Below are 57539 nucleotides of genomic sequence, written 5' to 3' on the forward strand. Positions count from 1 at the left end.
ATGCCCATCCTGCGCTTCACCGATCTGGTCACCCAATGCCTCTTCGAGCGCCGAAGAATCGAGGCCATCAACAAGCCCCCTCCGGTCAATCCCAGCCGCCGAATGGATCGGACCTCCCCAAACCAGTTGGGCTTCGCCTATGAATAACTTTCCCCGGACAGCCCTGCCTCGTGGGGGAGATGGCCGGCAGGCCAGAGGGGAGCGCGAAGGATCGCGGCGTTAACTGTTGCCAACTTCATCGTGCCCCTCCCCTACGCCGTTCGAATCCGCCTATAATCGCCTGATGCCCATCCGCCAGCTTTCCGAAACGATGATCAACCAGATCGCCGCCGGCGAGGTCATCGAGCGTCCGGCGAGCGTGGTCAAGGAACTGGTCGAGAATGCGCTCGACGCAGGAGCGTCGCGCATCGAGGTCGTGACGGCGGGTGGCGGGCTGAACCTGATCCGCGTCACCGATGACGGCTCGGGCATTCCCGAACAGGAACTCGCGCTGGCGATCGCGCGCCACTGCACCTCCAAGCTTTCCGACAGCATCCACGACATCCGTTCGCTCGGCTTCCGCGGCGAGGCGCTGCCTTCGATCGGCTCGGTGGCGCGGCTGTCGATCCGCTCGCGCACGGCTGGCGGCGACAGCGCGGCCGAGATCGGCACCGACGGCGGCCGCGTCTCGGCGGTGAAGCCGGCGGCGGCAAACCGCGGCACCACGGTCGAGGTGCGCGACCTTTTCTTCGCCACACCGGCCAGGCTGAAATTCATGAAGGGTGAGCGCGCCGAAAGCTCGGCCACCAGCGACGTGGTGAAGCGCATCGCCATCGCCTTTCCTGCTGTCCGCTTCACGCTGGCCGGCGCCGACCGCTCGACGCTGGAACTGCCCGCAACCAGCGACACGCCGCAGGGCCGGCTTGCCCGCGTCGCGCAAGTGATGGGCAAGGATTTCCCGGACAATGCCATCGCCATCGATGCCGCGCGGGAGGGAGTTCACCTTGCCGGCCACGTCTCGATCCCGTCCTACACGCGTGCCAATGCGCTGCAGCAGTATGCCTATGTCAATGGACGGCCGGTTCGCGACAAGCTGATCGCCGGCGCGATCCGCGGCGCCTTCGCCGACGTGCTGCCGCGAGACCGCCACGCGGTGACGGTGCTCTTCCTGTCGCTCGACCCCTCGACAGTCGACGTCAATGTCCATCCCGCCAAGGCCGATGTGCGTTTCCGCGATCCCGGCCTGGTCCGCGGGCTGATCGTCGGCGCCATCCGCGAGGCGCTGGCCGGCGCCGGCATCCGCGCGGCGACGACGGGCGCCGCCGGCATGATGGCGGCGTTCCGGCCGGGGGCGGCGCCCTACTCGCATCCCGGCCCGGCCAACGGCCATCGCAGCTACGAGGCCGCTTATCGCGCTTCCGGAGGCTTCGATCCGTTGCGCTCGGCGCAGCGGCCGCTCGACATGGGCGAAGCACGAGCGCCACTAAACGGCTTCGCCGAGAACGAGCAGGCGGCCTTCGACACCGGGCCGCTCGCCAGCGCCGATGTCCGCGCCGGCATGGCCGAGCCGCCCGAAGCGATGCTCGGCATGGTGCTGGGCGCGGCGCGCGCACAGGTGCATGAGAACTATATCGTCGCCCAGACGCGGGATTCGCTTGTCATTGTCGACCAGCATGCCGCGCATGAGCGGCTGGTCTACGAGGCGCTGAAGAATGCGCTGCATTCGCGCGCCGTGCCGTCGCAGATGCTGCTCCTGCCCGAGATCGTCGACCTGCCGGAAGATGATGCAGAGCGGCTGGCGATGCATTCCGAGACGCTCGCCAAATTCGGCCTGGGCCTCGAGCGCTTCGGTCCAGGCGCGGTGGCGGTGCGCGAGACGCCCTCGATGCTGGGCGAAACCAATGTGCAGCAGCTGGTGCGCGACCTCGCCGACGAGATCGCCGACAACGACACCGTCGAGACGCTGAAGGAGCGGTTGGACAGAATAGCCGCCACCATGGCCTGCCATGGTTCGGTGCGGTCAGGGCGCCTGCTCAAGGCCGAGGAGATGAACGCGCTGCTGCGCCAGATGGAAGCGACGCCCGGCTCCGGCACCTGCAACCACGGCCGCCCGACCTATATCGAACTCAAGCTCGCCGATATCGAGCGGCTGTTCGGGCGGCGGTGAGCGCGCGCCAAGGCCCCTCACCCAGCCTCGGCTTCGCTCGGCTGACCTCTCCCCGGTGGGAGAGGAGACTTTCGGCGCCGGCGCCAATCTCTTCTCCCCGACGGGGAGACGGTGGCCGCGTAGCGGCCGGATGAGGGGGCAAGAAAAGAGCCGCTCGAAGCGGCTCTTTTCTTGAGTCAGGAAAAGTCTTCAATCCACCGGTCTACCGCTTCAAATTGACCACGATCACGCCACCCAGCGCCAGCGCGCCGCCCAGGATGCCGAGCAGCGACGGCACTTCGCCCAGCCAGAAGAAGCCGATCAAGGCGGAGGTCGGCGAGACGAGGTAGAGGAAGTTCGAGGCGCGCGCGGCAGGCAGGCGCGATAGCGCGGTCGCCCATGCGGCATAGGCGATCAGCGAGGGCACGATGCCGAGATAGATGACGGCGCCGAGACCGGCGGTGTCGGCGACCGCTGCCTGCGAAAACGCTTCCGGCAGGAAGGGCGACAGGCAGAGCGCGCCGAGCACCATGTTGGAAGCGGAAATAGTCAGCGGATGATGGCGGGCAAAGAGCGGCTTCTGGACGATGGTGTTGACGGCGGAGCAGAGCGCGGAGCCCAGCACCAGCAGCGCGCCGGCGTTGAAATGCAGGCCGTTCCCGTCGGCCACCGCGATGATGCCGATGCCGGCGAAGGAAATGACCGTGCCGAGCCACGCCAGACGCGAGAAGCGCTCGCCGAGCAGCGCCATCGCCATGATAGCGGTGAAGATCGGGCTGACATTGATGATGAAGCCGGCCGCGCCCGCCGAGACGGTGAGCTCGCCGAAATTGAGCATGGCCGTGTAGAGCGCGACGAAGATGGCGCCGCCGAAGGCAAAGCGCCACAGCTCGCCCATCCGGGGCAGTGCCGGGCGCTTCACCGCGAGGAAGATGGCGGCCGGAACCGCCGCGATGGCAAAGCGCAGCGCGCCGAGCTCCAGCGGCTGGAAGGCGGCAAGGCCGGCGCGGATCGCCGGGAAAGCCGAGGCCCAGCCGATGACCGTCAGCGTCACCGCTATTGCGGCGGCGGTGTCCATGCGCTGTGTCTCATTCAACGTGCCGGTGTAAGCGCTCATTGCCGTGGCCTCGTCTTTCTGCGTCATGAATGCAGAAAACGCCATTGCCGGCCGATTGACAAACGACCAATTCGAGGGTCAGCTGTGAGCATGGATCACAGCTCTGACCAGATACTGCCGCTTGAAACCCTGCGTGCGTTCGATGCGGCAGCGCGCATGGGGAGCTTTTCCGCGGCGGCTGAAAAACTCAACCTCACCCATGGGGCGGTGAGCCGCCAGATCGCCAAGCTGGAGGACTGGCTTGGCTTGAAAGTGTTCGAGCGCAACGCGCGTGGCGTGACGCTGACGATCGAGGGCAACCGACTGCATTTGAGGACCGCCGAGGCCTTCGCGCTGATCTCGTTCAACTCCGACCGTTGGGTCGAGCCGCGCGGCACCGCTGTGGTGCGGCTGGCCTCGATCCCCTCGGTGAGCGGGCTATGGCTGATGCCGCGCATGGCCTCGCTGGAGAACCATCCGACCAAGCTGCGCATCGTGCTCGACGTCGACAACCGCCAGGCCGATCTCGCCGACGAAGGCATCGACCTTTCGGTGCGCTGCGGGCGCGGCCGCATTCCGGGCCGCATCTCGGTACAGCTGTTCGAGGAGCATATTTTCCCGATCGCCTCGCCGGAGCTGGCGAAGGAGATCGGACGAGGCGATCCTGCCCGGCTGCTGAAATTCCCGCTGATCAACGATTCCGACGCGTCCGCCTGGCGCGCCTGGCTCGCGGCGCAGGACATGGACTATCGCCCGCGTCCGCAGGACCGGCGTTTCGAGGACTACAATCTGGTGCTCGATGCGGCCGCGCATGGATTGGGCATCGCGCTGGCGCGGCCGCCGCTGACGGCAGACCAGCTCCAATCCGGCCGCATCGTTGCCGTCGACGAGCGCGCTGCGCTCAATCCGGTGTCTTATTGGATGGACCGCCCGGTCGGCCGGCCGCGCGCGGCGGCGGCGGACCTTGCCAGGCGCATCGCCGAACAGGCTGGGCTTGCTCCGGAGGCCGTGGAGGCTTTCCTGCAGGACGACGTCTAGAGCGTTTCACCGTTTCGCTGAAACGGCGAACCGCTCTATCTCCTTATTTTTTAATGCAGTTCCGGACGGAAAGGCTACGGCGAAGTCGCCGAGCCTAACCGCTCACAGTTTTGCTGGAACTGCTCTGGGCGGGGTCAGCGAAGCAACAACACCATAATCGTTGCCGTCACCGCCGAGACGATGGCCGTGACGACCGAGATCGTCCAAAGGGATATCGGCGCGGATTCCGATCGCGGGGCATGACCAGCCGGACCAACTGCGGCACCGCGCGGCCGCGGCGCGTTGGCGTTGGCCGCGACCAGCACCGCGGCGGAAGCGACGGTCGGCGAAAATGTCGACAATGGCGGAGCGACCGCGGGGCTCGGCGTGGTGTCGACGACCACTGCCGGTGGCGGGGCGAAGCCGCGCGATGCCTGACCGGTATCCGTCGCCGCTCTGCCCGTCGAAGGTGTTGCCGGCGCATCGCCCGAGGCGGCATCGGGCTCCATGACGGCCCGGTAAGCGTTCTCGACCTCGGAGGACGACAGGCGTGGCGATGCCTGAGCCGCAGGGCGCGGCAGCGCGCTTTGCAGCGACTGGGCCGCGATTTGCGCCGCCTGCACCATTGATGGCACCGGCGGCTGGACCAGCGTCCTGATCAAAGCCGCCGTCGCCGGATCGGCCTTCGGCGACGGCACCGCCTGCGGGGTGAGCGCCTCATTGATCAGCGTGTTCAAGCGGGTCGGAGTGATGTCCATGCCGGGGCTCCGGGAACCATTTGTCGCCGCAGCCATACCGGATGAGCATTGCGTCAAGCTTGACGTTGCTTGCGATTTATGGCGATTGAAACCCGATGAACTGCAGCGTCCTCTCATGATGAACCGTTTCGAAGGCCCGGGCGGCAGGGAAGCCCGGATTCGTTATCTCGACGGCGACTTCCAAGTCACCAGTCCGGGCGCTTTCGTGCGCTGTGCGGTGACGGGCGAGAACATTCCGCTCGACGAGCTCAAATATTGGAGCGTCGCCCGGCAGGAGCCCTATGTGAACGCCGCGGTGTCGCTTGCCCGCGAGATCGAGATGCACCCGGAATTGCGCAAGCGGGGATAAGCCTTGCGAGCCCATGGCGCCTTGGCAGCCAAGCTCGACCGCTCAGGTACTTACATTGAAAAACTTCAGGAAATCTCTCAAGACACTTCTTCGCATGCTGCTTGTCATGCGTGCGAGATGGCGCGACCGGGCGGTGTCGAGGGCGCCCCGATTCAAGCTGACGGCCTGCGCCATCTTCCGCGAGGAAGCGCCGTTCCTGGCCGAATGGATCAGGTTCCATCAGAATGTGGGATTCGAGCATTTCTATCTCTACAACAACTTCTCGACCGACGACTTCAAAGCCGTATTGAACCCGTTCATCCAGGAGGGCCTAGTTACGCTGGTCGACTGGCCGCGGCCGGTGGGGCAGCTGTCGGCTTATGGGGACTGTATCCGCAGGCGCTGGCGCGAAGCGTTGTGGATCGGATTCTTCGACATCGATGAGTTTTTTTTCGCGCCCGACGGACGTGACGTACCCTCGGTTCTGAGGGATTATCGCGACCTGCCAGGCGTTTGCGTCTGGCAAGCTTTCTATGGCTCCTCCGGCCAGGTCGAGCGACCGGAACGGCCGGTGGTCGAGGCCTATACGATGCGAGCCGGGCCGGACATCACGACGGTCAAGACAATCCTCAACCCGCGCATGGTCTACAGGGTGGGCGTCCATCAGTCGAAATTCCTGTCCGGTGAAGGGATGGACACCCGTCGACGGACCATCGTGCCCGGCATGCCTCCCCAGTTCGATATCCTGAGGATCAATCACTACTGGTCGCGATCACTCGCCGACCTCGACCAGAAAATCCGGCGCGGCGACGCCTCGACTTCCGTGCTGCGCGACAGGGATTGGCATTTCGACTTCGAAAGCAAGCTCAATGTCGAGCGCGACGAGGCGATCTTGCAGGCGATGCGGCGCGCAGGATAGCCGTAGCCACTTGTTCACCTCCCCTCATCAAGCTCGAAGCTCAGCCCCGCATCTTGCGCTGACGCCAGGCGTCGAGCGTCTCGTCGATGATGCGTTCGGGCACATGATCGAGCTCGAACACGGCCTCGATGTCGAGCACGTCCAGCTGGGCGACGAAATCGGCAGGCGTCTCGCCATGGCGCAGCCGCGCGGCGTCCTTTGCCGTGGTGACGAGGCGCAGCCCCTCCTGCCGGGCGAGCGCCAGGAGATCGGCAAGCTCGTCCTGGGCGTAGAAATGATGGTCCGGAAAGGCGCGCGACTGAGCCACTTCGCCGCCCGCGCCACGCACCGTGTCGAAGAATTTCTCCGGATGGCCGATGCCGGCAAAGGCCAGGAAGCGGCCGCCGGCGAAGCGCGACGGATCGGCCGGCTCGACATGCGCCAGGAAGATCGGCCGCCCGGCGCGCGCCGCCTGGCGCACGACGCCGTCGGCGGCGGCCCCCTCGCCCATCTTCAGCAAGCCGCTGGTGAAGACCAGTTGGTCGACGACCTTGGCGCGGAGCGGGCCGCCCGGGATGACGCGGCCGTTGCCGATGCCGAAGCGAGCGTCGACCACGACCAGCGCATAGTCGATATGGATGCGCGCCGACTGGAACCCGTCATCCATGATCAGGAAGTCGCAGCCATGTTTTTCGATGAGCAGCTTCGCGCCGGCAGCGCGGTTCGCCGTCACCGCGACGGGCGCATGTTCGGCCAGGAGCAGCGGCTCGTCACCGACATGCTTGGCGGCGTCGTGATGCGCATCGACGACATGCGGCTTCGCGAACGAGCCGCCATGGCCGCGCGACAGGAAGCCTGGCGTGAGCTGCATGCGTCTGGCCTGCTTGGCCAAAGCGATGGCGACCGGTGTCTTGCCGCTGCCGCCGACGGTAAGGTTGCCGACGCACAGGACCGGCGCTGCGACCTTCTCGCGCGGCGCGTGGCGCATGCGGCGGCCGGCGACCAGCCCATAGATCGCCGATGCGGGCGACAGCGCAAGCACGCGCCAGTCCGGCTTTTCCCACCAGAAGGGTGGCGCTTCGCTGGTCATCGCGCCTGCCCCATGCGTCTCGGCTTCGCGCATGGACTTTTCCAAAAATCGGATCCGATTTCTGGGGTCATGATCTAGCGCCCGTTTGCGCCTTTCAGGCGCGCCTTGACGACCAGAGGCTGGATATAGGGCTCCAGCGATTTCAGCGTGCGGGCAAGCGCGCCGCGCATTTCGTCGACGGTGGCGGCACCCGCCGCCATCATCTCGTGGCGCGCCGCTTCGTTGGTCAAAAGGAAATTGACGGCGCCGGCCAGCATGTCGCGGTCGCGCACCAGCTTGGCGCCGCCACTGTCGAGCAGCCGCTGATAGGCCTCACGGAAATTCTGCACGTTACGCCCGGCCAGCACGGCGGTTTCGAGCATCGCCGGCTCGAGCGGGTTCTGGCCGCCTTGCGAAGTCAGCGAGCGGCCGACAAAAGCGATCTCGGTCAGCCTCAGATAAAGCCCCATTTCGCCGATCGTATCGCCGAGCAGGATGTCGGTATCGTGGGAGATGCGGTCATCCTTGCTGCGCCTTGCCACGGACAGCCCCATGCCGGAAATCTGAGCGGCCAGCGCATCGGCGCGATCGGGGTGACGCGGCACGATAATGGTCAAGAGCCCGTGATGTCGCTTGTGCAGGCTGGCATGGACCTCCGCGGCCACGACCTCCTCGCCATCATGGGTCGAGATCGCAGCCCAGGTCGGGCGGCCGCCGATCTGGCGCTGCAGGGTGGCCAAGGTCCGCTCGTCGACCGGCGGCGGGTTGGTGTCCACCTTGAGGTTGCCGGAAACGGTGACCGGCCGGGCGCCCAGCGCGCGGAACCGCTCGCCGTCGACATCCGACTGGGCAATGACGTGGGCAAGATTCTCGAACAGCGCCTCGGCAACGCCGGCGCGCTTCTTCCAGGACATGAAGGAGCGGTCCGACAGCCGGCCGTTGACCAGAACCTGCGGCACGTTGCGGGCGCCAAGTTCCAGGATGGTCATCGGCCAGATTTCCGATTCGGCGATGATCGCCAGTTCCGGCCGCCAGTGATCGAGGAAGCGGCTTACCGCGGGCTTGAGATCGAGCGGCACATATTGGTGGATGATGCGGCTGCCGAGGCGCTCTTCGGCGACCTTGGCCGAGGTCACCGTGCCCGTGGTCAAGACGATGTTGACGCCATAGTCGAGGATGCTCTCGACCAGCGGCACCACCGCGATCGTCTCGCCCACGCTTGCGGCATGGATCCAGATCACCGGTCCTTCCGGACGGGGGCGGCCGGCGACGCCATAGCGTTCTCGGCGGCGGACACGATCCTCCTTGCCGCGCGAGGCGCGCCAGGCGACATAGGGGCCGATCAGCGGATAGGCGGCCGCTCCCGCATAGCGATACGCAGTCAGGGCCGCACGCGCCCAGCGCTCGCTCATTTGCCGCCGTCCACGAGGCGATAGGCCTCAGCCGTCGCGGCGTTGAGGGAGGCCGTGACCTCCTGGCGCTTGCGCTCCATCTCGGCATCATCGGCATCGGCGGCCACGAAGACAGGCTGGCCCACGATGACCGCGGAGCGGCCGAACGGCAGGTTGATGGTGGTCTTGTCCCAGCTCTTCTCCAGCACCTTGCGGCGGCTGGTGGCGATGGCCGATGGCAGGATCGGCCGGCCGGAAAGCCTTGCCAGGAGAACGATGCCAAGCCCAGCGTCGCGCGGCGTGCCATTCGGAATGTCGGCGATCATGGCGACGTTCTTGCCGGTGGCGAGCGCCTTCCTCAGCGCGATCAGGGCCTTGGCGCCGCCCTTGTCCAAATGCCTCGAATTGTTGCGGCCGCCGGAGCCGCGCACCGCCTCGATGCCGAATTTCTCGATCATCAGCGCCTGGAGCTCGGCGTCGGCGCTGCGCGAAACCATGGCGACCAGCGGCCGGCCCTCGGGGTAATAGGCAGGGGTCAAAAGATGCTGGCCGTGCCAGAGCGCGATGATGCCCGGCTCAAGATGCGCATAAGCGCCGCCGGCTACTCGGGTCGAGCCTTCGACGAGCGGGCTGGTGACCCGAATCAACCGCAAGAACCAGGCGAACAGGCTGGCGATGAAGTTCTTGACGAAACTCGACTGCGCCAACGGCTCGCGGATGCGCCGCCACAGCGTGCGCGTTCCGCCGCGTCTGCCGGCGCGCGGCCGGGTCGCCCCTTTCACCGCTTCATGCTCCATCGACGTCAACCGCCGACCTTCGATTCTGGATCGAGCAAGCGGTGCAGATGAACAACGAAATAGCGCATATGAGCATTGTCGACACTTGCCTGCGCCTTCGCCTTCCAGGCGACGTGCGCCGATTGATAGTCGGGATAGATGCCGACAATGTCGAGCGCGTCCAGGTCGCGAAACTCGGTTCCACCCAGCTTTTTCAGCTCGCCACCGAACACCAGGTGCAAAAGCTGCTTCTTTCCGTCTTCCACGGCCATGCCGATCCTTCGTAGATTCATGAGTTTTGTGAAACGTTTAGCCCAAAGCAGCCGATTTTGGAACTGCGGGCCGACTCACCCTTGGTCAACCCCGGCGATGACCCTGGCGAGCACGCCGAGCAGTTCGCCGCTGCCCGCGGCGAGCGCGCCATGGTTGATCACCTCGCCGGCATAGCGCGGCGGCTTGCCGGTGCGGTCGAGCAATGCTCCGCCCGCCTCGGCAAGGATGAGGTCGGCGGCGGCGATGTCCCAGTCATGCGCGCTCGGCTTGACGAAGGTCGCATCGAGCTTTCCGGCGGCGATCATCGCCAACCGATAGGCAAGCGAAGGGATGTAGGCCGTCCGCCGCAGCCTGTCCTGCCATGCCGGCGGCATTAAGTCGACCAGCGGCTTGGGCCCGCCGATATCGACGCTTTCGCCCAGCGGTCGCACATGGATGCGCTTGTCGTTGAGATAGGCGCCCTCGCCCGGCAGCGCCCAATAGGTCTCGCGTTTGGCCGGGCATTCGAGCACGCCGGCGAGCGAGCGCCCGTTCTCGACCACAGCGACGCTGACGCACCAGGAATGCAAGCCATCGAGAAAGCCGCGCGTGCCGTCGATCGGGTCGACCACGAAGGTGCGGCGGGCCGACAGCCTGGCATGGTCATCGGCGGTCTCCTCCGACAGCCAGCCATAATCCGGACGCAGCCGGAGCAAGGTCTCGCGCAGGTAGGCGTCGGCGGCGTGATCGGCCTCGCTCACCGGCGAGGTGCCGCCCTTCATCCACACCTGCGGGTTCTTGCCGAAATAGCCCATGGCGATGGCGCCGGCCTCGCGGGCGGCGTCGCGCAGCAAAGCGAGATCGTCGCGGGCCTCGCTCGAGGTCAATTGGTCAAGCGCCGGCAAGGGTCATCCCTTCGATCAGGAGCGTCGGCGCCGCGGTGCCGAAATTGCGGTCGAGATCGTTCGCCGGAACCATGTTGAGGAACATGGCCTTCAGGTTCGAGGCGATCGTCACCTCGGCGACCGGATAGGCCAATGCGCCGTTCTCGATCCAGTAGCCGGAAGCGCCGCGGCTGTATTCGCCGGTCACCATGTCGACGCCCTGGCCGAACACCTCGGTGACATAGAAGCCGCTCTTCAACGAGGCGATCAGATCTTCCGGCGAGCGCTCGCCGGGCTCGATGGCAAGGTTGGTCGAGGACGGCGAAACCGACGAGCCGCTACGCGAGCCGCGCCCGTTGGTGACAAGGCCGAGCTCGCGCGCGGCCGAGGTGGACAGGAACCAGTGATTCAAGACACCCTTCTCGACCATCAGCAGCTTCTCGCCCTCGATGCCCTCGCCATCGAAGGGGCGCGAGGCCTGGCCGCGCCGCCGCAACGGCTCGTCGGTGACGGTAATCGCGGCCGACGCCACCTGCTTGCCCATCATGTCGCGCAGGAAGCTGGTCTTGCGGGCGACCGCGGCGCCGTTGATGGCGCCGGCGAGATGGCCGGCAATGCCGCGCGCGACGCGCGGATCGAACACTACGTCGACCGGGCCGGTCTTCGCCTTGCGGGCGCCGAGGCGGCGAACGGTACGTTCGCCCGCCTTGCGACCGATGTCCTGCGGCGTGTCGAGGTCGGCGAAATGCTGGCGCGACGAGAATTCGTAGTCGCGTTCCATCGCGGTTCCCTCACCCGCAATGACGCTGGTCGAGCGCGAGAAACGCGAGGCGACATACTGGCCGACAAAGCCATGCGAGGTGGCGAGAACCATGCCGCCCAAGCCGGCGCCGGCGCTGCTGCCGGCGGAATTGGTGACGCCCTTGACGGCCAACGCGGCCGCTTCGGCAGCAAGTGCTGCTTCCTTCAGCTCGTCTGCCGATACCTCTGTCGGGTCAAAAAGATCGAGATCGCGCAAATTGCGTGCGAGCAGCGCGGGATCGGCGAGGCCCTGGAACGGGTCTTCGGGCGAAACCCTGGCCATCGCCACGGCACGCTCGGCGAGCGCCTTCGGGTCGGATGCGGCGGTGGCCGAGACGCTCGCCACACGCTGGCCGACGAAGACGCGCAGCGACACGTCCTCGCTCTCCGACGATTCGGTGCCTTCGACCTTGCCCAGCCGAACCGACACGCCGGCCGAACGGCCGCGCACCGCCACCGCGTCGGCCGCATCGGCGCCGGCGCGCCTGGCGGCCTCGACGAGCGCCGCGACGCGATCGGTCAATTTCGCTGCGTCGAGCTTATCGGTCATGCGGTTGTTCCTGTTCGTTCACGCGGTCTGTCAGGTCGGGATCACGCCCGCGCCCATCCATTGTGCTCACGCACGTCTCTGGATGCTCATGCACCATCTGCTGGATGCCCACGCACCATCTATTGTTCCATTGCCGCTTGTGCAATGGGCTCAGGACAATCAGGATACCGCGGCCAAACCGTCCAAAGCGACCGGAAGGGGTTCCGGTCGCTGGAACAGTGTCACGTTCTGACGAAGTGGGCTTGGCCGCGCGCGCTTCAGCGCCGGGCTAATGGGGGAAGGATGGATTATTTTGTCGACGGAGAGTTTACCCATGACTGGACCTCCCATCACCTGAAGCTTTGGGAGGAGTTTCTCGGCGACAAGGCCGGCACGGCGACGGCTGTGCTCGAAATCGGCTCGTTCGAGGGGCGTTCCGCGCTATTTTTCCTGCAATTCCTGCCAAAATCCCGCATTACCTGCGTGGACAGCTTCCAGGGCAGCGAAGAGCATCTCGAGCCTGGCTCGAAGCATGAATCGGATATGGCCGAGGTCGAACGACGCTTCGACCGCAACCTCAAGCCCTTCGCCGGCCGGGTCGAGAAACGCAAAGGCCATTCGTTAACGATCCTGCCCGGCCTTGCCGGCGAAGGACGGCTGTATGACGTGGTCTATGTCGACGGCGACCATTGCGCCACGTCCGCCTACAGCGATGCCCGACTGGCCTGGGACCTGCTCGACAATGACGGTGTCATGATCCTGGACGACTACCGGTGGGGGCCGGATCTGCCGCTGGCCAGGCGTCCCCAGGCAGGGATCGAAGCCTTTCTGAGCCAGGTCGCCGGAGAATGCGAGCTGTTGCACCGGGGCCAGCAGATCGTCATTCGCAAGAGCGAGATCGTCGCGGCCAAATCATTCACGATCGCCGGCCGCGACATTGACGGGCTCGCCGGCGGCGCGCTGTCGCCGCCGCTGGTCAGCTTCGTCGTCATCAACTGGAACTACGGCGGCTATGTCGGCGCGACGATCGATTCCATACGCCGGCAGGACTACCCGCATTTCGAGTGCATCGTCATCAACAACGGCTCGACCGATGACAGCGCGGAGGTGATTGCCCGGCATATTGAAGGCGATCCGCGTTTCCGGGTCGAGACGCTGGCGCAGAACCACGGCCAACTCGGCGCCGCCCTATGGGCTCTGGACAAGGTGAACGGCGGATTCGTCACCTTCGTGGACGCGGACGACGTGCTGTTCGACAACTACGCTTCGACGCACATCCAGGTGCATATGGCATTGCAACGAAGCGTCGGCTTCACTTCGGCCAACGTCGCAGAGATGGACTCGACAGGCACAGCCCTGACGGCCTCGTACCAGCAACTCCGGCTGAACAGACCGGGCGCGCAGCGAGGCCTGCGAGGTGAGCGGACCGTGCTGCGGCTGCCGACCGTCTCCCCGTCTCAATACCGGCTCCTCGACACCAGCACGGCGACCATACCGCGTGGGCACGTCGGCTGGCTCTGGGCGCCGGGCAGCGCCAACATGTTCCGCACCTCGGTCCTGCGTCTGTTGCGGTTGGACGATGGCGGCAATTCTTGGATGACGTCGGCCGACGGCTATTTCAATACGATATGCCATGCGGTTGCCGGCAGCGCGCTGATCGACATGCCCTTGTCCGGCTATCGCCTGCACTCAAGCAATTATTTCGCCACGGGCGAAAGCATGGAGGGCATTCGCACCGGTACCAGAGAATACGCGGCCAAATTGCGGAAATTCACATATGAAAGCGTCAAGTATCTGATCGAAGGAAGCGAAAGGTTCGACTGGCTCTTAGGGGGCGAGTTCTGGCCGGTCGTGGACCGGGTCACGCGAGAAAACCCCGACAGGCTGCGCGACTATTTCAGCGACGAGATCGCGGTCGAGATATTCAAGCGCAACGCGCCGCAATTAAGGTCTGTTTTCGGTGCCAGGAGGTTCGGCAGAGAGGTCCTGGTCCGCTTTTCCGGAGCCCAGGCAAGATTTATCCTCAGAGCCGGTTTCGGAGGCCGAATTCCGATGCGCGTCCTGTCGAAATCGCTGTTCGGCGATGTCCGCATCTCTCTGAGGATCGGACGGAAGCGACAATGACCGCGCCGAAGATCAGCTTCGTCATCATCAACCACAATTACGGCCAGTATGTCGGCCAGGCGATATCGAGCGTTCTGTCGCAGGACTACGCCGAGTTCGAATGCGTTGTCCTCGACAACGCCTCGACCGATTCAAGTCGGGATGCGATCAGGCAATTCGAAAACGCGGACAACAGGTTGCGCATCGAATATCTGGACAGAAACCTCAATCAAATGGGTGGCTTTCTGCATGTCATCGACCGGCTGTCGGGCGAGTTGGTCTGTATCGTCGATGCCGACGATTTCCTATTTGCGAACTTCGCCGCGTTTCACGTCCAGCTTCACCTCGATTGCGGCGAGCGTATCGCGGTGACATCGGGCGGCGTTTGTGAGGTTGATGGAACCGGCGCCATGCTGACGCCAAGCTACGCATTCTTTTTGCATAGCAAGGCCGGCACGGCGATGTGTCCCGGCGACGCCGAGGGTGTGCCGCGTTTGTTAAGCCAGTCTGACCGGGAGCTGTTGTGGCGACAATCGACACTCATCGCGCCACACGAACATGGGTGGCATTGGTCGCCAGGTACGGCGAACATGTACAAACTATCGTTCCTGAAACGGGCACGGCCAATGTTGAATGTGGTCAATTCAACGTCCACCGACAACTATTTCATGCCGTTCCTGAGCGCGTTGAGCGGCTCGGCTTGCATCGACATACCGCTTTCGGCCTATCGGATACACGGCAGGAATCGCTACAGTGTCATTCCGGCAGGCCCGGGCTTAAGGCCGACCAGCAAACAATCCGCCGCGCGCACCTATGCAGACAGGAAGGCAATGGTCCGGACTCTGGCGTCGCGTGCCCGCGATTTCGTTTCCACGCACGCCGAGACGTTCTGGATGATAATGGACGCCGCGCCTGTCCCCGACGGGGTTTCCCGGCATGACTATTTCAACGATCCAGTTGTCCAGGACATTTTGCGCGAACATTTTGACGAACTCGTCGCTGCGTGCGGCAAAACACAAACCAGCAAAGCATTGCGTGCGCGCATGGGGCGAAAGAGCCACGACGTGTTCATGGCCAGGGTGCGCGATGGAAATGCCCCCGCGAACAGGACAGCGCCATGAAGTGCTTGCAGCTCAGTGGCTGGCCACCGGCGCCCAGATCACGTCGTCGATCCTTGCGGCTCCCGTCGCCAGCATCACCAGCCGGTCGAAGCCGAGGGCCGAGCCGCTGGCTTGCGGCATGATGGCCAGAGCGGCGAGGAAATCCTCGTCCAGCGGATAGCGCTCGCCATAGACGCGTTCTTTCTCGTCCATCTCGGCGGCGAAGCGGCGGCGCTGCTCGGCTGCGTCGGTGAGCTCGCCGAAGGCATTGGCAAGCTCGACGCCGCAGCAATAGAGCTCGAAGCGCTCGGCAACGCGCGGATCTTCAGCGCTCGGCCGGGCGAGCGCCGCTTCCGAAATCGGATAGCCGCATAAGATGGTGGCCCGCCCCTGCCCCAGCACCGGCTCGACTTTTTCGACCATCACCCGGCTGAACAGGTCGGCCCAGTTGTCGTCGGGCGCAGTGCGCAGGCCGGCGCGGACCAGTGCCTCGTGAAGGGCGTCGCGGTCGGTGCTGCCGTCGGCCGATACGGTCGCGAGCAGGTCGATGCCGGCGTGGCGCAGGAAAGCCTCCGCCACGCTCAGCCGCTCCGGCTCGGCGAACGGATCGGCCTCGCGGCCGCGAAAACGGAAACTCTTGGCACCGGCCTTTTCCGCGGCAAGCGCCAGGAATTCGGCGCAGTCGGCCGTCAGACGCTCAACTGTATCGCCGACGCGGTACCATTCGAGCATGGTGAACTCGGGGTGGTGCAGCGGCCCGCGCTCGCGGTTGCGCCAGACCGGGCCGAGGCTGAAGATGCGTTCCTCGCCGGCGGCGAGCAGCTTCTTGCAGGCGAATTCCGGCGAGGTGTGGAGATAGAGCTGCCGGCGCGATGCGTCGGGCCCGATCGCCTCGGTGGCGAAGGCGGCGAGATGCGCCTCGTTGCCCGGCGAAACCTGCAGGGCCGAGGTCGTCACCTCGACGAAATCGCGCTGCGCGAACCAGCCGCGCAGGGCGGCGGCGATGGCATTGCGCGCCATCAGCCGGGGCCGGCGGTCGGCATGGATATGCGGCGTCCACCAGGGCGAAGCGGCGGTCATGGGCAGGAAAATCGCCCGACAGGCTGGCGGTTCGGCGCAAGATGCGCTAGGGCGCACGCGATGGCCGCCGTCGCCGCTTCGCGGAAATCGACGCTTGCAGGCCGAAAAACTCGAACGGGATCGAATATCGTGGTCAAGGTCATCGCCAGTTCCTTACGCAAAGGCAACGTCGTCGATAAGGACGGCAAGCTGTATGTCATCCTCTTTGCCGAAAACATCCACCCTGGCAAGGGCACCCCGGTGACCCAGCTCGACATGCGCCGCATCGGCGACGGGGTGAAGGTCTCGGAGCGCTACCGTACGACCGAAATGGTCGAGCGCGCCTATGTCGAGGAGCGCGAGCACACCTTCCTCTATTCCGATGGCGAAGGTTTTCACTTCATGAACCCGGAAAGCTACGACCAGGTCGTGGCTTCCGAAGCCGTGGTCGGCGACATGGCGCCTTACCTGCAGGAAGGCATGGCCGTGCAACTCGCGCAGTTCAACGGCGTGCCGATCTCGCTGGTGCTGCCGCAGCGCGCCACCTTCGAGGTGGTCGACACCGAGCCGGTCACCAAGGGACAGACGGCGTCTTCGTCCTACAAGCCGGCGATGCTCTCCAACGGCGTGCGCACAGCCGTGCCGCCACATATCTCGGCCGGCACGCGCGTGGTGGTGATGACCGCCGACGGTTCTTACGTCGAGCGCGCCAAGGACTGAGATTTTAGGTCGATTTGTAATGGCTCGCCTGAGCATAGGCGGGCCTGCAATCATGCATAGTTGGCTTTTTTGACCCGTATCCGCCAGTTTCGCCTGCGGACGATGGCTTTACGCCTCACTTCAGCGGCGCGAACCACGAATGCCGGCACCTGAAAGCTGAAATATTGTTGGCACCAAAGGCCCGCGCCGCCTCATGGGCATCTGCTGATTGCCCAAATACCCAGCGCACGCTGCGTTTTATCAAAGGCAGTTACACCCCCGAACGTTTAGCGAAAGGCGAGGACGCTTGTAGCGCCGCATCATTCCTTTGATGGATTTCAGAGGCCAAAAAGCAAGATAGCGTGCGGCGCGCGGAACGGGCGCGGTCGCCGTCATGCAAATAAGCAACAAACAAGCTCCTGCTTTGCAGGCAGTGATGAAAGAGGCCAAACGCGCCATAACGCCGCTTATCTGGTTCAGCGGCGGCATCAATATATTGATGCTCACCAGCTCGTTCTACATGCTTCAAGTCTACCACCGGGTGCTATCCAGCCACAGCGTGGAAACTCTAGCAGCGCTGTCGTTAATGGCCTGCGCGGCGATGCTGACAATGGCAGGGCTCGAAATGGTACGCGCCCGCCTGCTCTCAACCGTAGGCGCCTGGATGAACTCGAGGCTGGCCCCAGTCCTGTTGACCGCGTCAGTAGAGCAGTCGGCCGCCGCGCCGGGTCAGGGCAGCACGCGGTCTCTGCGCGATCTCGACCAAGTGCGGAATTTCTTCACCAGCCCGAGCATCTACCCAATCCTCGACGCACCGTGGGCACCAATCTTCTTCATCGCCATCTTCTTCATGCATCCGTGGCTCGGTTGGTTGGCGCTGGCCGGCGGGTGTGTGTTGTTCGCGCTGGCATTGCTCAACGAACTCGCTACCCGCAAACCGCTCACAGAGGCCGGCAACGCACAGGTGAGGGCCTTCATCCAAGCTGACTCGACAGTCCGCAACGCCGAGGTCGTCCAGGCCATGGGTATGCTGCGGCCATTGCTCGCCAGATGGCAAGAACAGCAGGATGAGGCGAGCATCGGACAAGCCGCCGCCGGCAACCGCGCCAGCGCAATCGCGTCTGTCGCGCGTTTCTGTCGGATGGCCTTGCAAATGGCGGTGCTCGGCCTCGGCTCTTACCTGGTGTTGCAGAACGAGGCCTCTCCCGGCGTCATGATTTCATCCTCAATCCTGATGGGTCGCGCCTTGGCCCCGGTGGAGCAAGCGATCACCACGTGGAAGGCGACGCTCGGGGCACGCGCCGCTTACAAGCGTCTTACCGCGTTTGTCGGCCAGCGACCTGAGACCAAAGCAGTGTGGTCTTTGCCACGCCCACAAGGAAAGCTCGAGGCAGAGAGTATTGTCCTCGCCCGGCAGGGTGGTGGTGAGCCTGTCTTGAAAGGCGTGAGTTTCCAACTCAAGGCCGGCGAAGTGATGGCGCTGATCGGCCCGAGCGCATCCGGCAAGACAAGCCTGGCTCGCGTTCTCGCCGGTGCTTGGCGCCCATCAGCCGGCCGCGCTTTGCTCGACGGCATGGACGTCGCCGAGTGGCCCGCCGAGGACCGTGGTCGGCACGTCGGGTATTTGCCGCAGGACATCGAGTTGTTCGCCGGCACGATCACCGAGAACATCGCCCGCTTCGCGAAGCTCAGTCCCGCGGTCTTCAACAGCGTGATCAAGGCCGCGCATCTGGCGGGCGTTCACGAATTGATCAAGGGCTTGCCGAAAGGCTACGAAACTCAAGTAGGGGATTCAGGCGCATCGCTGTCAGGCGGTCAGCGCCAACGAATCGGGCTGGCGCGGGCACTTTACGGCGATCCGGCCCTCATCATCCTGGACGAACCGAATTCCAACCTCGATCGCGAGGGCGAAGACGCGCTGATAGCCGCTATCAGCGCAGCTAAGGCGACGGGCACCACGATGATCCTGATCGCACACCGCCCAAGCATCATGGAGAAAGTCGACAAGGTGCTGGTGCTCAACCAGGGCAGACAAGAATTATTCGGGGCGCGTGACACGGTCTTCAACGAACTCGCCGCCCGCGCCAGGAGAGTGGCCCAGCTGCCCAACACCACTCACGTCACGGCGGTCACGTCATGACCCGCGCAAACCCAGCAGACAACGATATGAACATAGTCGCTCTCCCCCAGCCACTGCCACCCCCGCCGACGTTGCAACCGCTCCGTCTCAGAGCCGTCACGAACGCCGGTTTCTCAATCATGTTCCTGTTCTTCGGCGTGGCCGGCGGCTGGGCGGCCCTGGCACCGCTCGACAGCGCGGCGGTGACGACCGGAGTGGTCAAGGTCGACGGCGACCGCAAACTCATCCAGCACCTCGAGGGCGGCATTATCGCCGAACTGGACGCCGTCAACGGCGATGTCGTCAAGAAGGGCAAAGTGCTCATCCGTCTCGACAACACGCAAGCCAAGGCTCAACTGGACTCGATCCAAAACAAGATCGCCACACGCGAGGCGCTCGTCGCCCGTCTCCGGGCCGAACGCGATGGCAAGGACACGATCGAGTTCGACCAGGCATTGCTCGACAACCCGGACCCTGCCGTCAAGGACGCGGTGGCCACTCAACGTGACGTCTTCAACGCGAAGCACCGCAACCTGAAGGACGAGAAGGCAATCCTCGACGAACGCCGCCAGCAGACCGCCGAGCAAATTACCGGACTGCAACAGCTTATCGCGACCGAGGACAAGCGGATCGCGGCATTCGCGAACGAGAACAAAGACCTCGAGACTTTGCTCAGCAAGGGGCTCACCACCCGCGAACGCAACCTGACGCTCACCCAGCAACAACGCCAGACCGAGGGAGAACGTGCCACGAATGTCGCATCGATCGCCCGCGCCCGCAGCTCGATCGCCGAAATCGACATGCAAATCCTCAACCTTACAACTCAACAATTGAACGAATCCGTTGACGAATTGAGCAAGGTCGAAGCGGAGCTGTTCGACTTCCGGCAGCAAGCGCGCGCGACCGAGGATGTCCTCAAGCGCACCGACATCACCGCGCCCGTCGATGGAATCATAATGGACGTGAAAGTTCACACGGCGGGCGGAGTGGTGAAACCCGGCGACACGCTGATGACGGTCGTGCCGCTCGGCGAGAAGCTGGTTGTCGAGACAATGGTCAAGCCCGAGGACGTCGAGACGGTCGCCCCTGGCCAGACGGCCTATGTCAGCTTCCCGGCATTCGCCAAATACAACCTGCCGCAGCTCAGCGGAGTTGTGGAAACGGTGTCGGCCGATCGATTGGTGGATGAGCGCACGAACGCTCCCTACTTCTCCGCGACGGTGATCATCAACAAGAGCGAACTGGCCAAGCTTGACGGTCGCCGGCTGCTGCCGGGCATGACGAGCGAGGCCATGATCAAGACCGGTACCCGCACGGTGCTGGCTTATCTCGCCGAACCGCTCACGCAAAACATCCGTCGCTCTTTGCGTGAGAAATAATGCAAACATCAGTGGCTCGCGTGCGTATCCATGTCACAACAAGGGAGGATCCAGATTAAAGACACAAGTCTACACCTCACTCGTTATGTCCATTCCCACACCATAGAGTTATAAATCGCACAATTGTGTGCGCAGTAGGGAGGAAATACCGTGGCGAAAAATCCAGTAATTATAACAATCGGCCCCGATTTCTCACTGTCAGCGGCCAGCGTCGACCTGAACTTGCATAACCACACAGTGCAGCTCGAAGAGAACCCCCCGAGCGCGACAGTCGTCGACGAGTCCGCTTACTTCGCCGGCAGTAACGGCATCGCCTACACCACTGACTTCACCAACCCCACCGGGGATTATCTCCGTGTTTACACCGGCTCGGAATTCTCAGACCGAATGATCGGCGACGATCTCCTCAACCATCTTCTCGGCGGCGGCGGCAACGATTTCCTATACGGCGGCGGCGGTAACGATTGGATTGAAGGCGGTGACGGCAGCGATTCTATTGCCGGTGACGCCGGCGACGATTCCCTCTATGGCAACGCCGGCGACGACACCATCAAAGGTGGTGACGGTAACGACTTTATCAGAGCCGGTGACGGTAACGATATCATCAACGGCGGGGCCGGTGATGACGCCATCTATACCAGTGACGACAGCCAAGCCCACTACTCCCCCGGTGTCGACATAGTCAATGGCGGTGGCGGCAACGATTTTATCAGGGCCGGCCGTGACGGCGGCATATTCAATGGCGACGCTGGCAACGACACCATCACCGGCAGCGAGGGCCAGGACACTATCAACGGCGGGGCCGGCAACGACACCCTCTACGGCGACAACGGCGCTATGAATCGCAACAGCACCGACACCATCCACGGCGGTGCCGGTGATGATTATATCGAAGGTGACGTCATGTTTCTCCCGTCCGGCAGAGCTAACTTCCTGTACGGTGACGGGGGCAACGACACCATCGTCGGGTTTATCGGTGACGACACCATCAACGGTGGGGCCGGCAACGACACCATCGAAGGGGGTAGGGCAAATTTCTCGATCAATTCCGGCAGCGACACCCTGACGGGCGGCGGGGGTAACGACACCTTCGTCTTCCACAGCCACACCTTCGTCGCCGGCCAACATGACGTCATCACCGACTTCAAACACGGTGACGATAAGTTCGACCTGAGGGACACTCACGACACCGCGTTCCTGCAAGGCCCCAACTTTAACTCGGCACAGTCGGCTATCGATTATCTCCACGCGCACAATCTCTCTGTCGAGAGTACAGTAGTAAAGGTCATCGACGGTTCTGCCGTCGACCTCGTCAGTTTTAGCGACGACGCCGGCACCCTCGACCTCAACGTGTCGGTAAGCGCGTCGGCGGCGGCGCATATCACACAGGCGGACTTCCTCTTCGGCGCTCTGGTGTAACCTACAGTGAGGGGCGGTGCACAAGTCGCCCCCCCCAACACCTGATAGTGAGATACACGTATGCGGACAGAGGTAGGGAGTGCGCGGTTTAGGGGGTGCCCGAAGCGGTATCAGAGCCGACCTGGCCGCCTCCATACACCTCGGCCTCGGGCGGCGATAATACAGACGGCTTCCAAATCTCCGACGGGCTCGGCGGCGTGGACAAAGTCTGCTGCCGGGTATGTCGAGCGAGGCCATGATCAAGACCGGCACCCGCACCGTGCTGGCATATCTTGCCGAACCGCTCACGCAAAATATCCGTCGCTCATTGCGCGAGAAATGAAATCTTCAACAGCTCCGTACGCATCCTTTTCACAACAAAGGAGAACCCAGACCAAAGACACATATTTCATATCCGCAGTGTAGCGCCACAACGCGCACAATCTTGTGCACAACAGGGAGATGAATACCATGACTAAAAAGCCAGTCTTAGTATCAGTCGGCCCGGACTTCTCGCAGTCGACGGCGAGTGTCGACTTGAATCTGCACGCCCACACAGTCCAATTCGAAGAGAACATCCCGCCGAGCGCGACAGTCACCGACGAGGCCGCTTATTTCGCCGGCGGGACCGCATACACCACCGATTTCACGTACCCCGGCACCTGGTTCGGATCGGCTTTCTCCGACCGAATGATCGGTGACGATCTCACCAACCTATTTTCCGGTGGCCCCGGCAACGATTTCCTCCACGGCGGCGCCGGTGCCGACGCCCTCAACGGCGATGACGGCAACGATTTTATCACCGGCGGGGCCGGGAATGATCTTCTCGACGGCGGCGCCGGCAACGACACGATCAATGGCGGCGCTGACAACGACACAATCCGAGGCGGTATCGACAGCGACGTGATTCACGGCGGTACCGGGGACGACACTATCTACGGCGGCAGCGGGATTCGCCCGAGCGACGGTCAGGATCACACTCCCGGCGACACGAACGACACACTCTACGGCGGCGCCGGCAACGACACGATCTTCGGCAACGCCGGGGACGACTATATCGATGGCGGTGCCGGCAACGACACCCTCTACGGCGACGACACCGCCACGTCCCCCACCAGCGGTAACGACACCATCCACGGCGGTGCCGGCGATGACGTGGTAGAAGATAGTCACGGTACCAACACCCTGTACGGCGATGCCGGGAATGACACGATATTGGGTGGAGACCAGAACGACACCATCTATGGCGGCAGGGGCGCCGACATCATCCTCGGCGGCACAGGCGCGGACTGGATGTCGGCGAATAACGGCATCACCACCGGGGACGGCGCCCGGGACACCTTTGTCTTCTTCCCGGGCGACTCATCGGCTACCGTGCAGGACACCGTCCAGGGGTTCAAGCATGGCGAGGACAAAATCGATCTGCATGAATCGCGGCACGTCGCTTTGATCGTTAACGACGCTGCCGGTAGTAGCGGAACTTTCGTCTCGTCTCAGGCAGCTCTCGACTATCTTCACGCACACAACATATCCGCCGAAGGAGCAGTGGTGAAAGTCGACACCGGCAGCAGCGGGCTCATTGTCGGTTTCAGCGACGACGCCGGTACAATCGACCTAAACGTGGCGGTAGGCGAGACGGCGGCAGCTCACATCACTGAATCAGACTTCCTCTTCGCGTAGAAAAGTTGCGCCTGTAAAATTTGCAGTGGAGTACGAGCGCCAATTCTCGGTTATTGGGGTCAGCCCTTTTGGAGCGCGGCGCTCCGGCGGGGCGGCTGCGTAATGCCGACAACAGAGAGCCTCCCGACGCCGATCGAGATGCGCGATCGTCCCGTCCTTGAACCGAACCCAAAGGCGGGCATCGGCAGCGCCGGCGCCTTGAGCAGAGTTGCGCCATAGCAAATTGATGATGCACTTTCCCGGAAAGTTCGCCGTTAGATTTACGCGGCGCCGGAACTGTTCCGAAATTACCGAAACGTCTACTATGTCTGCATGCACGGGACTCGCATCGCTTTTGGTCCGTTCGTACTCGACCCCGACATCGGGACGCTCCTTAGGGAGGAGATCCCGGTCGCTGTTGGGCATCGTGGACTGACGCTGCTTGCTGCGCTTGCGGCACGGCCCGGCGAGATCCTGACCAAGGCCGAGCTGCTGGACGCCGCCTGGCCGGGAACCGCCGTTGAGGAAGGCAACCTTACCGTTCAAATTGCGACACTAAGGAAGGCACTCGGTACGGCTGATAATGGCGGTGAGTGGATCGCCACGGTGCCTCGCGTCGGCTACCGCTTCACCGGGACTGTCAAGCCGGTGGCGAGCGCGTCCTACAAACCGATACCACCGTCCGGCAAGCCTTCGATCGCGGTGCTGCCTTTTGCCAATCTGGGCGGCGATCAGGACCAGCAGTATCTCAGCGACGGCATAACCGAGGACATAATCACGGAGCTGGCCAGGTTTCGCTCCCTCCTCGTCATCGCGCGCAATTCGTCTTTTCAATTTCGCCATCCGGCAATGGACATCGCCGAAGTACATCGCACACTCGGAGTTCGCTATCTCGTCGAAGGCAGCATAAGAAAACTCGGTGATCGCATTCGGATCACCACACAACTGATCGACGCCGCCACCGGCACCCATCTGTGGGCCCAACGCTACGATCGGGCCCTTAACGACATCTTCGCGTTGCAAGACGAGGTTGCGGCGCTTATCGCCTCGATGGTTGAAGGGCAAGCGGAGGCGGAATCGGCGACCCGCACCAGACGCAAGCCACCCGCCGATTGGGATGCATACGACTACTACCTGCAGGGGCGCGCGCACTTTTACCGATATGAGCTGGAAAAGTCCGAGCCTCTCTTCGTCCGGTCCGTCGATCTCGATCCGACATTCGCTCAAGCCCACGCCTTCCTCGCGCAGGCCCTCGTCGGCAGATTTTGGTACGACAACGATTCGCGGACGCTACAGAAGGCCTGGGACTCGGCACGGACGGCGCTGTCTCTCGACAGAAGCGATGGCGTCTGTCACCAGAGCATGGGGCTGGTGCTTGTACACATGCGCCAGCATAGCGATGCCGGAGTGCATTTTGAGCTCGCGCGCTCGTTGAACCCGCTAGACGTGAATATAGCTGGGGATTACGCAAGCTGGCTCAACTACGGCGGACGGGCCGAGACGGCACTCGACGTGCTCGAAACCGCGCTCCTGCGCGAGCCGTTGCCTCCGGTGTGGTTCTGGGAGGTGAAGGGCAGCTCTCTGTTCCTGCTTGGAAGGTACTCGGAAGCTGTCGGTTCGTATCGGAAGGCCGGTGACCAATTCTTCATTCACGCCTTCCTCGCAGCGTCATACGCACATTTGGGCGAGATGGAGAAGGCTCGCGCTGAAGTCGAGGAAGCACTGACAAGGAAACACGACCTGACTGTCCGGCTGATTTCAGGTCTCCCGTTCACCGATCAAGTCGCCCTTGAGCTTTTCACGTCGGGCTTCAGAAAGGCCGGTTTTCCCGTGTGAACGTATCTACGATCCCAGCCTATCTCGACTTTGGTAAACACGCGGACGATCCTGATACCCCGCAGGACAGCAGGCCCGCCTGCAACCAAGCGAGCCGCGGTCAGCACGGTTGCCCGCCGTCTGGATGTTAGGCTCTCACCCGAAGCGATAAGGCGATCCTGCCAGCGATGACAGGTACAAAGTGGTGACCTTGGCCCCAAAGCCCAGCTTGGCTAGACTTCGAAAGATGCTGGACGCCATTCACCACGTCGCGCTTATCTGCACCGACTACGATCGGTCGCGACGGTTCTATGTCGAGCTCCTCGGCCTGGACCTGATCCGCGAGGTCTATCGGGAGGAGCGGCAGTCCTGGAAGGCCGACCTGCGGATCGGATCCGCCCAGCTGGAATTGTTTTCCTTCCCTGCCCCAGCGCCGCGGCCGTCTTATCCAGAGGCGACAGGGCTGCGGCACTTGGCATTTGCTGTGGGGAACCTCGAAGCCGTAGTTGTGCGCCTGGAAGCCGCCGGCGTTGCCGTAGAGCCAATCCGGATCGACCCATATACGGATCGGCGCTTCACTTTCTTTAGCGACCCGGATGGACTGCCGTTGGAACTCTACGAAGCGCAATAAAGTACCGTCTAATACGACCGTCGGCGTATCGCGCGCAGCAGCAATCCAGGCGGAACCCTAAGGCGGGTGACCAGTTGAAGGGGGATTGGAAAGGAGACAACGTCATGGCCGACGGTTCCGCCTTGCAACCCGCTGCTGCGATCGCTCACAAGAACCGCGCCCGCCAGCCGAACGAGAGCGCCGAGTACCGCAAGGCGCGCGAGGCCCTGTTGATCGAGGAGATCGAACTCAACCGCCACATCGCGCGCGTCGCCGCCCAGCGTCGCGCCCTGCCGCCTGGCGGCGAGGTGAAGGGCGACTATCAGTTCATCGGCGAAGCCAGTAGCGTGGCCGGCGCTAATCCCGTCGGCTTCGAGGAGCTCTTCGGCGATAAGGACACTCTGTTCGTCTACAACTGGATGTATGGCCCCAAGCGCCAGCGCCCTTGCCCCATGTGCACCGCGCTGCTGAGCTGCATGGACGGCAACGCCGACCACCTCCGCCAGCGAATCGCCCTCGCCGTCGTCGGCCTTTCGGCCATCGAGCGGCAGATCGCCTTCAAGGTAGAGCGTGGCTGGAAGAACCTGCCTTTCTACGCCGACGTCAACGGGAATTTTAGCCGGGATTACCACGCGATCATGGACGATGGGACCGACACCGCCGCCGAGAACGTCTTCACCTGGCGCGACGGAACCATTCGGCACTTCTGGGGCGCGGAATTAGGTTTCGAGTCAGCCGATCCAGGCAAAGACCCGACAACCGAGCCGGACTTGATGATGCTGTGGAACGTCCTGGACTGGACGCCGGAAGGTCGCGGGACCGACTGGTACCCGAAGATCACCTACTAAGCGGTCGAGATGGTTTGCCAGGGTCTGGCGTAGCGGAAAGGGTGGAGACCTGCCAATCCGCTCGCGGTCCCGCTTAAGGCATTCGCCAGTTTGTCATCAAGCGTCTGCAACTGGCGCTCAGCGGTCTATCCGCTTGCGAGCGTTCGGCGTAGCGGCTTATGCCGATGCTGAATCAGAGTCGACATGATCTGAAAACTGCCGGTCGGCTCCCTTCGGAGACGTGACGATGAGAGCACGGCGGCGTAGAGTATGTGCGCCGAGAATAGAGTAGCAGGGTGGTGTCTCCTGCGCCCGTAAGGGTTCTTCCCCGCCACGGCGTCAAAATCCCAAGATGGGTGATGGCGCGTGGCCTCGTGGTTCGCTCCATCACCAACAGGAGCGATTATGAACTACCTTTACCTAGCGGGTGCGATTGTAGCCGAAGTCGTCGGCACCGGCTTTATGAAGCAGTCGGACGGCTTTTCGAGACTGGTCCCAAGCACCATCACGACGGTCGCCTACGCAATCGCATTTTACTGTCTATCACAGACGTTAAAGACGATCCCGACGGGCGTCGCGTACGCCGTTTGGTCGGGGTCAGGCATTGTGCTCATCACTGCAATCGCTTGGGTGTTCCAGGGACAGAAATTGGACGTGCCCGCACTGCTGGGAATTGGATTGATAGTGGCAGGCGTAATTGTGATGAATATGTTCTCCAGGGCGGCAGGGCACTAAGTCGCGCGTCCGCTTTCCACCTAGTTGCGGACCTCCCCGTTTATGGGTTCACAGCCTAATTGGCCAGGATCAGGCAACCACTTCCACCGGCAGGCCGGCGGCTTTCCATTCCGGCATGCCGTCCTCCAGCCGGCGCGCGGAATGGCCGAGCGCGCGCAGCGCCGCGACCGCCTCGAAGGACATCACGCACCACGGGCCGCGGCAATAGGCGACGATTCCGCGGCCGATAGCGGCGTCGGTCGACCAGGCCCTGACTTTCCCCAGCGGGACATTGATGGCGCCCGGCACATGGCCGAGCGCGAACTCGTCGGCCGGGCGGACGTCGATCAGCGTCACCAGTCCCTCGCGCATCAGCGTCTGAAGCTCGTCGCGCGTGACCGGCCGCATGTCGTCACGCGCGTCGAAATAGCCGCGCACGATGCGGTCGACCTCGGCGAGCTGCCGCTCGGCAAAGCCGCGCACAGCGGCGAAGGCGGAAAGCACGCTGTCGTCGGCGAGCGAATAATGCACGAACTTGCCGTCCCGCTCGGCCGAGACGATGCCGGCGCGGCGCAGCGCCTGTAGATGCTGGGAGATGTTGGCGATCGGCTGGCCGAGCTTCGCCGCGAGCGCCTCGACGCTGCGCGCGCCTTGCGCCAGATGCTCGATCATTTCCAGGCGCAGCGGATGACCGAGCGCCTTGGCGACGATCGAAAACTGCTCGTACAGCGCCTGTTTCGGATTGCGGATTGACATAGTTTTTTCGCTAACGCATCGTCATTCAATAGATTTGTTGAATGACAGTTTCAGCTCAGACTGTCAAGCAAGGGCACGCTGCCCGATACATTCGCCTGTTCGGAGGAAAAAGCGATGATTCTCAGGCAGTTCCTGCACACCGACCCGGTGGCCGCTTCCTATCTGTTCGGCTGCGGCGGCAAGACTTCCGCGGCCGTGGTCGATCCGCTCGGCGACATCGCGCCTTATATCGAGGCGGCGCGCGCGACAGGCATGCGCATCCTCTATGTCGTCGACACGCATATCCATGCCGACCACATCTCGGCCGGACGCGCGCTGGCCGAGGCGACCGGCGCGGAATACGTGCTGTTCGAAGGGGCCGAAGCAGGTTTCCCGTTCCGGCGTGTCAAGGATGGCGAGGTGCTCGAGCTCGGCAATGTCACGGCGATGGTCTTGCATACGCCGGGCCACACGCCAGAGCATCTGAGCCTGTTGGTCACCGACCGGACGCGGTCGGCCGAACCCTGGTTCGTGCTCACCGGGCACACGCTGATGGTCGGCGATCTCGGCCGCACCGAGCTTGCTTCAAGCGCCGAGGACGGGGCGCGCGCGCTTTATGCCAGCGTGCGCCGCCTGAAGGAGTTACCCGACCATATCGAGGTGCTGCCCGGCGCCTATTCCGGCTCGGTTTGCGGCCGCTCGCTGAGCGGCAAGCCGACGTCGACCATCGGCTTCGAGCGACGCTTCAACAAGGCCTTCCGCATCGAGGACGAAGGTGAGTTCGTCGCCGCCATGACCGCCGACATCCCTCCCCCGCCGCCGCAGGCCGCCCGGACCCGGGTCGTCAACGCCGGAGCGAAATCTTGAACATAGCGGCGTCTGCCGTCGCGCTCGGCCTCAAGGCCAACTGGAAGCAGTTTTCGCTCCTGGTGCTGATCAACGCCTTTGTCGGCGGCATGGTCGGCATCGAGCGGACCGTGGTGCCGCTGATCGGTGCGGAGGAGTTCGGCGTGGCCTCGACCACGTTGGTCGTCTCCTTCATCGTCAGCTTCGGCGTGGTCAAGGCCTGCGCCAACCTCGTCTCCGGCCAGCTTGCCGACAGATGGGGCCGCAAGCGCGTCCTGATCCTCGGCTGGCTGTTCGGCCTGCCGGTGCCCTTCATCATCATCTGGGCGCCGAGCTGGGGCTGGATCGTCGCCGCCAACGCGCTACTCGGCATCAACCAGGGCTTCGCCTGGTCGATGACGGTGATCATGAAGGTCGATCTGGTCGGACCGAAGTCGCGTGGGCTCGCCGTCGGCCTCAACGAGTTCGCCGGCTACCTCGCCGTCGGCGTCACTGCTTTCCTCACCGGGTATCTGGCGAGCCGCTACGGCTTTCGTCCCGTACCGATCTATCTCGGCGTCGGCTATGCGATCCTGGGTGCGGCGCTGTCGATCCTACTCGTGCGCGACACGCGCGAACATCTGCGGCTGGAGCTGGCCAATCATCCAAGACAAGCTTCCCCGCTCGGCTTCCGCGAGATTTTCATGCTGACCTCGTTCGGGGATCGCAATCTGTTCGCCGCATCGCAGGCCGGCCTGGTGAACAATCTGAACGACGGCATGAGCTGGGGGCTGTTTCCGCTCTTCTTCGTTGCCAATGGGCTCGGCATCGAGCGCATCGGCATCCTCAAGGCGGTCTATCCGGCGGTATGGGGCATCTTCCAGGTCGCCACCGGGCCGTTGAGCGACCGCTGGGGCCGCAAGGGGCTGATCGTCGCCGGCATGTGGGTGCAGGCGGCGGGGCTTTTCACCACCGCCATGACCCGCAATTTCGGCTGGTGGCTGCTGGCCAGCCTTTTGCTTGGTCTCGGCACGGCGATGGTCTATCCGTGCCTGATCGCGGCGGTGTCGGACGCATCGCATCCCTCCTGGCGGGCGCGCTCGCTCAGCGTCTACCGTTTCTGGCGCGACCTCGGCTACGCGATCGGGGCGCTGTCCGCCGGCCTGATCGCCGACTTTTTCGGCTTTGTCGCCGCGATTGCGGCCATTGCCGCATTGACCTTCCTGTCGGGCGCGATCGTCGCGGTGACGATGCGTGAGCCGCGTTCCGCCACCGTGGTTCCGACATTGGGCGACAGTTGAGACCGCTTGCGAAACGAGGGCCGCGTTTACGTTAATGGAAGCTTGATGCTGCGCGGGATGCGCCGGTCCGCTACAATCTGGACAGGTACATTTCCTCGAGATCGCGCATGAGCAATCCGAACCGCATGCCGTGGGTGGATACGGCAAAAGGTCTCTCCATCATTCTGGTGGTGATGATGTATGCCGCCTACAACACCGGTGAATACACCGGCGGCGTCGGCTTCCTGCATTATGTCATCGGCTTCGCGACGCCGTTCCGCATGCCGGAATTCTTCCTAATCTCGGGCCTGTTCCTGTCGCAGGTGATCGACCGGCCATGGCGGCGCTATATCGACCGCCGCGTCGTCCACTACCTCTATTTCTACGTGCTTTGGGCGATCATCTCGATCGGGCTGAAGGTCGGCATCTTCAGCCGCGACCCCGCCGGCATGCTGCATGATCTCGCGATGGCCGCCGTCCAGCCATACGGGGTGTTGTGGTTCATCTACATGCTGGCGGTGTTCGGGATCGTCATACGCGTGCTGCGCGAGCTTCGCGTGCCGCACTGGATCGTCATCTTGGCTGCCGCCGCGCTGCAGATGTGGGCGCCGAAGCCGGACAGCTACGCGCTCGAGCAGTTCGCGGCCTATTTCGTGTTCTTCTATCTCGGCTTCGTGCTCGCGCCGCTGATATTCCGGCTGGTGGAGTGGACGCAGGCACGGCCGGCGGTGGCCGTTCTCGGCCTGCTCGCCTGGGCGCTTGTCAATGGCCTGCTCGTCTATTCGCCGGGCTATGCGATGCAACCGGTCGGCATGCAGATGGGACTGGCGGCATGGCCGCCGCTGCATCTGTCGCTTGCCGTCGCCGGCGCCGTGGCGCTTTGCGTTGCCGGCGGTTTCCTGTCGAAATTCGCTTCCATGGAGTGGCTGCGCTGGCTCGGCGAGCATTCGCTGGTCGTCTATGTCGCCTTCACCATCCCGATGTCGATCTTCCGGGGCGTCATGCTGGCGAGCGGCCTGTTGACCGATACCGGCATGCTCAGCCTCGCTGTGCTGCTGGTTTCGGTCATCAGCCCGGTGGTGCTCTACTTCATCGTCCGGCGCGTCGGCTTCGGCACCTTCCTGTTCGAGCGGCCGGCCTGGGCGCATTTCGACAGGCCGACAGCCGCCAAGGCCTCCAGCAAGCCTATGACCCGGCCGGCACGCGAGGCGGCCTGACCGGGCCGCCCGTTCCGGCCATCTCTTATTTGCTAGCGTCGTATCCCGGCCGGCGCACGGCCCTGATCTTGCCGCTGCTGCCGCCGCCGCAGAAGAAGCAGCCGTCGCCATCGGATTCCAGTCCCGATACACCGGAGGGCATCGCGACCTCCTGCAGCACGTCGCCCGTCTCGGGATCGATGCGCAGCAGATCGCCCTCCTCACCTTCCCAAGTGGCATGCCAGAGTTCACCGTCGATCCAGGTGACGCCGGTGACGACGCGTTTCGACTCGATGCTACGGATCACCTCGCCCGTTTCAGGATCGATCTGGTGGATCTTATGGGCCCTGTATTCGCCGACCCAGAGCGAACCTTCGGCCCAGGCCATGCCTGAATCGCCGCCATTGCCCGGCGCGGGAATGGTGGCGACGACCTCGCCGGTCGTTGGGTCGACCTTGTGAATGCGGTCCTCGGCGATCTGGTAGAGGTGCTCGCCGTCGAAAGCGGTTCCGGCATGCGAGGCGACGTCGATCGATTGAACGATGGTGCCGCTCACCGGGTCGAGGGCCTTCAGCTTGTCGCCGGTGGCGAACCAGACATTCTTGCCATCGTAAGTGACGCCATTGACGCGCTCGGCGTCCGGAAAGGGTCCATATTCGCGCAGGATCTCGGCGGCGGCTCTTTTCATCTTCCAATCCTCATCGGTCTTTTTGTCAGCTTCGACTTTAGCCGCTCTGCTGCAAACCTGGGAGCAACAACACAGTCGGGATTTATGAAACCTGGCGCCTCAAAGCTCGATGCAGATCTTGCCGAAATGCTTCTGGCTCTCATACGCCCGGAAAGCCGAGGCAATATCGCGCAGCGGAAAGCTACGGCCGATAACAGGCCTCAGGCCGTTGGCCGTTATCGCCCGGATCATATCTTCCTGGTCAGCTCTGCTGCCGATGGAAATTCCATTGATGCGGATCTGATTGGAAAACAGCGCCGGAATCGACACTTCTGCGGCAAAGCCGGTCAACACCCCGATCAGCGCGATGTGACCGCCCATCCTGCAGGCCGTTATCGACTGCGCCAGTGTGCCGGGGCCGCCGACCTCGACCACGTGATCGACACCGCGTCCATCGGTCAGGTCCCTGGCCTTGCGCCCCCAGTCCGGCACGGCCTTGTAATTGATAAGATGATCGGCGCCGAGCCGCCTGAGCTTTTCGAGCTTGTCATCGGAGGAAGATGTCGCGATGACACGGGCGCCCGCCATCTTGGCAAACTGCAGCGCGAACAACGACACGCTGCCCGCGCCGAGGACCAGCACCGTATCGCCGGGCCTCACGTGACCGCACACCACCAGTGCCCTCCAGGCGGTTACCCCGGCGCAACTGAGTGTAGCCGCCTCCACATAGGTGTAACCCGCCGGCGCTTTCGTGAAAGCATGCCACGGCATCGAGGCATATTCCCTTGCATAGCCATCGACATCATCGCCCAGTTCGCCCTGCTTGGTGGCGGGCGTAGCCTCGCCACCAAGCCAATTGGGCCAATAGCAGCTGACAACGGCATCGCCGGTCTCGAATGCGTCGACGCCCTCTCCGACGGCAATCACCTCGCCAGCACCATCGGACAGCGGAATGCGGCCGTCGGCACAGGGCTTCTTGCCCGTTGCAACCATGCTGTCGTGGAAGTTTAGCGAGCATGCCCGGATTCGGACCAGCAACTCGCCCGGTCCTGGCTCGGGCCGATCCTCCTCGACCAACGAGAGTTGTTCCAGGCCGCCTGGCGCTCTTAATCTGATCAGTTTCATGACGTCTCTCCCTCGATGCCGAGTACCGGCAAACTAGTCGCTCGGCAGCGGACCGGGGAGTAACAAGACAGTCGGGAATACAGTCATCGGCGGCATCATCCAGCGGCGCGCCCGGCCGCGGCCGACCGCCTGCACCTTGTGCTCGGCCGACAACTGCTCCAGCGCCCGCTGCACGGTGCGCGCGCTGGCGCCAAGCGCGATCGCCAGCGCCGAGCTCGACCAGGCCTCGCCATCGGTCAGGAAGGCAAACACCGCGCCATGCTCGTCCTCGACCGGCGGCGCCAGCACGACGATCTCGGCGGCGTTCAGCGGCGTCAGCGCAAAGCCACCTGTTGTTGCATTGATCTCGGCCAAGCCGGCGAGCTCGGCGCGGAGCCGCCCCATCTCGACCCTGAGCCGCGCGCGGTGCGACTCGTCGGCATGCCTCGCCCGGAACGCGCGCCTCAGCAATGTCTCACGCGAGGCATCCGCCGGCCAGGTTTCGGCGAGCGTGCGCGCCAGCGCAAACAGCACCGGCCGGGTCGCCAGCGAGACCACGGTGCCGCCTTCGCGCACGACGTTGCGGCAGGCATCGATGACCAGCGCGCCCGACCCCAGCAGCGCCTCGACCTCGTCGAGCAGCAACTCTTTCTCCGCGCCGCGCGCGATCAGCCGACCCACCGGTGTGTTCAGCACCAGGGATGCCGCTTCGACTTCGGCCTTCAATGCCGGGATGTTGGCTTGATAGGCGGCAAGCGATGCCCGGCCGAATGCCGAGCGCGCCGCCTTTGTCCTCAGGCGCCGGACGGCGATGCCGGCCGCGGCCAGTTCATGCGCGACGCGCGCCACCGGCGGCAGCGGCGTCGGATCGAAGTCCGCAAGCAGGCGCTCGGCCTCGTCGAGGCGGCCGATCAGGATGAGGCGGCGCGCCTCGAGGCTGCCGGCATAGGCGGCGTTCAGCCGGTCGCCATGCGCGGCCAGCGTCGCGCGGGCGGACCGCAGCGCCTTCTCCGGCCAGCCGAGGTCGCGCGAGACCAGCGCGATCTCGGCCTCGGCTACGACGCAGCGGGCGCGCGCCACGGCTTCCCTCGGACTGAAGGCGCGGGCGGCGTCCTTCAGCAGCGCCTTGGCCTTGGCGAAATCGCCGAGCTGCGCCATCGCGATGCCGCGCAGCGCCAGCGCCGGCGCGTCGTCGCGCAGCGCGACGCGCTTCAAGGCGCCGAGCGGATCGCCCGCGGCAAGCGCGCGGCCGGCGGCATTGATCAGCGAATCCATGCCACCGCCTCAGCGCCCGCCGCAGCAAATCGCGTCACACTTGTAACTCTCACCATCGCCGGATGCGGCCCTATGTCTGTCCTCGTCACCCCCCAACCAAACCCAAGAACGGGACAAGAGCAATGACCCAACACATGAAGACACCGCCGGTCGTTTCGCAGGAAGCGTGGGAAGGCGCCTATGAAGAGATGCTGGTGAAGGAAAAGGCCCTCACCCGCGCTCGCGATGCTTTGGCCGCCGAACGCCGCCGCATGCCGTGGATGGAAGTCAAGAAGGACTATGTGTTCGAAGGCCCGAACGGCAAGATGAGCCTGCTCGACCTCTTCGAAGGCCGCCGCCAGCTCATCGTCTACCGCGCCTTCTTCGAGCCCGGCGTCTATGGCTGGCCTGAACATGCGTGCCGCGGCTGCTCGCTCGGCGCCGACCAGGTCGGCAACCTCGCCCATCTCAACGCCCGCGACACCACGCTTGCCTATGCCTCGCGCGCGCCGCAGGCCGACATCCAGCGGCTGAAGCATCGGATGGACTGGAAGATGCCCTGGTACACCATCACCGATAGCTGGGACAAGGATTTCGGCGTCGACGAATGGCATGGCCACAACGTCTTCATCCATGACGGCAAGCGCATCTTCCGCACTTATTTCGTCAACAACCGCGGCGACGAAGCCTTTGGCACCGTCTGGAGCTATCTCGACGTCACCCCGCTCGGCCGCCAGGAGGTGTGGGAGGATTCGCCCGAGGGCTATCCGCAGACCCAGACCTACAAATGGTGGAACTGGCACGACAATTACGAGGAAGGCGCCGCCCCCGACCAGAGATGGGTCGAGGTCTCGGATGCCGGCGAAGCGGCGTTCCGCAACAAGAACGCCTGAGCGTGAAGCGGTTCCGGCGGCGCAAACCGCGCGCCGCCGGAGCCGATCGCCTCGCGCTTGTTCCAACGGGCTCGGACCCTGCCCGCATCAGAAGGTGGATATCATGAGCATCGACAATCCTGCCCCTCGCCCAGCCGGCCTGAGCGGCTTCGGCCTCGCCGACTGGCTTTGCCTCGCCGCGGCTCCCACCTTCGCCACGATGGCGCTGCTGACGGCGGCCTATGGCGGCCGGGACATGATGTGCATGTCAGGCGCCTCGGCGCTCAGCGGCATGGTGCCGATGTATCTGTTGATGGCAGCGTTCCATCTGGCGCCGTGGCTGCGGCTGGCGGCGCGGCGGGCGTAAGACTGGACCGCGGAGCATCGGCGAGCGGCCCTGAATATCCGGCCAAGCGCGAGTTCGCGACGCACGGCCGTGTCAGTCCGGTTCGGGGAATGCGTTGGCCAGAAGGTGCAATTGCGTTGGCAATCTCCGCTTGGCCAGCAACGTCGTTGCTGGCCAAGCGGATGGCAGGACGGAGGCACCGTTCGGCGGCCCTGCCAATTGAAAGAAAGGTGCTGACGGTCACCCCACCTGGCTTGGCTGGAATTCGTTGGTAATCACGCGCTCGTTGGGATCGATCGGACCCAAGTTTCTCACGACCCGGAATTGACCGCCCTGCGCCCGCGCGATGTACATATTCATGCGAACGTGATGCTGACCGGGAACCATCTCGGCCGCACCTCCTGGGCCTTCGGCGATACGAGCATGATCGAGTGCCCGTATGACCGCGTCGCGCTCGACACTGCCCGCCTCGTTGACGGCAGCTTCCCACATCTTGATCGCCCGGTAGTGCCCAGTGCACCCGCTGCCCGCAGTTAACGTAGCGCTGCCGGGGAACCGTTCGCTGTAGCGGCGCAACAGCGCGCGGCCGAACGGTTCGTCGAGTTCCTGGTAATAGTCGAGGCAGCTGTAGAGGCCCTCGATCTGCTCGGGCGGCACCAGGTTGAAGAAGTTCTCATCGAAGTAGGTGCAGACGATCCGGCCGCCGCGTTTGCCGAAGCCGGCCTTGTGCAGTTCTTCGAGGAACGGTGTCAGCCCCGGCGGGACGACGGTGTTGAAAACCACGTCGGTGCCGCTGGCCATGATCTGCTGCACCGTCCGCCGGAAATCGACGGTGTCCAGCGGAAAATACTCCTCGCCGACGATCTCGCCGCCATTGGCGAGCACCGCCCGGCTCGCGGCCTTGTTCAGCAAATGCGGCCAGATGTAATCGGCTGACGGAAAATAGAACCGCTTCGCTCCGGTGTTGTTCATGAGCCACGGTATCAGCGGCTCGACTTGCTGAGCTGGAACGGGTCCGGTGCAGAAAATCAGCGGATCGGTTTCCTGCCCCTCATACTGCTCGGTATAGATGTAAAGCGTCCCGCCCCGGGTGACCGCCTCGCTCTTGATGGCCAGGCGGGTCGAACTGTAGATGCCGCCGACAACTACATCGACCTTGTCGACGTCGACTAGTTTCGCAGCCTTTGCCTTGGCGACGCTTTCGACGGTCTCGCCGTCCTCGACGACCAGCTCCACCGGGCGGCCGAGGAGGCCGCCTTTGGTATTGATGTCGTCGACAAGCATGGTGGTGAGGTTGGCGTTGGCGATGCCCATGAAGGACAATGGGCCGGTGAGCTCGGCGATAAGGCCGATCTTGATGGGTTTCGGATCCATCTGATTTCTCCGTTTCTGGGGGATTCGTTGGGCGCGCCGCCGCCAAAGGCAGGCGGCGCGCAAGATGGACTCTCAGGCCTCGTAGTGGCCCAGCAGCAGCGCCGCCTGCGGCTTGCCGACATGGCCGGCTTCCTGCAGGATCGCGGGAACCTCCGGATCCGACACGAAATTCTTCCAACCCTCGGCGTCCCAGTCGAAGATCGCCCAGACGCGGTCAGGTTCGCTCGGGTCGCGGAACACGGTTGCGCCGTTCGAGCCATGCAGCCGGCGCTTGTCGGCGCCCTTGGTCGAAAAGATACGGATGAAGTGGTCGACGTCCGCCACCTTGGTCGTTGCGAGAAGCATCTGATTTCCTCCTGTCGGTCGCGGCCACCATTGGTCCATCGACAGGATCACGATGCGCGCGCCGGAGCGGGCGCACATGGGGTGGATTCCCTATGCCGGCATTTCGCCCGGTCGGACAAGGCCGTGCTCGACCGCATAGAGCGCGGCACCGGCGCGGGTGGTCACGCCGACCTTGGAGTAGACGCTCTGGATGTGGTGGTCGGCGGTTTTGGGCGAGATGCCGAGCTTGCGAGCCGTCTCCTTCGCCGTAAGGCCGGCGGCGATCAGGCGCAGCACCTCGATTTCGCGCCGCGTCATGCCGGCTAGCGCCTGCGGCAAAGCCCGGCGCGACTGCTGTCCGGCGAAGGACAATACGGCCTCGGCAGCGTCGGGGCAGATACAGCCGTCGCGAACAGCCGCACGCAACTGCGTCGCCGCCGCCTCGCTGGACAGCGCCTTGCGATGCGGACGTTCCTCCCGCGACGTCTGGAAGGCCTCGGCGGCGGCCAGGATCCTGGCCGCCGGAGACAGGTCGGAGCCGCTGACCTTGCGGTGATATCCCGAACCGTCCAGGCGCTCGTGATGGCGCAGCACGAGCGCGCCCATCGCGTCACCGCCGTGGCCGAAGGAAGCCAGCGCCCGCTCACCGTAATAAGCGTGCAGCTGCGCCGCGTCGCGCTCTCGTACCGACAGCGGGCCGTTGCGCATCCAGGTCGCCACCGGCACGACGAGTTCGCCGATATCATGGATGCAACCCGACCAGCGCAGCGCGCGCACGTCAGTCTCGGGCAGCCCGATGCGTTTCCCCGCGCCCGCGGCCAGCTCCGATACCATCCGCGAATGGCCTTGCGTGAACGGCATGCGCATGTCGATCATGTCGGCAATGGCGAGGAACGCCTCATCGCAAGCCTCCTCGTCCAGCGTTACCGGCGGATCGGGCTCCAGCGCCAAAATCGTCTCGCGATCGACCGTCGCGCCGATGCCTTCCATCAAGGCCGCCGCGTTGGCCGAGACGAGCCGGGCCATACCCGCTTCGTATGGGCCATCCGCGCGACTGGCGATGGTTTCGGCCATTGCGTCGATACCAAGGGCATCGCTGAGCGCAATCACATCCTGCGCCAACGTGATCAGGCGCACGGCCGGCAGAACGTCCTCGCCGCTCAGCCCGCGCGGCAGACCCTTGCCGTCCCAGCGTTCGTAGATCTGGCCAAGGTTGCGCCGGATCTCCTCGGACAGGCCGAGCCGCTCGCCGATCCGCTGCGCGACCTCGCAATGCGCGGTCAGCACCGGGCGGGCCACCGCCAGCGCCTGCGACATCGCGGCCTCTATCGCCTTGGCCTGTGCGTCAGGCTCAAGATCGTAGTAGAACCGCTTGAAGGCCTGCACGAAGACCCTGCCCAGTTCTGCGCGGTTGCCCATGTCGAGACCGACAAGATCCTGGCGGAGCGCGATCTCGTCGCCGAAGGTGGCCGCCAGCAGGTCGGTGTCGGCATTGCAGCCGACATAACGCAGCATCGACTGGTGGTACGCATTGCGTCGAACCTGTTCGGAAAGGCCTGCAAGCTTGGCGACCCGCATTGCAAGCACGCAGGATTTCAGCGCGAAATCACGCGAATGGCCGGTGGCAAGGTCCGAAGCATAGGCAAGGACCATCATGAAGTCCGCCCGGCGTATCGAGGCGTCTGTCATCTCCCACATCCCCAGTGTGCCTCATGCTACCCCCATGAGCCAGCAATACCTAGCAGGAAAAGTTCTAAGCCTGCTGTCATTTGCGGCGAAGGTCGCATTGTCCCTGCCCCTCCAGGTCTTGACGAAAACAGGCGCGCCTGAGACACGGGAGCAGACATTTGCTCCATGGGAGACGGGCAGGCGGTGAGCAGGCTGTGAAGCGCTTCTTTCGATTGCTTGCCGCGGCGATCCTGGTGTTCGGCGTGACCGGATGCACCAGCATTTCCTATTACGCGCAGTCGTTGGAAGGCCATGTCGAGATCATGGCGGCGCGCAAGAATGTTGCGAACATTATCCGCGATCCGTCGACGCCACAGGCGTTGCGCGCCAAGTTGACGTCGGCGAGCGCCATACGTCGCTTTGCCACGGAAGAGCTGGCGCTGCCCGATAACAGCAGCTACCGCAGTTATGTCGATGTCGGTCGAAACAATGTGACCTTGGCCGTGTTTGCCGCGCCGCAATTCTCGCTCGCGCCGATAACATGGTGCTTTCCAGTCTTCGGCTGCGTTCCCTACAAGGGTTATTTTTCGCGCAAAGACGCGCTCGAAAGTGCCGCTGAACTGCAGCGGCAGGGGCTGGACGTCTATGTGTCGGGCGTCACCGCATATTCCACGCTGGGCTGGTTCAGCGATCCGCTGCTCAGCACCATGCTGCGTCAGGACGACACCTACCTCGCAAGCCTTATTTTCCACGAGCTGGCGCATCAGAAAATCTATGTGAACGGCGACTCCGCATTCAACGAGGCTTTCGCGGTTTCCGTCGAAACCACCGGTACGAGGAAATGGCTGCGCGCCACGGGCAATCGCGCCGGATTGCGCAGCTACGAAATCGATCGCAAGCGCAAGGCCGATTTTCTCGGACTGATATCGAAAACCCGGGATGAGCTGAGGCAGGTCTATGGAAGTCCCCGCAGCCCGCGGCAGATGACGGCCGCCAAAGCAGCCGCCATCGACAGGCTGCGGATGCGCTACCGGCAAATGCGCGACAGGCGATGGGCCGGATACCGGGGATACGACGCCTGGTTCGATAGCCCTATCAACAACGCAAAGCTCGCCGCGACCGCTGTCTACGGCGAACAGGTCCCGGCGTTTCTTCGCTTGTTCGACTTGTGCTCCGGCGACTACCCGAGGTTCTACGCTTCTGTTCGACGGATCGGAAATTTGCCCGCAGTTTCCCGACCCGAAGCGCTTAGAACCGTGGCTACGTGCAATTGACCTTATAAGGAATTCGGCATCCGGAGACCGCGCGGACAATGTTGGACAATTATGAGGTGGACAGGTTCGGCGTGATCCACCAGATCGACTTCACACCAATCATATACGACAAGAAATACATCTCCTATTACGAGGACCTGAGCGACCGGACCATCAAGCTCGGCTATCAGCGGCTTGGCTGGGTGCTCGGCATCACCGGCGAGATACCTCGTTCCGTGCTGGAAATCGGATATGGCACGGGCACGTTCATCGAAGCCGCGAAGATAACCGGCGTCGCCGATTGCGCCGGCTGCGATATCGCTGAATTCCCACTGCCCAAGGGTGTCCGCTTCGTCGATTGGGATGAGGCGCTCGCCGGCGCCTGGGACCTCGTCGCTATGTTCGACGTGCTGGAGCACATCCCTGATCTCGGCTTCCTTTCCCGCCTTCCGGCCCGCCACCTGGCTGTCGCCGTCCCCTATTGCCGCTGGCGCGAGCTCGGCGCCGACGGCGACGCGTGGTTCGCCAAATGGCGCATGCGTCTGCCCAATGAGCACCTGCATCACTTCGATCGCGACTCGCTGGTGGCGCTCCTCGCGGCCAACGGCTTCGAGTGTGTGACGCTGAACTGCTTCGAGGACGGGATCAGGCTGCGGCCAGGAGAAGCAGGTCCGAACATTCTGTCAGGCTTCTTCAGGAAGCTTTAGGCCGGCGGCCTTGCCGACGTATCGCTCGATCGCGGTCACGGAACCGGCCGAGCGGATGAGCGCGGTTCTTGCCGCCAGGCTGAATGAGCCCGGGAATAACCCGCCCGCATTGCCTTCCGCGGCGGCTCGCACAATAGTCGGGCCGATGTTCGAGGCGATTGCGAGTCACTGGTCGACGCTTATCCTGATCCTGTCGCTGGCGATGGCGGCGGTGGGCATCGTGCATGCCATCATGACCAAGGAGGACGTGCGCGCGGCCACCGGCTGGGTGGGCGTGATGCTTCTGTCGCCTTTCCTCGGCGCGATCATCTACGCCATTGCCGGCATCAACCGCATCCGCCGCGCGACGATCAGCGCCATGCGGCCGGTCTCGCCCGAGGCCGCTGCCGCCAGGCATGACCGCGACGTCGCGCTGGAAGCCTTGATCAACGCCGAGTTCGGCCAGCGTTTCACCGGGCTGAAGACGCTTGGCGACAGGGTGGCGCGGCGCCCGCTCACCTCGGGAAACACGATCGCGGTGCTCAAGACCGGCGACGAGGCCTATACGGCGATGTGCCGGGCGATCGACGCGGCGCAACGAAGCGTGCTTCTGGAAACCTATATTTTCGACAATGACGCGGTCGGGGCGCTTTTCGTCCAGTCGCTCGGCAACGCCGTCAAGCGCGGCGTCACCGTGCGCGTGCTGATCGACGCCGTCGGCGTGCGCTATTCCGTACCCAGCATCCTGAAGCAGCTCAGGGAGGCCGATGTCACGGTCGATCTCTTCAACGGCAACATCGTCATGGGCCTGAGACTTCCCTATGCCAATCTCAGGACCCACAGGAAGATACTCATCATCGACGGCACGGTGGCGTTCACGGGAGGCATGAACATCCGCAAGGGATTCTCGGCCGAATTCGCCGGTTCCGACAGTTCGCGCGACACGCATTTCGAGGTTACTGGGCCGGTGGTGGCCGACCTGTTCTCGGTCGCCGCCGAGGACTGGCGCTTCGCCGGCAACGAGGCCTTGAAGGACGGACCCTGGCAGGTCGAGCGTGCCGTGCCGCCGCCAGGGCAGCCGATGCTGGTGCGCGCGGTCGCGACTGGGCCGGACGCGTCCAACGAAACCAATCTCAAGCTGTTGATGGGGGCGTTCTCGGTCGCCCGCAAATCGATCCGCATCATGTCGCCCTATTTCCTGCCGGACCGGGAGTTCATCAGCGCGCTGACCACGGCCGGCCGGCGCGGCGTCGAAATCGACATCGTCGTGCCGGCGGTGAACAACCTCTTTCTCGTCGATCATGCGATGACGGCGCAGTTCGACCAGGTTTTGAAGCATTACTGCCGCGTCTGGCGCCATGAAGGCGCGTTCGACCATTCGAAGCTGATGGCGATCGACGGCGTGTGGGCCTATGTCGGCTCCTCCAATCTGGACGCCCGCTCGCTGAGGTTGAATTTCGAGATCGACATGGAAGTGCTGGATGAAAACTTCGCCGCCGAGATCGACGCCCGCATCGCCGCCGCCATCTCTACCGCCCAGCCGGTGACGCTGCAGACGCTGAGGGCAAGGCCGTTCGCGATCCGCGTCTTCGACCGTTTGCTGTGGCTGGGATCGCCCTATCTTTAGAGCAGGAAATCGAGCATCGGGATCATGGAGATAGACGACATCAAAGGACGCAGCCTGCCCGAGACCGTGCTGCTCTCGATCCGCAGCAGAAGCGCGCGCAAGGCGAAGGCGACGCCGCGCAAGCGCGTCAACGACACGGAAATCGTCGTCGCCTCCTACAACGTCCACAAATGCATCGGCACCGACCGCAGATTCGACCCTGAACGGACGGCGCGCGTCATCCGCGAAATGAGCCCCGACGTGATCGCGCTGCAGGAGGCCGACAACCGCTTCGGCGACAGGGCCGGGCTGCTCGACCTAGCCCGTCTGGAGCTGGAAACGGGGCTGGTGCCAGTGCCGGTCAGCGGCAACGGCAAAGGGCATGGCTGGCGCGGCAATGTGCTGTTGTTCAAGCGCGGCACCGTGCGCGACGTCCACCAGCTCAAACTGCCGGGACTGGAGCCGCGCGGCGCGCTGGTCGCCGAGATCGATCTCGACGAGAAACGGTCGCTGCGCGTCATTGCCGCCCATCTCGGCCTGCTGCGCCGCTCGCGTTCGGAACAGGCCCGCGTCGTGCTCGACATCATGAGCAGCGCCGACGAGAGGCCGACGCTGCTTCTGGGCGACCTCAACGAATGGCGGCTCGGCAACCGCTCGGCGCTGAACACGCTGCACACGACCTTCGGCCCGACGCCGGCGGTGCCGACTTTCCCGTCCGGCCTGCCGGTGCTGGCGCTCGACCGCATCATGGGCAACCGGCACGACCTGGTTTCAGGCGTCGAGGCGCATGACACGCCGCTGTCGCGGGTCGCCTCCGACCACCTGCCGCTGACGGCCTTCGTGCATCTTTGAGAGAGGCCGCGTTCAGCCTTCCCGCAGCCAGACCAGCATCTCGCCGGGATCGCGATTGTCCCAGGCGAAATAGGGAACGGCCTTGAGGTTCGTTTCCTGCGTCACCGGCGATTCAGAGCGATAGAGGTCGGCGCCGCAGTTTTCCGTCTCGGCCCTGCTGCCGATGGCGGAAAGGGTGACGACGCCGCCGAGCAGGTTCGGCTCCTTATGCGCCTCGATCCTGGCCGTGCGCGATAGCGCTATGCGATGCAGCCCGCCGCCATTGTCGGTTTCCTCGACGCAATAGATCAGCGGGCCGCGCGCAAGCGCCACGCGGCCGATGTCCTGGCGCACCTGCGGATTGGCGAACAGGCGCGCCATCGACATTTCGAGGTCGAGCTCGACCTTGTCGCCCTGGCGCCATTCGCGGCGGATCGCAGCATAGCCGTCGACCGTCGCCGCTTCGAGATCGACGAGCTTGCCGTTGACCCTAAGCGCCGCCTTGCGGCACCAGGCAGGTATGCGCAGGTGAAGCGTGAACGCAACCGGCGGCTCGGTCTCGACCGCGATCGCAATCGCGCCATCCCACGGATAGTTGCTGGCCTGGACAAGGCTGACCTGCTGGCCGGCGATCTCGAAGCGGGCGCTCGAATCGCCGTAGAGGTGCACGGCCAGCGCATCGTCGGCGAGGCCGTAGAAATAGCTGCCGATCGACGCCACCATGCGGCCGATATTGGGCGGGCAGCACGGGCAGCGGTGCCATTTCCAGCGATGGTGGCCGCCGCGGCTCTCCAGCGGGTTCTCGTAGAAGAACAGCGAGCCGTCGAGCGACAGGCCGGAGATCGAGCCGTTGTACAAAGCCCGTTCCATCATGTCGGCGTAGCGGGCGTTCGGGCCCATGCCGAGCATGCGGCTTGCCCAGAACACCAGGCCGACCGAGGCGCAGGTCTCGGCATAGGCGGTCTCGTTGGGCAGGTCGTAGTCGTTGGTGAAGCCTTCATTGTCGGCCGACGGCCCGAGGCCGCCGGTGACGTAAAGGCTCTTCGTCGTGAGATCGTCCCAGAGCCGCTCGAGCGCGATCTTGAGCGTATCGTCGCCATATTCGGTCGCGATGTCGGCCATGCCGGAATAGAGATACATCGCCCTCACCGCATGGCCGACGACCTTGTCCTGCTCGCGCACCGGCTTGTGCGACTGGTTGTATTCATAGGTCTTGAAGTGGAAATCCTTGGGATCGGCGCCGCGCGCCAGCGCCTCCTCGTCGAAATAATGCGGCTGCTGGCCGCGCTGGTCGATAAAGTACTTAGCCAACTTCATATATTTGTCGTTGCCTGTCGCGCGCGCGAGCCTGACCAGCGCCAGCTCGATCTCCTCATGGCCGCAATAGCCTTTCCGCTTGCCGGGCTCGGGCCCGAAAGTGTCGGCGATGTGGTCGGCATAGCGGCTCATGATGTCGAGCAGCTTGCGTTTGCCGGTCGCCTGAAAGTAGGCGACGGCGCCCTCGATTAGATGCCCGGCGCAGTAAAGCTCGTGGCAGTCGCGCAGGTTCGTCCAGCGCAGCCCGGGCTGGATGCGCTGGTACCAGCTGGAGAGATAGCCGTCCTCCTGCTGCAGCTTGCCGTACATGTCGATGACGGCATCGATCTTCTTTTCCAGATCGGGGTTGCGGCGGCGGTAGAGCGAATAGGCCGCGGTCTCGATGGTCTTGCCCCAATCGGAATCCCAGAACATCTGCGTCGTCACGGTGCGCGCGGTAAAACCGTCGCTGACATGGAAGGGGATGACGACGCCCGGCGACGGCACGTCCGGATCGATCTGCTCCAGCATGCGCGCCTCGACACAGCGCTCGTAGAGGATGCCGGCGGTCTTGGCTGCCACCGCGTCGACACGGTCGCCCCAGAAGCCGCGGACATCGACCTGCGGCACGGGAAGCGGCCGGAAAGCGAGCTTCGGCTTGGCGGAGGTGCCGGTCGGCGCGGCGGGCTGCGTTGCGGTCATGATTTCACTCCATTCGAATTACTTGACGGCCCCGGCCATCAGGCCGCGGATGTAGAAGCGCTGCAGCGCCAGGAACAGGATCAGGCAAGGCACCATCATCACCGTGACGCCGGCCTGCACGGCGCCCCAGTCGATGGCGCCGAAGCGGCCGGACTGAAGGGCGGTCATCATCACCGGCAGGGTGAATTTGGACTGGTCGGTCATCAGCACGAGCGCTGCCAGGAACTCGTTCCAGGCGCCGAGGAAGGCGAACAGCGCGATGGTGACAACGCCGGGCCAGACCAGCGGCAGCATCACCTTGATGAGCATGGTGACATTGTTGGCGCCGTCCATGCGCGCGGCCTCCTCGATCTCGCGCGGCACGGCGTCGAAGGCGTTGCGCATCATGAAGATCGAGAAGGGCAGCTGCAAGGTGACGTAGACGCAGACCAGGCCAGTCAGCGTGTTGTGCAGGCCAAGCTTCGTCAACACCAGGAAGATCGGCGTCAGGATCGACTGGAACGGGATCATGATCGTCGACAGGATGAGGACGAAGAAGAAATCCCTGAACGGAAACCGGAAGCGCGAGAAACCGTAGCCGGCAAGCACGCTGACCAGCACCGAGAGCAGCACCGTCATAACCGAGACATAGATGCTGTTCTGCGCCGAGACCCAGAGCCCGTCGCCGAAGGAGTTCAGCGTCTCGTAATTCTCGATCGAGAAGCCGGTGGTCGGCCAGGGCGGCAGCGGCGGCTGGCGCGCCTCATGCGCCGGCTTGAAGGTCGACAGCACGGTCCAGATGATCGGCGCCAGGAACAACACCGATGCGATGATGCCGGTGGAATGCCTGGCGAGGCTGAAGCCGACTTTGCGGTTTTGCGACATCGCCTCGGCCATCAGTCGAGCCCCTCCGGCTTGCGCAGCAGCCAGAGCTGGATGAGGCTGAGCGCCACCAGGATGACCAAGAGCACCATCGAGAGCGCCGCGCCGTAGCCGAGCTTGAACGAGACGAAGGACTGGTTGAAGATCCAGTAGACCGCCGTCAGCGTCTGGTTGCGCGGGCCGCCGCGCAGGATGATGTAGAACTGGTCGAAGGCGAGGATCGAGCCCGCCACCGACAGGATCAGCGCCAGCGCCAGCGTGCGGCGCATCAGCGGCAAGGTGATGGCCCGGAACCTTGCGAACGGCCCTGCCCCGTCGATGACGGCCGCCTCCTGCAGATCCTGCGGGATCGACTGCAGCCCGGTCATCAGGATGATCATGGTGAAGCCGGCGACTTTCCAGACCACCATGGCGATGATCGACCAGAAGGCCGGCTGGAAGGTGGCGAGCAGATTGACCTTCTTCGCGGTCAGGCCGAGGTCGTAAGCGGCCGGGCTGAACAGGCCGGAATCGACGTTGAGCAGCCAGGACCAGAGCAGGCTCGCCGACGCGAAGCCGACCACCGCCGGCATGAAGAAAGCGGTGCGGTAGAGGTTGGTCAGCGGACGCGGTTTTTCGATGAAGATCGCCAGCGGAAAGGCGACGGCGAAGATCGCGATGGTGACGATCACCGTGTAGTAGAAGGTGAATTTCAGCGCATTCCAGAAGCGCGTGTCGCGCAGGATCGCGAAATAATTATCGAGGCCGATGAAGGCGTGCTCGCCCATCAGCGGCCAATTGTGCAGCGACATCCAGGCGGTCATGCCGAGCGGGATGACGAAGAAGACGGTGACCAGGGCGACGGCCGGCAGGACATAGAGCAGGCCCACCCATTGCCGGCGGCTGACGGCGATGCGCGAGCGGGCGGGCGCGGAGGTTGCGGTGATGGCGGTCATGGCCGGGCTCCCCCTTCCCCCCTTGTGGGGGAAGGTGGCCGCAAAGCGGCCGGATGAGGGGTGTTCCAGCGGAGTGAGACGTCGGCGTTCCCTGGAACACCCCTCATCCGTCTCGGCGCTGCGCGCCGATCCACCTTCTCCCACAAGGGGAGAAGGGGGAGCGAACCTCGCCGCGCCGCAAATTGGCGATGCTGGTGAATGAGCTTTCTCAACGCGTCAGTTCCTGCCATTCGGCGATACAGTCCCGGCCGGCCGGATGAGGGGTGTTCCAGCGGAGTGAGACGTCGGCGTTCCCTGGAACACCCGTCATCCGTATCGGCGCTGCGCGCCGCTCCCCCTTCTCCCACAAGGGGAGGGGGAGCGAACCTTGCTGCGCCGCAAATTGGTGAGTGTGCTTTCTCAACGCGTCAGTTCCCTACCATTCAGCGATACAGTCCCCGGCCGCCCGGCCAGGGAGACGGGGCGGGCGGCCGGTCAGAGCCTTGGCGGCGAGGCGTTGCGCTATCCTCGCCGCCGGATGGCCCTGGTGTCTACTTGTTCGGCGCCTGGTCGATGATCGACTGCATCGTCTCCTGCGCGTTCTTGATGGCGCCATCGACATCGTCGCCGAAGAACACCTCGTTGATCATCTGCGTCCACGGACCGTTGGCGGAGTTGATCAGGTCGTTGAACACCACCGAATAGGGCGTCTTGCCCTTGGCCATCGCCTCGGCCGCCACCTGGTAGCGGGGGTCGAGATCCTTCAGCGCGTCCTTGGCGATGTCGTTGCGCACCGGCAAGCTGCCATATTTGGCAAGGATGGTCTGGCCCTCGAGCGAATAGGCGAAGTCCAGGAACTCCTTCACCACGGCGATCTTCTTGGTGCCCTTGGTGACGACGAAATTGTCGCCGCCGGCGAAGGACGACCAGCCGCCATCCTTGCCCGGCAGGAAGGTGATGCCGTAGTCGACGTCCGGGTATTGCGTGTTGAGCGCGCCGATGGCGAAGGCGCCGGACGGCGAGATGCCGATCTTGCCGCCGGCGAAGGCGGCGAAGAAGTTGGCGCCGGTGTCGGTCTGCGCGCCCTCGGGCACCAGCCCCTTCTTGACCATCGAGCGATAGAGGTCGATCGCGCCGCGCAGCTGCGGGCTGTCCAGCGTCGCCTTCGAGCCGTCCTCGGACAGGATGTCGCCGCCCGAGGCCCAGATCAGCGGCGTGAAGGTGAAGATGTTGCAGCCGCCGCAATTGCCGGAGAAGTAGAAGCCCTTGATGTCGCCGCCGAGCGCGTTGACCTTCTCGGCATCAGCTTCGATCTCGGCCCAGTTGGTCGGTCCCTTCTCGGGATCGAGCCCCGCCTGCTTGAACAGCTTCTTGTTCCAGATCAGCACCGAGGCGTCGGCCGAGAACGGCAGGCCGTAGATGCGGTCCTTGTAGGTGCCGGTCTTCACATGCGCCGGCGACAGGCTGGCGAAATAGGGCAAGGATTTCGCCCAGTCGGTGATGTCCTCCAACTGGCCGGCGGCGGCGAAGGACGGCGTGTAGATCAGGTCGAGCGAGAGCGCGTCGGGCGCGGTGCCGCCGGCGGCGGCCGCGCCATATTTCGGGATGATCTCGGCGTTGGGAATGATGTCGAGCTTGATCTGGTTCTTGTTGGCCTTGTTGAAGGCGTCGACGATGCGCGGCATGAAGTTCGAGCCGTCGGCGCGCACCCAGATGTTGGCGGTCTCGGCGGACGCTGCCTGCAGGCCGCCGCCGATGACGGCCGCGACTAAAGCCAGCTTGGCAAACATGGTCTTCATCTTACTCCTCCTCATGGTTCTCCTCCCTGTTTTGGCCACGCCGCCCGGCGGAACCGGGCGCGTAGCCTTGTTGCTTCATTGCGGCGGACTGCCGCATGACTGACGCACCACCAGCCGGCACGGCAGTTTCCTGATGCCCGGCGCGGCCGGCTGGCCGTCGACGAGCGAAAGCAGGGCTAGCCCGGCCTCGCGGCCGAGGCTTGCCAGGTTCATGTCGATGGAAGTCAGCGGCGGGCGCGTCGCCTCGGCCACGATCTCCCAATTGTCGAAGCCGATGACGCCGACATCCTCGGGCACGCTAATGCCGCGCTCGCGCAGCGCATCGATGACGCCGCGCGCGATCTGGTCGTTGCCGCAGAAGACGGCGTCCGGCCAGCTACCCGCCTTGCCGAACAGACTTGCCACGGCATCGCGGCCCCAGGCTTCCGACCATGCGCCGAGCAGCGGCTCGGCTGTGGCCAAGCCGTTCTCCCTCAGGACGTCGCGATAAGCCTCGGCCCGCGTGTGCACCACGGCGAAGCTCGCCGGGCCGCTGACATGGGCGATGCGGCGGCGCCCGAGCCGTAAAAACTGCTCGACCGCCAGCCGCGCGCCGCCGGCATCGTCGGAGACGAGGCCGACCGCGCCGGGATCCGGCTGGGTGAAGGCGTAGACGACCGGAATGCGCAGGTTGGAGAGATCGACCGGCAGATGGCGGTCGATGCGTTTTCCGGTGGCGACGATGCCGTCGACGCGCTTGTCGAGCATGGCCTCGACATGCAGCTGGCCGAGCCGCTGGTCGTCCTCGACATTGCACAGGAACACCGACACGCCCTTGTCGACCAGCGCATCCGAAACGCCGGCCATCAGCGGCAGCGAGAAGCGGCCATAGGTATCGTTGGTGAGCAGCCCGACGGTGAAGGAGCGTTTTCGCAAGAGACTCTGCGCCAGGCTGTTCGGCCGGAAGCCTAGCATCCGCGCCGTCTCGCGGATGCGCTCGCGCGTTTCCGCCGTCATCCGCCCCTGCCCGTTCAGCGCCTTGGACGCCGTGGCGACGCTGACGCCGGACGCAGCGGCGACCTCGCGCAGCGTGACCGGCGGCTTGGCGGAAACTGGCGCTGGCTCGGCGTCGGAAGGCATGGGCGCGGCGAATTCCCTTGGTTGGGAAAAGGTTTTCTCTTATCGCCCTGCGCGGTGATGACGGGTGAGGTCAGCGGGCGCGGAGCGGGTTGGGAAAAGGTTTTCTCAAAGGAGATTAGGGGAAGGTGCGGAGGTTGGCAAGGGGGATGGCGCCGATAGACGCCGGCAAAACCATCCGAGATCAGATGAGCGCCGCCGGCATCGCCCGTGTTGAAATGATCGCCTTGGTCGGGCTGGCCATTTTGGGAGCATCGCCTGCTTGTACCTGTCGTAACGGCAGTTTGCCCATGCGTGTGGTATTTTTGCCACCACAAATTCTCACAACCCCTGCTAGAACCTCGTCGGGTTTTAACTTGGGGTTCTGAATCATGCTTCTTCGTATTTCCGCGAAATCCGTTTTGTTGGGCGCTGTTTCGGTCGTCGCTTTGATGTCGGCCGCGCATGCCGCCGACGTGGTCCAGGAGCAGGCGGCTCCGGGCTTCAACTGGAGCGGCGTCTATGTCGGCTTCGGCGTCGGCGCCGGCGCCAATGTTCACAAGCTCAGCAGCGATTTTGTGCCGGGCCTTTCGCTGAACGGCATCGGTGGCGAAGGCGTCTACGGCCAGGTGACTGCCGGCTATGATTACATGGTCTCGCAGCGCTTCCTGCTCGGTGGCCTGATCGACGCGCATGTCGGCACGATCAAGACTTCGCTCGATGCCGGCGGCCTCAATGCCGATATCAAGGAAACTTACGGCTTTGATGTTGGCGTTCGCGCCGGCTACCTGTTGACGCCGACCACGCTGGGCTATGTCCTGGGCGGCTATGCTTGGCAGAAGTACAAGCTCGACACCAATGCCGGCTTCGGTTTCGATTGGGACCAGGGCGGCTACTTTGTCGGCGCCGGTGTTGAAACGGCTATCAGCAGCAACTGGACGCTGAAGGGCGAGTATCGCTACACCCGCTTCAGCACAAACGACAGCCTGCTCTCGGATGCAGGCCTGCCGGTGCCTGACGGCACGCTCAACCTCGACACCTCGCGCCATACGTTCGAGGTCGCCGCCAGCTATCGCTTCAACGCCAATGACGGCGGCGGCGCCAGCTTCGAGACGCCTTCCTACAACTGGACCGGCTTCTATGTCGGCGGTGGGCTCGGTGCCGGCGCGGTTGTGCACCAGATCGAGATTCCGCCGCTCGCCGGCGCCAAGTTCAATGGCCTCGGCGGCGAAGGCGTGTTCGGCGAAGCCAGCATCGGCTACGACCAGGACATGGGCAGCTGGGTGGTCGGCGGCCTGGTCGACGCGCGTCTCTCCGGCATCAAGTCGAAGCTTGACCTGGGTGGCATCCTGGGCGGTGTCGACTCGATCAGCCTCAATACCGATTATGGTTTCGACGTGCTCGGCCGCATCGGCATGAAGGTCAACGAGGCGACGCTGGCTTATGCCCTCGCAGGCTATAGCTGGCAGCACTTCAAGCTCGATGCTCCGGCACCGCTCGACGTCGATTGGGGCTCCAGCGGCTTCTCGGTCGGCGCGGGCCTGGAAACTGCCCTGTCGGACAAGATGACCGTCGGCATCGAATACCGTTACTCGCAATTCGAGAAGGAAGACTTCTCGGATGCATTCCCGATCCCGAGCGGTCTCGCGATGGCGACGCCGTCCTTCCACACCGTGCGGATCGACGCCAAGTACAAGTTCAACTAAGCCAAGGCCTCCAGCCAAAGCGAAAGAGCCCGCCGATTGGCGGGCTTTTCTTTTTGCGCGGATTAATCCTGCGCAGATTTTCGGCCGAAGGCGCTTGGGCGACCAAGCTGCGGAGTTCGACTGCCGATCCCGCAGCAAGTGGCGCAGACGTGGCGTCTACTGTCTAAACGCCCGGCTGATCTGATCCTGCAGCGGCTTGACCAGATAAGACATCACCGAGCGGTCCTCTGTCCTGATGAAGGATTCCACCGGCATGCCGGGAACCAGCTTGACCTCGCCGAGCCGCGCGATCTCCGCGGCGGTCGTGGTGATGCGGACCGTGTAATAGCTGACGCCCGTGCGCTGGTCGGTGGTGATGTCGGGCGAAGTCCGCTCGACGACGCCGTCGATCTGCGGCGTGGTGCGCTGGTTGAAGGCCGAGAAGCGCAGCGAAGCGGGCTGGCCGACCCATAGCTGGTCGATGTCGCTCGGCGCGATCTTGGCTTCCACCGCAAGGCTGTCATTGTCGGGCACGACCTGCATAATCGTCTCGCCCGGCTTCACCACGCCGCCGATCGTATAGGCGATCGACTGCTGCACGACGCCGTCCTGCGGCGCGCGGATGTCGACCCGCTTCAACTGGTCCTCGGCGGCGACCTTGCGTTCCAGAAGCTCGCCCATCTGTCCCTCGACGTCGCGCAGGTCCTTGTTCACTTCGGTGCTGAGGTCGAGATCGATCTGGATGATCTGCAGCTTGATCTCGGCGATCCGACCTTGCGCCTGAGCCTGGGCCGCAATCAGCTGGCCGCGCTCGCCGTCGAGGCGCGTGGCCTCTCGCTCGGTCTGGGTCAGCCGGTCGATGGAGATGAGCTTCTTAGCCCAGAGCGTACGCACCGAGGCGAGCTCCTTCTGCACCAGCTCTATCTCCTTGCTCTTGGCCTCAGCCTGCGCCGTGTCGCCGGCGATCTCCTTCTCGAGTTGCGCGATGCGTTCGCCAAGCTGGCTCTTCTGACCGGCGCGGGATGTGCGCCGTGTCTCGAAATGCTGCTTCTCGCCGGCCACAGCCTCGGCGACGTCAGGATCGGCAATCCGGTCCAAAAGCTCGTTCGGAAAGATGATGGCGTCGCTGCCGCGGCGCTCCGAATCGAGCCGCGCCTTGCGCGCGGCGAGCTGGTCGAGCGCCCTGCTCACCACGCCAAGGTTGGCTGCCGGCACGGTGCGGTCGAGACGGACCAGAAGATCTCCCGCTTTCACGTGGTCGCCGTCCCGGGCGTCGATCTCCGCAACGATGCCGCCGGTGGAATGCTGCACGTCCTTGACGTGGGAATCGACGACAAGGGTGCCGGGGGCGATGACCGCGCCGGCGATCTCGGTGACCGATGCCCAGCCACCGACGCCGCCCGCAAGCAGGATCACCACGCCGACGCCAAGCCGCGTGTAGAAGCGGATGGATAAATGCGAGGCGCCTGATGTAGCCATGTCAGCGCCCTGTCTCGGTTCCGTCGGCAACGGCCCGATGGGGACCGTCGGAAGCCACTCTCAATTGCGGGGCGCCGGCCGGCACCGGCCGCAATGTCGGGAACATCTTGGCGAACACCTCGTCTTTCGGGCCGAAAGCATGGACGCGTCCCTGGTTCATCGCCAGCACGAAATCGACGGCCGCCAGCACATTCGGCCGGTGCGCGACGATCACGACAACCCCGCCCCGTTCGCGGACGCCCAACATGGCCTTGATCAGGGCCTGCTCGCCATCCATGTCGAGATTGGAATTCGGCTCGTCCAGGACCACGAGGAAAGGATCGCGATAGAGCGCGCGCGCGAGCGCGATGCGCTGGCGCTGACCGGCCGAGACCGCCTCGCCATGCTCCCCGATCTCGGTCTCGTAGCCTTCGCGGAAACCGACGATCAGCTCGTGCGCGCCCGCCGCCTTCGCCGCGGCGATGATGGCGCCGGCGTCCGCGTCCGGCTCGAAGCGCGCGATGTTTTCGGCCACGGTGCCGGCGAAGAGCTCGACATCTTGCGGCAGGTATCCGATATGGCGGCCGCGCTCCGCCAGAGACCATTGATCGAGGTCGGCGCCATCCAGCTTGATGCGGCCGGCGACCGGTTGCCAGGCGCCGACAAGCGCGCGCACCAGCGTGGACTTTCCCGACCCGCTCGGTCCGATGATGCCAACGCCGTGGCCCGCCTCCAGAGCGAAGCTTGCGTCGTGGACCAGCAGTCTCTGCGTGCCCGGGGCGCCGACCGAGACGTTTTGCATGCCGACATTCGCGCTCGGCGGCGGCAGCAACATCGGCTCGGTTTCAGCCGGCAGCGCCGCCAGCACCCTGTTCAGCCGCTGCCAGCCCTGGCGCGCGGTGACAAAGCCCTTCCAGTTGGCGATCGCAAGATCGACCGGAGCCAGCGCGCGGCCGCTGAGGATGGAGGCGGTGATGATGATGCCCGCCGTCGCCTGCCCCTCGATGACCAGCCAGGCGCCGAGACCGAGCATGGACGACTGCAGCAGCATGCGCAGGACCTTCGATATCGCGCCGAAGCCGCCTGCCACATCGCTCACCTTGCGCTGCTCGGCGATGTAATCGAGGTTGGCATCTTCCCACCGGGCGGTAAGACCGCCGGCCATGCCCATGGCTGCGACGACCTCTGCGTTGCGATTGGCGGCGCTGACCAGGCCGTTGCGGCGGATGCCGCTCGACGTTCCTGACGACACCGGCTTTCGCGTCAGCCGTTCGGCCATGATCGTGAGCACGACCAGCACGATCGCGCCGAGCAGCGCCGTCACGCCGAGCAGCCAGTGGAACATGAAGATGATAAACAGATAGAGCGGCAGCCATGGCAGGTCGAAAAGCGCCGTCGGCCCGCTGCCCGACAGGAATACGCGGACGCTGTCGAGGTCGCGCATCGGCTGCAGGCTGTCGCTGTCGCGGCCCGTCCTGAGGGGCAGACGCAGGATTGATTGATAGACTCGGCCGCCGAGCGCTTCGTCAAGCGCCCCGCCGATGCGGACGAGCACGCGGCCGCGCACGAATTCGAGAACACCCTGCCCGCTATAGAGAATGAGGAGCAGGATGGAGAGGCCAACCAGCGTCGGCAGGCTGCGGCTCGGCAGCACGCGATCATAGACCTCGAGCATATAGAGCGAGCCGGCGAGCATCAGAACGTTGAGCACGCCGCTGAACAGTCCTACCGCGAGGAAGGCGGAACGGCAGGCGCGAAGCGCATCGGCAAGTTCCGAGCGCTGAGGGCGCCTGGCGGGTTTTGCTGCCGGGCGAGCGCTGGCGCCGATGTTTGCGACTGTCGCGCGCCCACTGACGTCGTCAGAGCGCGCGCGAAACAGAACCAGACCGGCGAAGGCGGCGACCGCTGTTGCGCCCAGCACCGTGCCCCCCGAGAGCGATCCGCAGGCAACAATCGCCACGCCAAGGATGAGAAGGACGAGGCCTGCCAGCCTCGTCCTCGCCTGCCCTGTGCCGAGCATGCCAGTTGTTGCCATGGCGGTTTTTCACTAGGCCCGATTAGATCACACCGCTCAGCTGATGCCCGTCAGCCCCACAACCTCGTGCAGCGTCACCCAGAACTGATCGAGCGTATTTGGGTGGTCGTCGACGATGCTGGTGCCGTTGAACCAGGCAACATGACCGCCGGGGCCGGGGCCGGAGGTCACCAACTGGCCCTGGTTGAACCACATCAGAGCATTCTTCAAGCCTTCGCCGTCGGCTTCCTTGCCCCCGTTCCAGTCGGTGATGCCGGCAGGATCAGTCACGTCGACATATTTGGTCCAAGCATTGGTGTTAGTCTTGAGCGCGTTGCCCAGTAACGCTGTGCCGGCGCCGTTGGTGTCGATGAAGCCGTCATTGTTGGCGTCAAGGTTAGCGCCAGCCGTAGACCAGGCGCCTTGGCTCTTGAGCCACATCACCGCTTCGTCGATCAGATTATCGGGCTGAGCGACGCCGTTGTTGATGTTGAGCTGGGTTGCAATCGCCTGCTGCAGCATGATTAGCCGCGCGTCACCGCCAGCCGAGGCGGATTCGATCGACTTCGCCAGCGAGATTGAGATCCACAGATCGTGCGTGTCGTTGGCTATGCCGTCGGAGTTGGTGTCGCCAAGCAGAAGATATTTGCTCTCGTCGATCTTCGCTGTGGTCAGGTCGTCCTTACTCGGATTCACATCGAGGCTGGACAACACGCCCGAAGCGTATGCGCTCTTGGATGGATTACCTTCGTTGCCGCCGACGTTGTCCCAAACATCCGTGTGGCTGCCCCAGAACCCTTGCGTCAGCGCCTTGTTGGAGAAGCCCTCATAGTCGCTGCTATCCGTGGCGCTCGGCGTGCGCGAATGTTCGGCGGTGTCTGTATATGCGTCGGTCGTGGCCGTCGCGTTGTTGACATAGCTACCCACCTGCGCCGTGCCCGTGGCCTGGTAGTGCCAGGTTTCGCCGATGTCGAAGACGCCGTTCAAATTGCCGTCGCCGGTGTTGAACCCGCTGCTGGTGATCGCCGTCGCATTGAAGTCGTCGCTAGGATTGAGCGGAGTACCATTGTCATCCTTCACAACCACGTTGGTGAGCGCGACATTGCCGTCATTGGTCACATCGTACGTCCAGGTCACCGCCTGACCTTGGAAGATGTCGAGGCCGTGGTCGACGCCGTTCGTCTTCTTGTCGAGCGTGATGTGCGGATCGGCGCCGAAATAGCTGGAATCGTCATGGGCGGTAACCGGCACGCTGTGACCGGCATCGTCCTGATAGGAACTCGTGGCCGTGCCGGTGTTCTCGTAGGCACCGGCTTGCGAGGTGCCGCTGGCCGTGAAGACCCAGGACTCGCCGATACCGAACACGCCGTCCAGATCGGTATCGCCGATGTTGTGGGTGGCGTCGGCAAGCACCGCGACCGGGGTAACGCCGGCATCGCTGTCGCTCACCGCCGCACCGGACAGCGCCACGTTGCCGGTGTTGGTAACTGTGTACTTCCACGAGATGGCCTCGTTGGCCAGGATGGTGTGGCCGTCGCCCTCACTGCCGCCATCCACCGTCACCTTGTCGATGGTGATCTCAGGATCGGCGCCGAAGTAGCCGGAATCGTCATGGGCGGTAACCGGCACGCTGTGACCGGCATCGTCCTGATAAGAACTCGTGGCCGTGCCGGTGTTCTCGTAGGCGCCGGCTTGCGAGGTTCCGCTGGCCGTGAAGACCCAGGACTCGCCGATATCGAACATGCCGTCCAGATCGGTATCGCCGATGTTGTGAGTGGCATCGGCAAGCACCGCGACCGGGGTAACGCCGGCATCGCTGTCGCTCACCGCCACACCGGACAGCGCCACGTTGCCGGTGTTGGTGACCGTGTACTTCCAGGAGATGGCCTCTCCCGACAGGATGTTCAGGCCATCGCCCGACGCCGTGTCGTCCACCGTCACCTTGTCGATGGTGATCTTAGGATCGGCGCCGAAGTAATTCGAAGGATCGAAATCGGTTACGGTGCCCGTACCGGTTGAAGCCGTCACAGTACCGATATTAGAATAATTCCCGGAGATCGCCGTCCCGGAGCCGGTGAAAATCCAGGTCTCGGTCGTGTCGAGCTTGTTATCATGGTTGGTGTCGCCGACATTGAAGCCGCCGCTAAGCACCGGTGAGACGACGACGTTGTGGTCGTCGGTCACGACGACGTTCGACAACGCAACGTTGCCGGTATTGGTCACCGTATACTTCCAGGAGATCGAATCGCCTGCAAGGACGTTCAGGCCATCTCCGGAGACCGCGCCGT

Annotated in this window: 49 protein-coding genes and 2 pseudogenes (1 of these 51 running past the window's edge); 26 read left to right on the forward strand and 25 right to left on the reverse strand. The window is 63.9% G+C overall.

Annotated elements, in window-relative coordinates; genetic code table 11:
- Both FJ419_RS19360 and mutL read left to right on the forward strand, forming a co-directional pair.
- Positions 1–147, forward strand: a pseudogene (locus FJ419_RS19360) (IS4 family transposase); the annotation flags it as partial.
- A gap of 136 nt (positions 148–283) precedes the next feature.
- Positions 284–2146, forward strand: coding sequence for a DNA mismatch repair endonuclease MutL (gene mutL / locus FJ419_RS19365; RefSeq protein WP_140696809.1), 1863 nt, complete (start codon positions 284–286; stop codon positions 2144–2146).
- Between the two features lie 202 nt (positions 2147–2348).
- Here mutL and FJ419_RS19370 read toward each other — a convergent pair whose 3' ends face one another.
- Positions 2349–3242 carry an EamA family transporter gene (locus FJ419_RS19370; protein WP_140696812.1) on the reverse strand — a complete coding sequence of 298 codons (894 nt, stop codon included), beginning with the start codon at positions 3240–3242 and terminating at the stop codon, positions 2349–2351.
- 90 nt (positions 3243–3332) lie between these two features.
- Between FJ419_RS19370 and FJ419_RS19375 the strand changes: the two genes are divergently transcribed.
- On the forward strand, positions 3333–4259 hold the full coding sequence (locus FJ419_RS19375) for a LysR substrate-binding domain-containing protein (protein WP_140696815.1): 927 nt from the start codon (positions 3333–3335) through the stop codon (positions 4257–4259).
- A gap of 134 nt (positions 4260–4393) precedes the next feature.
- On the opposite strand, the gene FJ419_RS19380 is transcribed toward FJ419_RS19375, so the two are convergent.
- Positions 4394–4996, reverse strand: a complete 603-nt coding sequence (locus tag FJ419_RS19380; protein WP_140696818.1) for a hypothetical protein — start codon at positions 4994–4996, stop codon at positions 4394–4396.
- Positions 4997–5111: 115 nt separating this feature from the next.
- Here FJ419_RS19380 and FJ419_RS19385 point away from each other — a divergent pair, with 115 nt between their 5' ends.
- Together FJ419_RS19385 and FJ419_RS19390 are read left to right on the forward strand one after the other, a co-directional pair.
- Complete coding sequence (locus tag FJ419_RS19385; protein WP_095818449.1) at positions 5112–5345, forward strand: DUF2093 domain-containing protein; 234 nt, start codon at positions 5112–5114, stop codon at positions 5343–5345.
- Between the two features lie 94 nt (positions 5346–5439).
- On the forward strand, positions 5440–6243 hold the full coding sequence (locus FJ419_RS19390; protein WP_246679251.1) for a glycosyltransferase family 92 protein: 804 nt from the start codon (positions 5440–5442) through the stop codon (positions 6241–6243).
- Positions 6244–6283: 40 nt separating this feature from the next.
- On the opposite strand, the gene lpxK is transcribed toward FJ419_RS19390, so the two are convergent.
- The 6 genes from lpxK to FJ419_RS19420 form a co-directional block, all read right to left on the reverse strand.
- Complete coding sequence (lpxK, locus tag FJ419_RS19395) at positions 6284–7312, reverse strand: tetraacyldisaccharide 4'-kinase (RefSeq protein ID WP_140697321.1); 1029 nt, start codon at positions 7310–7312, stop codon at positions 6284–6286.
- A 74-nt stretch (positions 7313–7386) separates the two neighbouring features.
- Positions 7387–8703, reverse strand: coding sequence for a lipid IV(A) 3-deoxy-D-manno-octulosonic acid transferase (waaA, locus tag FJ419_RS19400; protein WP_140696825.1), 1317 nt, complete (start codon positions 8701–8703; stop codon positions 7387–7389).
- Positions 8700–9479 (reverse strand): lysophospholipid acyltransferase family protein, encoded by a 780-nt coding sequence (locus FJ419_RS19405; protein WP_140696828.1) that lies wholly within the window; start codon positions 9477–9479, stop codon positions 8700–8702. The genes waaA and FJ419_RS19405 overlap by 4 nt, the downstream gene beginning before the upstream one ends.
- Positions 9480–9484: 5 nt before the next feature.
- On the reverse strand, positions 9485–9730 hold the full coding sequence (locus FJ419_RS19410; RefSeq protein WP_140696831.1) for a DUF4170 domain-containing protein: 246 nt from the start codon (positions 9728–9730) through the stop codon (positions 9485–9487).
- A 75-nt stretch (positions 9731–9805) separates the two neighbouring features.
- Positions 9806–10615, reverse strand: coding sequence for a 3'(2'),5'-bisphosphate nucleotidase CysQ (locus FJ419_RS19415; protein WP_140696834.1), 810 nt, complete (start codon positions 10613–10615; stop codon positions 9806–9808).
- Positions 10602–11945 carry a TldD/PmbA family protein gene (locus tag FJ419_RS19420; RefSeq protein WP_140696838.1) on the reverse strand — a complete coding sequence of 448 codons (1344 nt, stop codon included), beginning with the start codon at positions 11943–11945 and terminating at the stop codon, positions 10602–10604. The genes FJ419_RS19415 and FJ419_RS19420 overlap by 14 nt, the downstream gene beginning before the upstream one ends.
- Before the next feature lie 60 nt (positions 11946–12005).
- Between FJ419_RS19420 and FJ419_RS19425 the strand changes: the two genes are divergently transcribed.
- On the forward strand, positions 12006–14048 hold the full coding sequence (locus FJ419_RS19425) for a glycosyltransferase (protein WP_140696842.1): 2043 nt from the start codon (positions 12006–12008) through the stop codon (positions 14046–14048).
- A complete protein-coding gene (locus FJ419_RS19430; RefSeq protein WP_140696845.1) occupies positions 14045–15148 on the forward strand; it encodes a glycosyltransferase family A protein in 1104 nt (367 codons plus the stop codon). The genes FJ419_RS19425 and FJ419_RS19430 overlap by 4 nt, the downstream gene beginning before the upstream one ends.
- A gap of 12 nt (positions 15149–15160) precedes the next feature.
- Here the strand turns inward: FJ419_RS19430 and epmA are convergent, their stop codons facing one another.
- Complete coding sequence (gene epmA, locus FJ419_RS19435) at positions 15161–16207, reverse strand: EF-P lysine aminoacylase EpmA (RefSeq protein ID WP_140696848.1); 1047 nt, start codon at positions 16205–16207, stop codon at positions 15161–15163.
- 129 nt (positions 16208–16336) lie between these two features.
- On the opposite strand from epmA, the gene efp reads away from it, so the two are divergent.
- From efp to FJ419_RS19485, 9 genes are all read left to right on the forward strand, one after another.
- The gene (efp, locus tag FJ419_RS19440; protein WP_140542739.1) at positions 16337–16906 is read left to right on the forward strand and encodes an elongation factor P; all 570 of its coding nucleotides are present in this window, start codon (positions 16337–16339) and stop codon (positions 16904–16906) included.
- Between the two features lie 415 nt (positions 16907–17321).
- Positions 17322–19025, forward strand: a complete 1704-nt coding sequence (locus FJ419_RS19445) for a type I secretion system permease/ATPase (protein WP_246679252.1) — start codon at positions 17322–17324, stop codon at positions 19023–19025.
- A gap of 26 nt (positions 19026–19051) precedes the next feature.
- On the forward strand, positions 19052–20383 hold the full coding sequence (locus tag FJ419_RS19450) for an HlyD family type I secretion periplasmic adaptor subunit (protein ID WP_181170765.1): 1332 nt from the start codon (positions 19052–19054) through the stop codon (positions 20381–20383).
- A gap of 150 nt (positions 20384–20533) precedes the next feature.
- A complete protein-coding gene (locus tag FJ419_RS19455) occupies positions 20534–21802 on the forward strand; it encodes a calcium-binding protein (RefSeq protein ID WP_140696860.1) in 1269 nt (422 codons plus the stop codon).
- A 450-nt stretch (positions 21803–22252) separates the two neighbouring features.
- Complete coding sequence (locus tag FJ419_RS19465; protein ID WP_181170757.1) at positions 22253–23461, forward strand: calcium-binding protein; 1209 nt, start codon at positions 22253–22255, stop codon at positions 23459–23461.
- 312 nt (positions 23462–23773) lie between these two features.
- Entirely contained in the window at positions 23774–25276 is a 1503-nt protein-coding gene (locus tag FJ419_RS19470; RefSeq protein WP_140696867.1) for a winged helix-turn-helix domain-containing tetratricopeptide repeat protein, read from the forward strand.
- A gap of 226 nt (positions 25277–25502) precedes the next feature.
- Positions 25503–25886, forward strand: coding sequence for a VOC family protein (locus tag FJ419_RS19475; protein ID WP_140634128.1), 384 nt, complete (start codon positions 25503–25505; stop codon positions 25884–25886).
- 104 nt (positions 25887–25990) lie between these two features.
- Positions 25991–26713: a DUF899 family protein gene (locus tag FJ419_RS19480; RefSeq protein WP_140696870.1), complete on the forward strand. Its 723-nt coding sequence runs from the start codon at positions 25991–25993 to the stop codon at positions 26711–26713.
- A gap of 381 nt (positions 26714–27094) precedes the next feature.
- Positions 27095–27427, forward strand: a complete 333-nt coding sequence (locus tag FJ419_RS19485) for an SMR family transporter (RefSeq protein WP_210241671.1) — start codon at positions 27095–27097, stop codon at positions 27425–27427.
- A 69-nt stretch (positions 27428–27496) separates the two neighbouring features.
- On the opposite strand, the gene FJ419_RS19490 is transcribed toward FJ419_RS19485, so the two are convergent.
- Positions 27497–28162, reverse strand: a complete 666-nt coding sequence (locus tag FJ419_RS19490) for a metalloregulator ArsR/SmtB family transcription factor (protein ID WP_140696876.1) — start codon at positions 28160–28162, stop codon at positions 27497–27499.
- Positions 28163–28276: 114 nt separating this feature from the next.
- Between FJ419_RS19490 and FJ419_RS19495 the strand changes: the two genes are divergently transcribed.
- From FJ419_RS19495 to FJ419_RS19505, 3 genes are all read left to right on the forward strand, one after another.
- Complete coding sequence (locus tag FJ419_RS19495) at positions 28277–29008, forward strand: MBL fold metallo-hydrolase (RefSeq protein ID WP_140696879.1); 732 nt, start codon at positions 28277–28279, stop codon at positions 29006–29008.
- A complete protein-coding gene (locus tag FJ419_RS19500) occupies positions 29005–30267 on the forward strand; it encodes an MFS transporter (RefSeq protein WP_246679253.1) in 1263 nt (420 codons plus the stop codon). Before FJ419_RS19495 ends, FJ419_RS19500 begins: the two co-directional genes overlap by 4 nt.
- A 107-nt stretch (positions 30268–30374) precedes the next feature.
- Entirely contained in the window at positions 30375–31463 is a 1089-nt protein-coding gene (locus FJ419_RS19505) for an acyltransferase family protein (RefSeq protein WP_140696885.1), read from the forward strand.
- A gap of 25 nt (positions 31464–31488) precedes the next feature.
- Here the strand turns inward: FJ419_RS19505 and FJ419_RS19510 are convergent, their stop codons facing one another.
- The 3 genes from FJ419_RS19510 to FJ419_RS19520 all read right to left on the reverse strand — a co-directional run bounded on the left by FJ419_RS19510 (position 31489) and on the right by FJ419_RS19520 (position 34488).
- Positions 31489–32130, reverse strand: coding sequence for a DUF5074 domain-containing protein (locus FJ419_RS19510; RefSeq protein ID WP_140696890.1), 642 nt, complete (start codon positions 32128–32130; stop codon positions 31489–31491).
- Between the two features lie 99 nt (positions 32131–32229).
- Positions 32230–33234: an NAD(P)-dependent alcohol dehydrogenase gene (locus tag FJ419_RS19515; protein ID WP_140696893.1), complete on the reverse strand. Its 1005-nt coding sequence runs from the start codon at positions 33232–33234 to the stop codon at positions 32230–32232.
- A 33-nt stretch (positions 33235–33267) separates the two neighbouring features.
- Positions 33268–34488: a helix-turn-helix domain-containing protein gene (locus FJ419_RS19520; RefSeq protein WP_140696896.1), complete on the reverse strand. Its 1221-nt coding sequence runs from the start codon at positions 34486–34488 to the stop codon at positions 33268–33270.
- A 122-nt stretch (positions 34489–34610) separates the two neighbouring features.
- On the opposite strand from FJ419_RS19520, the gene FJ419_RS19525 reads away from it, so the two are divergent.
- Positions 34611–35360, forward strand: coding sequence for a DUF899 family protein (locus FJ419_RS19525; protein WP_140696899.1), 750 nt, complete (start codon positions 34611–34613; stop codon positions 35358–35360).
- Positions 35361–35517: 157 nt separating this feature from the next.
- Positions 35518–35706: pseudogene (locus FJ419_RS19530) on the forward strand (hypothetical protein); the annotation flags it as partial.
- A gap of 219 nt (positions 35707–35925) precedes the next feature.
- Here the strand turns inward: FJ419_RS19530 and FJ419_RS19535 are convergent.
- The 3 genes from FJ419_RS19535 to FJ419_RS19545 form a co-directional block, all read right to left on the reverse strand.
- Entirely contained in the window at positions 35926–37059 is a 1134-nt protein-coding gene (locus FJ419_RS19535) for a substrate-binding protein (RefSeq protein WP_140696902.1), read from the reverse strand.
- Positions 37060–37131: 72 nt separating this feature from the next.
- Entirely contained in the window at positions 37132–37404 is a 273-nt protein-coding gene (locus tag FJ419_RS19540; RefSeq protein ID WP_027024197.1) for a hypothetical protein, read from the reverse strand.
- 90 nt (positions 37405–37494) lie between these two features.
- Positions 37495–38961, reverse strand: coding sequence for an HD domain-containing phosphohydrolase (locus tag FJ419_RS19545; protein WP_246679254.1), 1467 nt, complete (start codon positions 38959–38961; stop codon positions 37495–37497).
- 305 nt (positions 38962–39266) lie between these two features.
- Here FJ419_RS19545 and FJ419_RS19550 point away from each other — a divergent pair, with 305 nt between their 5' ends.
- From FJ419_RS19550 to FJ419_RS19565, 4 genes are all read left to right on the forward strand, one after another.
- On the forward strand, positions 39267–40325 hold the full coding sequence (locus FJ419_RS19550) for an aminopeptidase (RefSeq protein ID WP_140696908.1): 1059 nt from the start codon (positions 39267–39269) through the stop codon (positions 40323–40325).
- Positions 40326–40363: 38 nt separating this feature from the next.
- Positions 40364–41011 carry a class I SAM-dependent methyltransferase gene (locus FJ419_RS19555; protein ID WP_140696911.1) on the forward strand — a complete coding sequence of 216 codons (648 nt, stop codon included), beginning with the start codon at positions 40364–40366 and terminating at the stop codon, positions 41009–41011.
- A 145-nt stretch (positions 41012–41156) separates the two neighbouring features.
- Positions 41157–42617 (forward strand): phospholipase D-like domain-containing protein, encoded by a 1461-nt coding sequence (locus FJ419_RS19560; RefSeq protein ID WP_140697324.1) that lies wholly within the window; start codon positions 41157–41159, stop codon positions 42615–42617.
- A gap of 24 nt (positions 42618–42641) precedes the next feature.
- Entirely contained in the window at positions 42642–43448 is an 807-nt protein-coding gene (locus tag FJ419_RS19565; protein WP_181170758.1) for an endonuclease/exonuclease/phosphatase family protein, read from the forward strand.
- Between the two features lie 12 nt (positions 43449–43460).
- On the opposite strand, the gene FJ419_RS19570 is transcribed toward FJ419_RS19565, so the two are convergent.
- The 6 genes from FJ419_RS19570 to FJ419_RS19595 form a co-directional block, all read right to left on the reverse strand.
- On the reverse strand, positions 43461–45425 hold the full coding sequence (locus FJ419_RS19570; protein ID WP_140696914.1) for a glycoside hydrolase family 127 protein: 1965 nt from the start codon (positions 45423–45425) through the stop codon (positions 43461–43463).
- 18 nt (positions 45426–45443) lie between these two features.
- The gene (locus FJ419_RS19575) at positions 45444–46301 is read right to left on the reverse strand and encodes a carbohydrate ABC transporter permease (RefSeq protein WP_140696917.1); all 858 of its coding nucleotides are present in this window, start codon (positions 46299–46301) and stop codon (positions 45444–45446) included.
- Positions 46301–47221 carry a sugar ABC transporter permease gene (locus FJ419_RS19580; RefSeq protein ID WP_140696920.1) on the reverse strand — a complete coding sequence of 307 codons (921 nt, stop codon included), beginning with the start codon at positions 47219–47221 and terminating at the stop codon, positions 46301–46303. The genes FJ419_RS19575 and FJ419_RS19580 overlap by 1 nt, the downstream gene beginning before the upstream one ends.
- A gap of 530 nt (positions 47222–47751) precedes the next feature.
- Entirely contained in the window at positions 47752–48999 is a 1248-nt protein-coding gene (locus FJ419_RS19585; RefSeq protein ID WP_140696923.1) for a sugar ABC transporter substrate-binding protein, read from the reverse strand.
- A gap of 75 nt (positions 49000–49074) precedes the next feature.
- A complete protein-coding gene (locus FJ419_RS19590) occupies positions 49075–50118 on the reverse strand; it encodes a LacI family DNA-binding transcriptional regulator (RefSeq protein WP_140696926.1) in 1044 nt (347 codons plus the stop codon).
- A 181-nt stretch (positions 50119–50299) separates the two neighbouring features.
- Entirely contained in the window at positions 50300–50488 is a 189-nt protein-coding gene (locus FJ419_RS19595; RefSeq protein ID WP_140696929.1) for a hypothetical protein, read from the reverse strand.
- Here FJ419_RS19595 and FJ419_RS19600 point away from each other — a divergent pair.
- A complete protein-coding gene (locus FJ419_RS19600) occupies positions 50487–51800 on the forward strand; it encodes an outer membrane beta-barrel protein (RefSeq protein WP_140696932.1) in 1314 nt (437 codons plus the stop codon). The genes FJ419_RS19595 and FJ419_RS19600 overlap by 2 nt on opposite strands.
- Before the next feature lie 156 nt (positions 51801–51956).
- Here the strand turns inward: FJ419_RS19600 and FJ419_RS19605 are convergent, their stop codons facing one another.
- The 3 genes in view from FJ419_RS19605 to FJ419_RS19615 are tightly spaced (at most 36 nt apart) and all read right to left on the reverse strand, a layout consistent with a single transcriptional unit that may run on beyond the window.
- Entirely contained in the window at positions 51957–53258 is a 1302-nt protein-coding gene (locus tag FJ419_RS19605; RefSeq protein ID WP_140696935.1) for an HlyD family type I secretion periplasmic adaptor subunit, read from the reverse strand.
- A gap of 1 nt (position 53259) precedes the next feature.
- Entirely contained in the window at positions 53260–55272 is a 2013-nt protein-coding gene (locus tag FJ419_RS19610; RefSeq protein WP_246679255.1) for a type I secretion system permease/ATPase, read from the reverse strand.
- Between the two features lie 36 nt (positions 55273–55308).
- Positions 55309–57539, reverse strand: the 3' portion of a protein-coding gene (locus FJ419_RS19615) for a hypothetical protein (protein ID WP_281405829.1). 739 nt of this gene lie beyond the right edge of the window; the window shows 2231 of its 2970 coding nt (coding positions 740–2970); the start codon falls outside the window, past its right edge; its stop codon occupies positions 55309–55311.

The sequence above is a fragment of the Mesorhizobium sp. B2-6-2 genome (assembly GCF_006440615.1).
Lineage (GTDB): Bacteria > Pseudomonadota > Alphaproteobacteria > Rhizobiales > Rhizobiaceae > Mesorhizobium.

What these genes read in the sequence shown, in the direction of transcription:
- lpxK (WP_140697321.1), bottom strand. Translation starts at nt 7,312, where the DNA reads ATGACCAGCGAAGCGCCACCCTTCTGGTGGGAAAAGCCGGACTGGCGC.
- FJ419_RS19465 (WP_181170757.1), top strand. Translation starts at nt 22,253, where the DNA reads ATGACTAAAAAGCCAGTCTTAGTATCAGTCGGCCCGGACTTCTCGCAG.
- FJ419_RS19575 (WP_140696917.1), bottom strand. Translation starts at nt 46,301, where the DNA reads ATGGCCGAGGCGATGTCGCAAAACCGCAAAGTCGGCTTCAGCCTCGCC.
- FJ419_RS19475 (WP_140634128.1), top strand. Translation starts at nt 25,503, where the DNA reads ATGCTGGACGCCATTCACCACGTCGCGCTTATCTGCACCGACTACGAT.
- FJ419_RS19610 (WP_246679255.1), bottom strand. Translation starts at nt 55,272, where the DNA reads ATGGCAACAACTGGCATGCTCGGCACAGGGCAGGCGAGGACGAGGCTG.
- FJ419_RS19505 (WP_140696885.1), top strand. Translation starts at nt 30,375, where the DNA reads ATGAGCAATCCGAACCGCATGCCGTGGGTGGATACGGCAAAAGGTCTC.
- FJ419_RS19515 (WP_140696893.1), bottom strand. Translation starts at nt 33,234, where the DNA reads ATGAAACTGATCAGATTAAGAGCGCCAGGCGGCCTGGAACAACTCTCG.
- FJ419_RS19380 (WP_140696818.1), bottom strand. Translation starts at nt 4,996, where the DNA reads ATGGACATCACTCCGACCCGCTTGAACACGCTGATCAATGAGGCGCTC.
- FJ419_RS19410 (WP_140696831.1), bottom strand. Translation starts at nt 9,730, where the DNA reads ATGGCCGTGGAAGACGGAAAGAAGCAGCTTTTGCACCTGGTGTTCGGT.
- FJ419_RS19600 (WP_140696932.1), top strand. Translation starts at nt 50,487, where the DNA reads ATGCTTCTTCGTATTTCCGCGAAATCCGTTTTGTTGGGCGCTGTTTCG.
- FJ419_RS19545 (WP_246679254.1), bottom strand. Translation starts at nt 38,961, where the DNA reads ATGCGGGTCGCCAAGCTTGCAGGCCTTTCCGAACAGGTTCGACGCAAT.
- FJ419_RS19605 (WP_140696935.1), bottom strand. Translation starts at nt 53,258, where the DNA reads ATGGCTACATCAGGCGCCTCGCATTTATCCATCCGCTTCTACACGCGG.
- FJ419_RS19510 (WP_140696890.1), bottom strand. Translation starts at nt 32,130, where the DNA reads ATGAAAAGAGCCGCCGCCGAGATCCTGCGCGAATATGGACCCTTTCCG.
- mutL (WP_140696809.1), top strand. Translation starts at nt 284, where the DNA reads ATGCCCATCCGCCAGCTTTCCGAAACGATGATCAACCAGATCGCCGCC.
- FJ419_RS19370 (WP_140696812.1), bottom strand. Translation starts at nt 3,242, where the DNA reads ATGAGCGCTTACACCGGCACGTTGAATGAGACACAGCGCATGGACACC.
- FJ419_RS19490 (WP_140696876.1), bottom strand. Translation starts at nt 28,162, where the DNA reads ATGTCAATCCGCAATCCGAAACAGGCGCTGTACGAGCAGTTTTCGATC.
- FJ419_RS19540 (WP_027024197.1), bottom strand. Translation starts at nt 37,404, where the DNA reads ATGCTTCTCGCAACGACCAAGGTGGCGGACGTCGACCACTTCATCCGT.
- FJ419_RS19480 (WP_140696870.1), top strand. Translation starts at nt 25,991, where the DNA reads ATGGCCGACGGTTCCGCCTTGCAACCCGCTGCTGCGATCGCTCACAAG.
- FJ419_RS19585 (WP_140696923.1), bottom strand. Translation starts at nt 48,999, where the DNA reads ATGAAGACCATGTTTGCCAAGCTGGCTTTAGTCGCGGCCGTCATCGGC.
- FJ419_RS19450 (WP_181170765.1), top strand. Translation starts at nt 19,052, where the DNA reads ATGAACATAGTCGCTCTCCCCCAGCCACTGCCACCCCCGCCGACGTTG.
- epmA (WP_140696848.1), bottom strand. Translation starts at nt 16,207, where the DNA reads ATGACCGCCGCTTCGCCCTGGTGGACGCCGCATATCCATGCCGACCGC.
- FJ419_RS19405 (WP_140696828.1), bottom strand. Translation starts at nt 9,479, where the DNA reads ATGGAGCATGAAGCGGTGAAAGGGGCGACCCGGCCGCGCGCCGGCAGA.
- FJ419_RS19385 (WP_095818449.1), top strand. Translation starts at nt 5,112, where the DNA reads ATGATGAACCGTTTCGAAGGCCCGGGCGGCAGGGAAGCCCGGATTCGT.
- FJ419_RS19595 (WP_140696929.1), bottom strand. Translation starts at nt 50,488, where the DNA reads ATGATTCAGAACCCCAAGTTAAAACCCGACGAGGTTCTAGCAGGGGTT.
- waaA (WP_140696825.1), bottom strand. Translation starts at nt 8,703, where the DNA reads ATGAGCGAGCGCTGGGCGCGTGCGGCCCTGACTGCGTATCGCTATGCG.
- FJ419_RS19390 (WP_246679251.1), top strand. Translation starts at nt 5,440, where the DNA reads ATGCTGCTTGTCATGCGTGCGAGATGGCGCGACCGGGCGGTGTCGAGG.
- FJ419_RS19470 (WP_140696867.1), top strand. Translation starts at nt 23,774, where the DNA reads ATGCACGGGACTCGCATCGCTTTTGGTCCGTTCGTACTCGACCCCGAC.
- FJ419_RS19565 (WP_181170758.1), top strand. Translation starts at nt 42,642, where the DNA reads ATGGAGATAGACGACATCAAAGGACGCAGCCTGCCCGAGACCGTGCTG.
- FJ419_RS19520 (WP_140696896.1), bottom strand. Translation starts at nt 34,488, where the DNA reads ATGGATTCGCTGATCAATGCCGCCGGCCGCGCGCTTGCCGCGGGCGAT.
- FJ419_RS19430 (WP_140696845.1), top strand. Translation starts at nt 14,045, where the DNA reads ATGACCGCGCCGAAGATCAGCTTCGTCATCATCAACCACAATTACGGC.
- FJ419_RS19495 (WP_140696879.1), top strand. Translation starts at nt 28,277, where the DNA reads ATGATTCTCAGGCAGTTCCTGCACACCGACCCGGTGGCCGCTTCCTAT.
- FJ419_RS19535 (WP_140696902.1), bottom strand. Translation starts at nt 37,059, where the DNA reads ATGGATCCGAAACCCATCAAGATCGGCCTTATCGCCGAGCTCACCGGC.
- FJ419_RS19375 (WP_140696815.1), top strand. Translation starts at nt 3,333, where the DNA reads ATGGATCACAGCTCTGACCAGATACTGCCGCTTGAAACCCTGCGTGCG.
- FJ419_RS19445 (WP_246679252.1), top strand. Translation starts at nt 17,322, where the DNA reads ATGAAAGAGGCCAAACGCGCCATAACGCCGCTTATCTGGTTCAGCGGC.
- FJ419_RS19590 (WP_140696926.1), bottom strand. Translation starts at nt 50,118, where the DNA reads ATGCCTTCCGACGCCGAGCCAGCGCCAGTTTCCGCCAAGCCGCCGGTC.
- FJ419_RS19570 (WP_140696914.1), bottom strand. Translation starts at nt 45,425, where the DNA reads ATGACCGCAACGCAGCCCGCCGCGCCGACCGGCACCTCCGCCAAGCCG.
- FJ419_RS19560 (WP_140697324.1), top strand. Translation starts at nt 41,157, where the DNA reads ATGTTCGAGGCGATTGCGAGTCACTGGTCGACGCTTATCCTGATCCTG.
- FJ419_RS19580 (WP_140696920.1), bottom strand. Translation starts at nt 47,221, where the DNA reads ATGACCGCCATCACCGCAACCTCCGCGCCCGCCCGCTCGCGCATCGCC.
- FJ419_RS19525 (WP_140696899.1), top strand. Translation starts at nt 34,611, where the DNA reads ATGACCCAACACATGAAGACACCGCCGGTCGTTTCGCAGGAAGCGTGG.
- FJ419_RS19555 (WP_140696911.1), top strand. Translation starts at nt 40,364, where the DNA reads ATGTTGGACAATTATGAGGTGGACAGGTTCGGCGTGATCCACCAGATC.
- FJ419_RS19420 (WP_140696838.1), bottom strand. Translation starts at nt 11,945, where the DNA reads ATGACCGATAAGCTCGACGCAGCGAAATTGACCGATCGCGTCGCGGCG.